This window comes from Thermococcus sp. 2319x1, assembly GCF_001484685.1.
Classification (GTDB): domain Archaea; phylum Methanobacteriota_B; class Thermococci; order Thermococcales; family Thermococcaceae; genus Thermococcus_A.
The window spans coordinates 721,546-777,272 of sequence record NZ_CP012200.1; the positions used below are offsets into that span (position 1 = coordinate 721,546).

Genomic DNA, 55,727 nt, shown 5'->3' on the forward strand with positions numbered 1-55,727 from the left:
GGGTGAACAAGGACATAAACGGGGAGTTTTTCATGTGGGTGGCTCCGGTAAATGAATCCCTAGCAAGGGTGGGTACTTTTGGAAGCTACGATGCACTTATAAGGTTTTTAAGGCTAAGGCTCCTCAGAGAAACACAAGTTGTTGAGATAAAAGCCGGAAACGTCGGTTTTGGATTCAGAAAACCATGGGTAAAGGAAAACGTTGCACTCGTGGGAGATGCCGCTTTGCAGATAAAGCCTCTAACGGCCGGAGGTATCGTATACGGGATGCTCTGTGCTCATGCACTCAGATACGCCATAAGAAAGAATAACCTGGCTATTTACGAAAATCTCTGTGGGGATATAAAGAAGCAGATTGCCTTTGGACTCAGAGTTAGGAAGCTTTTCAAAGCCCTCGACCAAGAAAAAATAGAGAAGCTCTTCGAGGTTCTTTCAAGCAGAGAAGCGATAGAGGTGATAGAGAACTACGCGGACTTTGACGACCACAAGAAAACAATAACTGCTCTTGTAAAGCATCCACGTTTGCTTGCAAGGGCCTTGAGAGTCACCCCAATGTTATTGAGATATCTGGTGGTGTAAAATGGAGTGGGAAATGGGGCTTCAAGAGGAGTATCTGAAGCTGATAAAAGAGGGAAAAAAGAAGATTGAGGGAAGGCTGTACGATGAAAAGCGAAGGCAGATAAAGCCGGGAGATGTAATAGTTTTTGAGGGACGCTTAAAAGTAAGAGTAAAAGCCTTAAGGGTCTATCCATCGTTCAAGGAAATGCTTGAGAAAGAGGGACTTGATAGGGTTCTCCCGAATGTCAAGAGCATAGATGAAGGAGTAGAAACCTACAGAAAATTCTACAGCGAAGAGGAAGAAAGGAAATACGGAGTTGTGGCGATTGAGGTGGAGCCAATAGAGGAGATAGAAAAAAAGGAAGGGACTTCAGCCTAGATATTTTTCCTTTATGTATTCTATGAAGTATCCTGGATTTATGCCTTCTCCGAAGCTTCTCTCGAGGAGTTCTTTTGGTGGATACATGCTTCCATATTTGTGCACTTTCTCCCTCAGCCATTCTCTTATCGGCGCAAATTCTCCGTTTGCGACCTTTTCGTAGAAGTCCGGGATGTCCTTAAGGATGTAGCTCCTAATCTGCGTTGCCAGGAGTGTTCCGATGCTGTAGGTGGGGAAGTAGCCAACGGTTCCGTGGGCCCAGTGAATATCTTGGAGAATTCCCTCTTTGTAGCTCTTTGGTCTTATGCCGAGAAGCCTCTCCATCTCTTCGTTCCAGAGCTCAGGTAAATCCTTGGCCTTGACTTCTTCGTTTACCATGAGCTTCTCAAGTTTGTATCTCAAGAGGATATGCAAGTTATAGGTAACTTCATCTGCCTCCACCCTTATGAAGTCCGGCCTGACTATGTTGAAGTAATTGTAAACGTCCTCTTCAGTGTATTTTGACATGAATGGGAGATTTTCCTTGAGGATTGGGTAAATTAACCCTGCAAATTCCCTGCTTCTTCCAATGATGTTCTCCCAAAATCTGCTCTGGCTCTCGTGGATTCCGAGGGAAACACCTCCGGCCACTGGGGAGAACATAAACCTCTCGTCCACCTGGAGCTCATAAAGTGCATGACCAAATTCGTGAACCACAGCTAAGAGGGTTCTCCTGAAATCAAAGCCCTCATATCTGGTTGTTATTCTAACGTCATGAATCCCAAACTCCGTCGTGAACGGATGAGGTGACACATCCAAGCGACCTCTTGTTCCTAAAGGATATCCCAAGAGCTCAAGAACCTTTAAATTAACCTTTTTCATGCTCTCAACGTCGTATTCCTCCTTCTCTAATGGATGCTCCCTGGGAATCTTGCCTTCCTCAAGTATTCTGTCCAGAATAGGTTTCAGCTCCTTTTCCAGCTTTTCAAATATGGGCTCCAAATCTCTTGTTCTCAGCCCCTCTTCATATAAATCAAGGAGGGCATCGTATGGATATTCCTCATAGCCGAGGTAATCTGCCGCCTTCTTTGCAAGCTCTATTATTTTATCAAGCCACGGCTCAAACTTCTTGAAGTCGTCCTTTTCCTTCGCCTCAGCCCATGCCATGGTTGCTCTGCTTCTAACTTCACTCAGCTCCCTAACGAACTCCGGTGGGAATGCCTTTGCTATTCTTATCTCCCTCTGCAGTACTCTAACGACTCCTCTCTCATAATCGTTTAACTCTTCCCCAGCTGCTTTCTCCACAAGCTCAACAAACTTTGGCTCCAGCATAAAACTATGGGCCAAAACTGAAAGCTCCCCCTGTGCTGTGCTTCTCTCGGTTATCCCCATTTTGGGCATGTTTACTTCCATATCCCACCCAAGAACGCTCTGAGCATGTCCAATTGCCCATATCTTCCTATAGTGGGCCAAAATCTGTTTTATGGTCTCGTTTTGGAATATCTCCTCAGCCATCTTTATTCACCTATGTGTATCTAAGTCCGCTACATTTTTAACTCTTTCGATATGCATCTTAACGCAAAAACTCGCTTGAAAACACCAAAGCTTTTTAGAAAACCAAGAAAAAAGGTATTGAGGATGCAAGATGAAAGCGGTAATTCTGGCGGCCGGGCTTGGAACTCGAATGGGAAAACTCAGCAAGGAAACTCCCAAGGGCCTAATAAAAGTTGCTGGAAGGGAGATACTTTACAGAACGATGAAAATTCTTGAAATGGAAGGAATTGACGAGTTTGTGATTGTTACCAATCCCTTATACAAGGAAAAGTTTGAGGGATTTTTAAGGAAAAACAACTTTAGATGTGATTAATGAGTTCCCAGAAAGGGGGAACGGATACAGCCTATATCTCGCCCGTCCATACGTCTCGGAAAGGTTTGTCGTAGTGATGAGCGATCACATCTATGAGGAAGCCTTTATTAGAGAAGCCTTGAAGGGTAAGGGGCTTGTAGTTGATAGGGAAGGGAAACTCACAAATACTGAAGAAGCTACAAAGGTGAAAATAGAAGATGGGAGGGTAGCAGATATTGGAAAAGCACTTGAAGAGTACGACGCTCTGATCGGAGAAAAAGAGAAGCTAGAGTTTTGGTCACAGTTTATCTGGTCCAAAAAGGTGAAAACCCTGGGAGATAAGTCATAAACATATTTGTTCATTGATGAATTTATATTCAACATAATGTTCTAATGTGAACATTACTGTTTAACCTCTTTCTTTTCTGCAAACTATTTTATTTTCGTCAAATTTTATAATTTGAAATGCGTAATCATATATTGATATTTGCTTGAGGTGTTGCTTTATGTTTGGGTATATGGGAAAAATATTGAGAGTTAACCTAACGACGGGAGAAATAAAAGTGGAAGAACTGAAGGAAGAAGACGCAAAGGAGTTCATCGGCGGTAGAGGCCTTGCAACAAAGATCCTTTTAGAGGAAATAGATCCAAAGGTTGATCCATTCAGCCCGGAGAATAAGTTAATCTTTGCCACGGGGCCCTTGACCGGAACAACTGCTCCAACTGGCGGTAGATACATGGTGGTTACAAAGTCTCCGCTAACGGGGTTCATAGCTTCAAGCAACTCAGGTGGCTTCTTTGGTGCAGAGCTGAAGTTTGCGGGTTATGATGCCTTGATTGTTGAGGGAAAGGCAGACCATCCGGTCTACATAAGCATAAAGGACGAAGATGTGGAGATCAAAGATGCCTCCCACCTCTGGGGTAAAAGAGTTGGAGAAACTACTGACAAGCTCCTTGAAGAGTTTGGGGACAAAAAGGCGAGGGTTGCTTGTATAGGCCCCGCTGGAGAGAAACTTGTAAAGTTTGCAAACATAATGAACGACAAACATAGAGCCGCTGGAAGAAGTGGTGTAGGAGCAGTAATGGGGAGCAAGAATTTGAAGGCTGTTGTAGTTAGGGGAACAAAGCAAGTAGAGCTCGCCGACAAAGAAAAGTTCATGAGCGTCGTTAAGGAGAAGATAAAGAAGATAAAGGAGAACCCAATTACGGGCGGAGGACTTCCACAGTATGGAACCGCAGTTCTGGTAAACATAATAAATGAAAACGGCCTTTATCCAACGAACAATTTCCAGACTGGAGTATTCAAGTATGCCTACGAGCAGAGCGGTGAGGCCTTAGCTGCAAAGTACCTGGTGAGAAACCACCCATGCTTTGCATGTCCAATTGGATGTGGAAGGGTCTCGTATCACCCGGCCATAGGAATTACCGAAGGTCCCGAATACGAAAGCATATGGGCCCTTGGTGCAACCTGTGGTATAAACGACCTGGCAAGCATAGTGATAGCGAACCACCTATGTGATGAGTTTGGCCTTGATACGATTTCAACAGGTGGAACTTTAGCGGCAGCTATGGAGCTTTATGAGAGGGGCATCATAAAGCAGGAAGAGCTTGGAGACGCACCGCCCTTGAGATTCGGTAACACTGAAGTGCTCCACTACTACATCGAGAAGATTGCGAAGAGAGAGGGCTTTGGGGACAAACTAGCTGAAGGAAGCTACCGCTTGGCTGAGAGCTACGGGCATCCAGAATACTCAATGAGCGTTAAAAAGCAGGAGCTCCCGGCATATGATCCCAGAGGAGCAGAAGGACACGGTGTAACTTATGCCACCTCCAACAGAGGTGGATGTCACGTTAGAGGTTACATGATCAGCCCAGAAATCCTCGGTGTTCCTGTAAAGCTTGATCCCCACGACGTAAGCGAAGAGAAGGCCAAGTGGGTTAAGATATTCCAAGACTTAACCGCAGTAATTGACTCCTCCGGCTTGTGCCTCTTCACGAGCTTTGCACTTGGAGCAGATGATTACTCCGAGATGCTGAATGCCGCAACGGGCTTTGAGTTTACGACTGATGAGTGGCTCAAGGCGGGAGAGAGAGTATGGAACATTGAGAGGATCTTCAACCTTAAAGCCGGTTTAGTCCCAGAAAAAGACGATACTTTGCCCAAGAGATTCTTGGAAGAGCCAATGCCTGAAGGACCCAACAAAGGACACGTGGTAAAACTCCACGAGATCCTTCCAAAATACTACAAGCTCAGGGGCTGGGACGAGAAAGGATACCCGACTGAGGAGAAGCTCAAGGAGCTTGGTTTGGACAAGTATTATTAACTTTTCTTCCATTATTTATTTTTGGGTGAGGAAAATGGTTAGGGTAAGGGTTTTTGCTACCCTTAGAGGGATTGTTGGAAAAAACGAACTGGAAGTTCAGGCTGATACGGTAGGGGAGCTTTTGGAAAAGCTCTATAACGAGTATCCTAAAATGAAAAAAGAGCTCGAAAAGGGAGCCGTTATCCTGGTTAACGGAAAAAACATCGAGCACCTTGAGAAACTTAACACCAAACTTAAAGACGAAGACGTGGTAAGCATATTCCCACCAGTCGGAGGCGGTTGAATGCACGAGTTTCACTGGGACAACGCTAAGATTCTGCTTCCTAAATCTCCGGATATGAAGTACCTCTACATTGAAATAACAAACCGCTGTAATCTAAGATGTGAGATGTGTTTTAAGCAGTACTGGGAGGATAAAGAAGGAGATATGGATTATGACCTTTTCTTGAAAATTCTGAGGGATGCGGAAGAGTTCCCCAACTTAAAGATGATTTACTTTGGTGGCATTGGCGAGCCCCTTGTACACCCTCGTTTTATGGATATGGTGAAGGAAGTGAAGAAGAGAGGATATGCGTTGGGAATTTCAACGAACGGCTTTCCCCTCACGGATAAACTTATTGAAGAGCTCGTGAAGCTCAGAGTTGATTTGATATACATCTCACTTGATGCAATCCCAACACAGCCAACAAAATTGGGTCACATAATGCCCAGCGTTACCGTTGAACGGCTCAAAAAGTTTGCCGAGATAAAGAAGAGGGAAAACACCGAGATTCCGCATGTTGGAGTTGAAGTAGTCTTGACAAAAGAGAACTACACACAAATGGCAGAGCTTGTGAAGTATCTCTCCAAGTTCAACATAGACGCACTGCTTTTCTCAAACCTAATGCCGATTACAGCGGAGCACGCCGAGATGATAATCTACGATGGAAGCGTCGATATAAGCAATGCACTCTCAAAACTTTACCCCCAGATATACCGTGGATTTCCAGTCAAAGTAGCGGAATTTAAACTTAGGAGTGAGAGACACTGTGACTTTGTTGAAAACAACGTTGCAGTTGTTAGATGGGATGGAGAGGTTGCACCTTGTTATCGCTTTCTCCATACATATCCGGAACACATTTTCGGAAGGGAGAAAAGGGTGGAAGCTTATTCCTTTGGCAATGTGAAAGAAAAATCCCTGAAAGAGATATGGACGGGCAGAGAATATACATGGTTCAGGTTTAGTGTTAGGAACTCTCTCTACCCCTCCTGCACAGATTGTCCCATTGTTGACGCGTGTGATTATGCCAAGGGCTCAAAAATGGACTGCTGGGGAAACGTGCCAAGCTGTGGGGATTGCTTGTGGGCAAGGAGAATAGTTCTCTGCCCGATTCCAAGAGAGGAGCATGGAAAGTTCTGGTGATCTTTCATTTAGCCTCATAAAATCTTTGAAAATATATTCGTTGGTAACGCACCTCTCTTCGATTTTATTTCATTGAGGTTCATAAATGTGCCAGAAAGTTTTAAATGCAACCATTGCTGGAACAGTAGGTATAGGAAACATAGCGGGTGTAGCGACTGCAATAGCTGCCGGAGGACCGGGTGCAATGTTCTGGATGTGGGTCACAGCTCTCGTTGGAATGGCAACTAGGTACTCGGAGGGACTTTTGGGAGTTGCCTTTAGAAGCAAGTTGCCAGATGGAACAATGATCGGTGGAACCTTCAACTTCTTGGAGAGAGGACTGGCAGAGGAGGAAATCTCACCAACTTTCAGGACAATAGCTGGGCTCTTAATAACCCTCTTTGCAATATTCATCGGCTATGAAGCCACAAAGCTAAGCGGGGGATTAATGGTACTCGCCGTCATAATAGCAATTCTCTTCCTTATACTGGCGCTATACCTATTAACGGGGCGCTCACTTCCAACCCTTGGCAAGACCCTCGCAATACTCTTCGCGTTATTTGCAGCGATTTCAGCATTTGGAATTGGAAACATGACACAGGCAAACTCTCTAGCACTGGGAATGAAGCAGGCGTTCAACGTTCCAACATGGATAACAGGTGTGTTCTTTGCTTTCATAACCTTCATAGTTATCGTTGGTGGAATTAAGAGAATCGGAGAAGTTGCAGAGGCTTTAGTTCCCTTTATGGCAATAGTCTACTTCATCTTTGCAATTGGTGTCTGGATTAAGTACGCCGGTCAGCTGCCATCTGCAATAGCCCTTATATTCAAAGATGCATTCACTGGAGAAGCCGTTGCCGGTGGTGCAGTGGGTACCGTAATAAGGTGGGGGGTGGCTAGAGGTCTGTTCTCCAACGAAGCTGGTTTGGGAACTGCTACATTCGTTCACGCTACAGCAAGAACAGATCATCCATCAAGACAGGCCCACGTGGCAATGCTTGGACCATTCATTGACACAATCCTGATATGTTCACTTACCGGTATTTCAATAGTTGCCACCGGGGCGTGGGAAACTGGAAAGACGAGCACTCCCCTAACCCAAGAGGCTTTCGCAAGGGCATTTGGACACATAGGTGAGATCATGGTTGTTATAGGCGTCATTCTCTTCGCGTACTCCACAGTGCTTGCATGGTCTTTCTACGGCAGACAGAACATTATGTACCTTGCAAAGTGGATTGAAGGGAATCCAGAGAAGTTCGCGAAGCTCTATCCAAGACTTCACCTGATCTACAACCTCCTCTTCGTAGTGTTCCTCTACATCGGTGCCACAACTGCCCTTGAAAACGTATGGACATTCTCAGACATGATGAACGGACTTATGGCAATACCAAACCTCGTTGGACTCATACTCTTGGCAACGGTTATCAAAAGGTACACCGACGAGTTCGTCTCTGCAAACCCATGATTTCTCTTTTTCTTTTTGACTTTTTATCGTTTTGTGAGGTGATTTAAGTGAAATATCCAAGACTAGTTGTTACTCCTCCGGGGCCAAAGGCCAGGGAACTCGTAGAGAGGGAGAAGAAGGTTATTTCACAAGGCTTAGGTGTTAAGCTTTTCCCCGTTGTCCCTGAGAGAGGTTACGGAGCTTTGATAGAGGATGTAGACGGCAATGTTTTTATAGACTTTCTTGCCGGAGCCGCTGCGGCTTCAACCGGTTATGCTCATCCCAAGTTAGTTAAAGAAGTTCAGGAACAGGTGGCAAAGATACAGCATTCGATGATCGGCTACACATACAGCAAAAGAGCGATAGAAGTTGCTGAAATTCTGGTCGAGAAAGCCCCAATAGAAAACCCAAAAATTCTCTTTGGTTTGAGTGGGAGTGATTCCATTGATCTGCTTATGAAAGTTGCCCGTTTTGCCACAAGAAAACCCTGGATAGTTGCCTTCATTGGGGCTTACCACGGCCAGACCTATGGAGCGACATCCGTTGCCGCCTTTCAAAGCTCACAGAAGAGGGGATTCTCACCATTAGTTCCAAATGTTGTCTGGATTCCATATCCCAACCCTTATAGAAACCCGTGGAGGATAGACGGCTATGAAGAGCCTAACGAGCTGATAAACGCCTTTTTGGACTATCTGGAGAATTACGTTTTTGCCCATGTGGTGCCTCCGGATGAGGTAAGCGTTCTTTTAGCTGAGCCCATTCAGGGAGACGCTGGAATCGTTGTTCCACCAGAGAACTTCTTCAAAGAGCTCAAAAAAGTACTAGACGAATATGGGATTCTCTTGGCAATGGATGAAGTGCAGACAGGAATTGGAAGAACCGGAAAGTGGTTTGCAAGTGAGTGGTTTGGTGTTGAGCCAGACTTTATATCCTTTGGAAAGGGTGTGGCAAGTGGAATGGGGCTCAGTGGAGTAATTGGAAAGGCTGAGCTCATGGAGATGACAAGCGGTTCTGCTCTGCTCACACCTGCCGCCAATCCCGTTATTTCAGCGGCAGCATATGCAACGCTCAGAATAATAGAGGAGGAAAACCTCTTAGAAAACGCACTGAAGGTTGGGGACTTCATAAAGAAGCGCTTGCTTGAAATGAAGGATAGCTACGATGTCATTGGAGACGTTAGGGGCAAGGGCTTGATGATAGGCGTGGAGATAGTGAAACTCAACACCAAGATTCCAGACCCAGAGTTAACCGGAAAAATCTGTTGGAGGGCATTTGAGCTTGGCTTAATTTTGCCGAGCTACGGCATGTTCGGAAACGTCATAAGAATAACGCCACCGCTTGTAATAACGGAAGAGATTGCCGAAAAAGGACTGGAGATTATGGAGCAGGCATTAAAAGATGCTCTCGCTGGAAAGGTGAAGCACAAAACCGTTACGTGGCACTAGTTCTCTTCTTTTTAACACCTTTTGTTTGAAACGCCACCATTTATAAACTTCCTCGCTTAGAGTTTTTCGGTGAAGATCATGCACGAATGGGCGCTTGCTGATGGTATAGTTAGGACTGCAATTGAATTTGCAAGGCAGCATGGGAAAGACAAGGTTCTGGGCATGAGGATTGTTCTCGGAGAACTGCAGGACGTTAATCAGGAGATACTTGAGTTTGCCATCAACGAAATAAAAAAGGGAACGATTGCAGAGGAGGCGGAGATTGAGTTTGTTATTGAGGAGGCTGAGTTTAAGTGCAGAAACTGTGGAAACGAGTGGAAGCTCAAAGATGTCAAAGGGGGTTTTGACGAGAGGATAAAAGAGGATATCCACTTTATTCCAGAGGTGGTTCATGCTTTCCTTGCCTGTCCAAAATGTGGGAGCAGGGACTTCGAGGTTACAAGGGGGAGAGGAGTTTATCTGGCAGCAATAAAGGTTGAGGGTGATGAGGAGTGATTGACCCGAGGATAAAGGCAGTTGAGGCCAGGCTTGAAAAAGTCAAGAGAATAATCCCCGTAGTGAGCGGCAAAGGAGGAGTGGGAAAATCAATGATATCAACTACTCTGGCCTTAGTTTTGGCTAAGAAAGGTTATAAAGTTGGCCTTCTCGATCTGGACTTCCATGGGGCAAGTGACCACGTCATACTGGGTTTTGAGCCCAAGGAGTTTCCCGAAGAGGACAGAGGCGTTGTTCCCCCGGAAGTGCATGGGATTAAGTTCATGAGCATAGTGTATTACTCCGAAGATAAGCCCACTCCATTGAGAGGAATGGAAATAAGCGACGCCCTGATAGAGCTTTTAGCAATAACAAGATGGGATGAGCTTGATTTCCTCATAATTGACATGCCCCCCGGAATGGGGGATCAATTTTTGGACGTCTTGAGGTTCCTCAAAAGGGGCGAGTTTCTGGTTGTGGCAACACCTTCAAAGCTTGCCATAAACGTTGTTAAAAAGCTCCTTGAGCTTTTGAAAGAGCAGAACCTCAAAATAATTGGCATGGTGGAGAATATGAAGCTCGATGAAGAGAAGGACATTGAGAACCTCGCCAGAGAATTTGGTGTGCATTATCTTGTCGGCATTCCACTCTACAGAGACCTTGATGAAAAGATAGGCAACGTGGGAGAGCTTTTTAATACTGAATTTGCCAAAAAGGTTGAAAAAATTGCAGAGTCTCTTTAAATTTCAATTTTTGGTGATAATTATGGAGGAGTTTTTGAAAGGGGCAAAAAAGGTTGTTGTATGTGGCATCGGAAATGACCTCAGGGGAGACGATGCTTTTGGAGTTTACGTTGTGGAAATGCTAAAGAAAAGGGTTTCAAACCCAAAGGTGGTGTTTTTAAACTGTGGCGAAATGCCCGAGAGCTATGCCGGGAAGATAATAAGGGAAAACCCCACTCATGTGATTTTTATAGATGCGGTGCACTTTGAAGGAAAGCCGGGCGAGATAGCTTTAGCAGACCCTGAAGGAACACTTGGAGAGGCTTTTTCAACTCACAGAATGCCTTTAAAGCTTCTGGTTAGCTATCTAAAAGAACACATAAACGCAAAGTTCATTCTCATCGGTGCCCAACCAAAGCAGACTGGACTTTTTGTTGAGATGAGCGAGGAGCTTAAGGAAAGTGCAGAAAGGCTTGTTGGTATTTTAGAGAGAATTTTAGCCGAAATTTAAGACCTTAGCAGGCAAGAACTTCTATTTTTTAGTCCCTTATTAAGAAAAGGGGCTCAGTTACGGGTCCAGCTCATCATATTCAGCCGGGGAGACCTTATGGTCATCATTGCCATGTTATTTGTGAGGTTAAGAAGAATCATACCGTAGAGGTGTTTTTGAAGAACTTGTGGCGGGCCCGCCGGGATTCGAACCCGGGACCTCCGGCTTAGAAGGCCGGCGCCCTATCCTGCTAGGCTACGGGCCCTCGGAGTTTATTGGGCCTGATTGCATTTATAAACCTTACGGTTTTTGGAAATTTAAAAGGAAAGGGAGCCCTTATGGATAAATCCTCGAAGGTGTTCTCGGAAAGAGCGTTGCCCATCTGATGTGGTCGAGCTTTAGCACCCATGTAACGAGCCTCTCCAGCCCAAGTCCAAAGCCACTGTGCGGGACGCTTCCATACCTCCTAAGGTCGAGATACCACTCGTAGTTCTTGGGGTCCATGCCTTCCTCAATTATTCTCTGCACAAGCTTGCTGTAGTCATCTTCCCTCTGACTTCCCCCGATGATCTCACCGTATCCTTCAGGTGCAAGCATATCGGCAGCTAGAACTTTTCTCGGGTCTTCAGGGTCTTCCTTCATGTAGAATGCTTTGATATGCTTGGGGTAGCCATACACAAAGAACGGCCTATCAAATTCCTCCGTTAAAACCCTCTCCTCATCTGCCCCCATATCTTCGCCCCATTCTATCTTAACCCCCTTGCTCTGGAGGATATCTATCGCTTCATCATAGCTTATCCTTGGGAACGGGGGCTCTGTGTTTTTAAGGGTTGTGAGATCCTTCCTAAACCTTTCAATCTCCTTTTTTCTGAGCTCAAGAGTGCGCTGCACCATATAGCTTACAAGCTCCTCCTCAACCTTCATTATGTCCCATAGATCCATCCAAGCTGCCTCAAGCTCAAGATGCCAGTATTCAGTTAGGTGCCTTCTTGTTCTGCTCTTTTCGGCCCTAAAGCTTGGAGTTAAGCTCCACACCTTCTCAAGTCCGAATATTGCTGCCTCAAGGTAAAGCTGAGCTGACTGGCTGAGGTAGGCTTCCCTATCAAAGTACTTCAGCTTGAAAAGGGTTGAACCACCTTCAACTGCCCCAGTGACTAAGATTGGGGGGAACACCTCATACCATCCATCTTGAAGGAGCCACTCCCTTGCCGCCTGCATTAACGTGCCTTTAACTTTCATGATATCGGCTACCTTAGGTGAACGGAGATGGAGATGTCTCACATCGAGCAAAAACTCATCGCTTGCGTCTTTCGTTATCGGGAAGAACTCAACGTTTTGAATGATTTCTATCTTATCAGCCTGAATCTCCACTCCAGTGGGGGCCCTTGGATCAACCCTAACAGTCCCCCCGATTATTACGCTTGACTCTATTCCAACCTGCTTTGCCTTCTCATAGGCCTCTTCGCCAAGCTCTTTTGTGAAGACTGTTTGTATTATGCCGCTTGAATCCCTAAGGACTATGAAAACCTTCTTACCTACTTCTCTCTTTCTATAGACCCATCCAGCAAGCCTTACCCTTTCTCCTTCCATTTTAGGCTTTACATCTGCACAATAAACCTTCTCGATCATCGTAAAACACCTCCAATCTTGCTTGAGTTTTTAATCTTGGCTTTATTAATTTATCCCAGAAGAGTCAATTATTCCAGAGAAATTTTGCAAGGAACCTTTTGCCTTTAACCTCAAATACCACTGGCATGGCTATCACGTCCTTAGAATGCGGATGAATATTTAAATTCTTTGCCTCTTCTTTTGCCATTTTGCCATAGGGTTTAAATAATCCAAGCATCATAAAGTTAATCCCATGGGGTGGTAAGAGTGAAGGCAATCATAGCCGATTATGCCCTTGATGTCGAGGGGATTAAAAGGAACGTTGCCGTTCTTATAGAAAAAGATAAGATAGTCGGAGTTGTTCCGCATGAGAGCCTAAGGGACTTTGGCGTTGATGAAACCTTTGGGGGAAGTGGGTATCTTCTCATACCCGGGCTTGTCAATGCTCATACCCACGTTGCAATGAACAAATTCAGGGGATTTGGCGATGACATGCCTCTCGACAGGTGGCTTAAGGAGGTAATATGGCCAATGGAGAAGGAATGGACTGAGGAGGAAATCTACAAATGGGCTCTGATAGGAATCGCTGAGGCAGTAGCAAACGGTTCAACTGTAATAAACGACCACTACTTTTTTGCATGGAAAATAGCGGAAGCTGCTGAAAAGCTGGGCGTTAGGGCTTTTATCGGACAGACGATGATGGATCTTGTTGAGATGTCCATAGCGGGGCCTGAACTGGGGTTTAAATTCTTCAAAAGATGGAAAAAAAGTGACCTTGTGAGAGCAACGCTTGCCCCCCACGCGACAGATACAGTTTCGAGAGACCTGCTGATGGAAGTTAAAGAGGTCGCAGAAAAGGAAAGTGGAATAATCCATATGCACGTCTCCCAGAGCAAAGAGGAAGTCCTTCGGGTCAAGAAAAGGGAAAAGATGCTACCGGTTGAGTATCTAAAGGAGTTGGAAATGCTGGGAGAGAATTTCATGGGGGTTCATGGAGTTTATCTTTCAAAAGACGAAGTTAAAATTTATGCAGAGAGCGGTGCAACCCTTGTTCACTGTCCTACAAGTTTGGCGAAGCTCGAAGGGGAAATTGGCCCTATAATAGACCTGTGGAAGCTCGGTGGAAGAATCGCCCTCGGAAACGACTGCGCAGTTTCCAACAACTCCCTTGACATGATCCTCGAAATGAAGTTCGCGGCAATACTCAACAAAGTGAAAGCAAGGAATCCCACAAAACCAACTGCGAAGGAGGTGTTTTACTGGGCAACCGTTGGAGGAGCCGAAGCGTTGGGGTTAAAGGCCGGTCTCATAAAAGAGGGCTATCTGGCGGACTTAGTTCTGATAGACACAAAGAAGCTCCATTTCCTGCCGAGGGAAAACGTTCTTTCGCACATTGTCTACTCGGCAAAGGGGAGCGATGTGGAGAAGGTCTTTGTTGGAGGGGAGCTTATATACGATCAAGGGAGATTCCTAAAAACCAATGAAATTGAGGAGCTGCTTGCCTTAGAATAGTTTATCAAGGAAGATATTGACGTAAGCTATTACATGCGAGGTTAGATAGCTCCTTTTTCCTACACTAACCTTTTCCGCTATTCCTTCAAGAAAAGCTTCATCCTCTTTTGTTAGCCCTTCGTGATCTCCAAGAACAAAGGCAACGTTGCCTTTGAAGTTTACCCTCTCGATCGGCTTCCCTTCTTCGTGAAGGTAATAGAGGGCTGAATTCTTAATGGTTTTCCTTATGATATCTTCAAACCTTAGATTGCTCACATAAACTCCCGGAAGGACGGGGTACTCTTTTGTTGGCTCTTTTATGCCCTCGCCAACTTTTAGGGCTTTTATTATTATCTTGGCAAGGCTCATTTCGTCGGGATTTATTGTCTTGGGCTTGATTTCACTCCCCTCAAATCTGATGGTCTTTGGAGGATCAGGGGGTCCGTTGAGGTTGAGCCATACTCTAACATCCTTCCTAAACCCATGAGAGAGGAGAAACGCTGAATTTAAGGCTCTACAAAGTAAATCAATCCTCCCACTCGTCCCCGGAAGGTCTTTCAGGCTGAAATCAGCCCTTGTACGGGCTTTATTGGCCTTTATTATGAATGTCCTCACGGGGGACACCTAAACGCAAGAAGAAAAGGGAAGTTAAAAAGGTTCACTCTAAAGCTTGGAGAAGCTTTTCGAGGAACATTTTTTCTGGGTAAGCACCCTCGAATGAAACCTTGTCCTCGCCGTTGACCCTTATTACAACCTTTGGAACTGCCATGACGCTGTACTGGTCGGCCCACTCGGGGAATTCTATTGCCTCAATCATGTCTCCAAGGATTTTGCCTTTTCCTGCAAGTGAGTTCTCAATTGCAAACTTGTGTGCCATTCTAACGGCCATTGGACAGTAGGGGCAGGTTGGGGTTACAAAGACGTATATTTCGACGTCTTGGTCAATGTTTCTTACTGCTTCTTTAGTGTCCTTCATGAGGTCGGTTTCGCCTTTTGAAACGTCGACGATGTCCTCTAAGAACGCTCCAAATTCATGCCCTGCCGGAATACCAAAGTACCTAACTCCAAGGTCTTTCCCATCTTGGGTTATTATGGTTACTGGGGCTTTATCGATTCTGTACTTCTCGGCAAGCTCTTTTTCACTGTCAAAGTCGTGCACTTCATAGCTTATAAGGTCGCTAAGCTCGCTAATTTCTTCAACAAGCTGTTTCAGCTGGTCACAATATTGGCAGTGCTCTTTCCCTGTGAAGACTATGATCTTGACTGGATTAACGAGCTTTGAAAAGAACTCCTCCTTAATTATCTTCTTATCCCCATCACTAATAAGCGCCATCTCCATACACCCCCAATCAGTTTCAAACTAAAGCTTTTTAACCTTTGGATGCAACATATCTACGGAAACTTTACAAATTTAGAGTTTTCAACCAAAGGTTAGGATGACGGTATATAAACTTTACGATACAGATTTGGGTAGGTGGGTAACATGTCTGAACCAGATATATTTTACATCTTGGGGAACAAGGTGAGGAGGGACTTGCTCAGCCACTTGACATGTACCGAATGCTACTTCAGCCTGCTCAGCAGCAAGGTTAACGTTTCATCTACTGCCGTCTCAAAACACCTGAAAATAATGGAAAGAGAAGGGGTTCTGAAGTCTTATGAAAAAGAGGAAGGATTTATTGGGCCCACGCGAAAATATTACTCCATAGCTGTTTCAAAAACGTTTCTTGTAACTGTCACCCCTAATATATTCTGGTATAAAAGCCTGGACTTAGATTCTCCGGAGAGATTTGAAAGATTTGAAATCAGGCTTGATGAGCTTAACAAATCCCCAAAAAGCTTACACTCTATGGTGACGGCTCTTATAGATGCAAACAAAAAGTTGGATCAGATAATAGAGGCTTTGAGAATTATTGAGAGCTACAGAAACAATCTCATGAAGAACATCAAAGAGAGGTATTTGAAAGAAATCGGCGACATGACCCAGCTTGCCATACTCCATTATCTGCTCCTCTATAGAAAAGCAACGGTAGAGCAATTGAGCGACATTCTAAACCTCAAAGAGAGGGAAATTAAGGAAAAGGCCGAAGAACTCTCAAGGGTAATACCGCTGAACATAAGAGAAAACCTTATAGAAATTGATGAGGATGAACTAATGAAAAAAGAAGCAAAATGAGGGGATTGCCATGCCGGAGAAAATCAGAATCATCGTAAACGAAGATAGATGTTACCTTTGCGGTGGCTGTGCAGGTGTTTGCCCTGCCCTTGCAATAAGGGTTTCATCTTCGAAATGGGAATTTTTCCAAGATAAGTGCATTTCTTGCAGGATATGTATAAACGCGTGTCCCGTAGGGGCTTTAAGTGCAGAACCTCTGGAGGGAGAGCTATGAGATACGACGTTGTTGTTGTCGGCTCTGGAATAGCGGGCCCAATAGTCGCCAGAAACGTTGCCAAAGAAGGGTACTCGGTTCTTCTCATAGACAAAAAACCAGCCATAGGTGCCCCAAAGCAGTGTGCCGAGGGGATTAACATAAAAGTTTTCGAGAAGTACGATATTCCATATGACAGGAGATTCATAAACCGTGAGATTTATGGGGCAAAACTGTATTCTCCCAGTGGTTACGAGCTTGAAATAAGATACAAAGATGTGAGCGGAGTTATTTTGGAAAGAAAGGTATTTGATAAAATGCTGGCTTTTTATGCCGCAAGGGCTGGGGCCGATGTACTTGCCAGAACTGAAGCCCTCGACGTTATCAGGGAAAATGGAGCCATAAAGGGCATAAAAGCAAAACACGAAGGCGAGCTTCTTGAGATATACGCTGATGTTATTGTGGCAGCGGATGGCGTTGAAAGCACCATAGCGAGGAAAGCCGGAATAAACACCTACGCTCCTCCGCATGAGTTCGACTCCGCATATGAGTACGAAATGCTCATCGAGGGATTTGATCCGGACATGATCCATCTGTGGTTTGGAAATGAAATAGCGCCGAGAGGTTATGTATGGGTCTTTCCAAAAGATGAGGACAGGGCTAACGTTGGGATAGGTATAAACTCCGATAACCCAAGGACAGCCAAGTACTACCTCGACAAGTGGCTCGAAGAAAATAAGGTTCCGGCAAAGAAGCTCCTTGAAATAAACGTAGGTGTTGTTCCCGTTGGAGGGTTTGTAAAAGAACTTGCTAAAGACAACGTGGTCGTTGTGGGAGATGCCGCTAGACAGGTAAATCCCATCCATGGCGGTGGAATGGCGGAGGCCATGGAAGCTGGCACAATAGCAAGCAAGTGGATAGTAAAGGCACTTGAAGAGGAGAATCTCGAGCTTCTAAAGAACTACACAAGAGAATGGTGGGAAAAAGACGGTAAAAGGCTCGAGAGGGTTCTTAAAATCAGAAAAGCCGTGGAGAAGTTGACTGATGAAGACTTGGACGTGTTTATTCAAGTGCTAAGTGGAGCAGATGCAGAGAAAATTGCAGGTGGGGATTACTTAGAGGTCATAAAAGCCCTCCTCAAACATCCAAAAGTGCTCATGAGCAAAAGAAGGATGGCACTCCTCAAGGAACTCCTGTGATTCTAACTTTTAAGTTATAACCTCTAACTTTTACCTTTTTCCCGATTTTTGTGGCATTTCATGTCAAGACACACTTCATATTCCCTGTTGTGCTCCTTGATCTTTACTATTGGAACATTTCCGCACTCAGGGCATGTTTTTCCCGTTGGAATTATCTCGCCCCTTTGGAGAAGGGGATAAGTAACGTCACAGTTGGGCCAGTTGGAGCAGCCCACAAACCTTTTTCCTGTTTTTCTATTATATTTCACCACCAAGTCGCCGCCGCATTTGGGACACTTTCCCACTATTATTGTCTCCATAGATTTTTTCTTTTCAAGGGACTTTTTGATGCTCTCTTCTTCTTCGGCGGTTAGTTCTTTTGTATCGGCGCTTTTCTTATTCTTTTTGTTTTTCTGGCTCTCTAAAAACGTTTCCAGAAGTTTTCTCCCTATTTCCTCCTCTTTCTTTTTGAACTCCTTTAGAATTCTTACTAAGGCCTCCTTGGATTCCTCAATGACCTTCTCCCTGCTTATTTTGTTCTGCATTATCTGTTCCATTTTTTCTTCGAACTCCCTCGTTAGTTCAACGCTTACTATATCAGGGACATTGTTTTCCAAGGCTTCTATCACCTTCATGCCGAGAGGGGTCACCTTTATCTGTTTCTTACCCTCTATGTACCCCCTTGAGTATAATGTCTCCAGGATTTGAGCCCTCGTGGCCTTGGTTCCAATGCCCAGGTCTTCCATTTTTTTAATAACGCTTGCTGGAGAATACCTTGCCGGAGGTTTGGTTTTCTTCTTCTCCCTCTTTATCTGAATAACTTTTATTCGCTCTCCTTCCTCGAACTTTGGAAGCAGAACTTCATCAAATTTAACGTACTTGCCGTAAATCTTCAGCCATCCCTCTTTAACTGTTCTCGAACCACTGAGGATAAAGCGGTGGCTGTTTGAGTTTATGATTACTTTCATACTCTCCCTTACGGCAGGATCGGCAAATGCAGCTAGGAATCTTCTAACTATCAAATCGTAGAGATTTTGCTCATCTTTGCTTAGCTCTCCAGGTTTAGGTAGCTCACCGGTGGGATATATTGCCGGATGAGCAGGATCATCTTTTTTGCCTTCTACGGGTTTTAAAACTCCCTTACCTAAAAGTTCATGGGCATGGGGCTTGTAATCCGGAATTTTGGCAAGGTTGTTGATAATCGATTCATAGTTCAAGTTTTTTGGAAGCTTTTGGGACGAGGTCCTCGGGTATGAGATGAGGGCTTTTTCATACAGGCTTTGTGCTATGTCGAGGGTCTTCTTTGGGCTGTAACCGAAGGCAGAGTAAGCTTCCCTTTGGAGTGTTCCAAGGTCAAAGGGATGGGGAGGGTTTCTCTGCTGCTGTTTTATCTCCACTTTCTCCACAAAAGCGGGTCCCCGTTTGGCCTCCTCCACTATCTTTTTGGCCTCTTCCTCATCAAGAATGCGATCTTTTTCATAGATGGCTATGTACTGCTGGCCGTTTTTTTCGAGAATCATTTTTATGACCCAGTAGGGCGTGGGGACGAAATTTGCTATTTCCCTTTCCCTCTCAACTAAAAACTTTAACGTTGGTCCTTGAACTCTACCGGTGGAGAGGATTATCCATCTGCCGGCGGCTTTTCTTAGGGCCGAGCTCAATGCCCTTGAAAGGTTAACCCCCCAGTACCAGTCAAGTACATGCCTTGCTATTCCAGCATCTGCCATTCCAAAGTTAATCGTAGGTTCCAGGTTGTACCACGCCTTTAGCAGATCTTTTTTAGTTAAGGCTGAGAATTTCATTCTCTTGGCTTTTGAAGGATCAACGCCACAGGCATATTTTAACGCCGTATACCCTATTACCTCACCTTCGGTATCGTAGTCACACGCAACGACAAACTCATCCGCTCTCTTTGCAAGCTCTCTAAGGGCTTTTATGTAATCCTTAGCGTAGCTTTTTCCCTTCTCAGCGACATAAACGGGAACCCATTCCACATCAAAAACCGGGTAGCCGTAAGTTTTCTCCTTCGGAGCGAGAGAGAAGAGGTGTCCAACGGCTGGAGCAACTATTATTTTTTTCCCATCTCTGGTTAGCTCGTAATATGGGACTTTACCAATGGTCTTCCTTATGGGCTTCTTCTCGGCAAGGGCATAGGCTATTTTTCTGGCTACATTGGGCTTCTCTGCAATTATGAGTGTAGTCATGATATCCCTCTCAATTCCTTTGAAGGGTGATATAAGAATTTTTTGGGAATTGTGGGCCGGCAACGAGGCCCGCGTTCACTTTTCGCGCGGGTGAATGCACCGGCCCTGTGGGCTCGGCGTGAGCACGCTCCGCTCATAGAGCCCGATACCTTGCGGAGGCGGGTTTGACCGAGCCCATGCGAGGAGACTAATTGTCCCCCCGCTGTCGGCATTCTAAGATATGAATGGAAGGTTAAATTCTTTACGCTGTTGTTATTAAAATCACACCAGCAACGGCCAGTACCAGTCCCAGGATTATCTTGGCGTTTGGCGGCTCTTTTAGAACTGCTATCGCAAGAAGAGAAGATATAATGGGATTTACAGCACTTACCGGGGCAGAGATTTGGGAGCCGACTAGGCTTACAGACTTAACGAATGTGTATTGCCCAATTATCAATCCAAGCAAAGCTGCTCCCGAAAGTACCGCAACTTCCCTCCGCGTAATTTCCCTTAGTTCCTTCGAGTATTTGGGCAAAAACACACTAATACCAAATGCGGCGAATATCATTCTAATGCCAGCTAAAGAGAGAGGAGAGACTTGAGAAGAAAGAAAATCGAGCAGTGTTATTGCAATGCTCCACGAAATGGGTGCTAAAAGGGCGAATACAAACCCCTTGGTATCTAGGTGCTCTTCAATCTCTCCCTTTCTGACGATGACAATTGCCAAAAATACGAGAAATGCCCCAATGATTATCTGAGCGTTTATACTCCTCCCTAAAAACAACCAGGCCCATAATATAGTCCAAAGGGGATAGGAGGAGGTTATGGGCACTGTTCTTGATACCCCCATCAACCTGAGGGCATTAAAGTAGAAGTAATCCCCTATTACAAAGCCAAACTGGCCGGAGATGAATGCAATCAAGAGAATCTGCCAGTTAAGGGAAGCTATCTCATAGTATCTCCCAGTAAACAAAAACAAACAAGCGTAAAAAAGTGCCGTGATATAGAGCCTAACTATATTAACGGTGACCGCACTCTTGTTTTTCATTCCAATTTTCACTAGAACTGAAGCAGTTCCCCATCCAAATGCCGAAATAAGTGCGAGTAATGCTCCGAGTAGGGTGTTCATGTTTAGAGGAGAGACCACTTAACTTAAAAACTTAACGTTTCGAAAATTATCTTAGCTCCCACACCATAGAACTTAAAAATCCCGGAGGTTAAAAATAAAGTAGTGATGAGCTCGGCAAATCTGAGCGTTGCTATGATGACGATCTTGAGTGCTGATCTCATCTGACCCTAATTTCGGTGTTTCTGAGCTTTATTGGGATGTTATGTTCTGCCGATACTTCTCTTATCACCTTTTCCAGGGTTATCATGATATCCTCACGTACCCTTTCGTCGGAGACAATTCCTAGCAGTGCGCTTCTTTTGTCAAAACTTGCTTCAAGATCAACAAGTACTGTTCCATCTTTAAACTCCCAATCAAGGTTCATCCATCTAAATACTGAATTTGGAAGCCCTATGAATTCTCTCTGCAGTCTCTTCCGCATGTCTTCCATTGCCGGTTCCACTTTGTTCTTTAACAAGGCCTCTTCAGCTTCCTTCTTCTTCTCTTCAGTTATGTAAGAGAGTTCCTCCACTCCAGCTTCTTTGAGGAGTTTTTCTATCTCTTTTTCCAGCTCTTCTTTTTTGCTCATTATCTCCTTGGCCTTGCTTGAAACTTCCTCCCCCTCCAGATAAAGCTCCACTTTGTGGACGGTCACATACTTTTTCAACGCCCTTCCGATTTCCCTTGCGTGATTCCGTAGAATTCTATTAACAACAACCTCCGCTTCCTCTTTACTAATTCCGGAAGCTTTTCCCCAGAGCATCAGGTTAATTTCATGCTCGCTTCTCCCCTTTACGTCCAGGAGCATCTTCTCGATATCAATGCCTGCACTTTGAATGTCCTTGAAGATCACTCTGGCGTAGGTGGAAAAGTAAGGCTTGACACTCTCATGTGCTTCCACTATTATGTTGCTTTCAACTTTGCGTGGGATGACAACCTCCCTTTTCTCTTCTTCCTCTTCTTCTGACTCTCCAGGAGCAGTTATTTTTGCTTGAGCGTTGCTTAAGATTGGCTTAAGTCCTGCCTTTCTCCAGACTATCGGAAGGTGCTTGTTGACGAAGTATAATACCCTTCTCTCTAAGATTTCCCTTGGGCCCTTGTCCCTCTCACTTGTTCCATGGATGTTTACGTGAAGATAGATTACTCCGGAGCCCACTTCCCCAGTTATCCCAACTCTCTCTACAGAAACTCCGTCTAAGCTTTTTATCTCCTTTAGAATCTCTTCAGCGTATTCTTGAAGAACCGGCTTGAAGATTTCCCCTCCCACCACTTTAATCTCAATTTCTGTGGCACTGGGTTTCTTTTCAATTTTTGGGACTTTTTTGAGGGGTTCCTCCTTTTTTGGAGGGACTTCTTTTTTAACCTCCTCCTGTATCTTCACTTGAGGTTTTGCTTTTGTTTCCTCTTTTTTTCTCTCAAGGGCTTTCTCTAGCAATTTCTCTTTTTCTAGTACTTCGGCACTTCCGATTTTGTTCTCCCCAAAGATTTTTTCAAGCTCAACCTTTGGAGTCGAATTGTAGATTTCCAAGTTGTCAGTTATTGAGAGCTTCAAGGATACCTCATCAAGCCCATACAAATCCACTACGAGAGGATAGTCTATTATTCTCTTCAGAGTTTCAATGCTATCGCTTCCGATTAATTTTTTCTTGGAGTTTAGGAGGTCTATCTGAGCCGCCAGGAGTTTTTTCCTATCAAGCAAAACTGTGACATAGTACTTTTCTTTTTCATCCTTTGTGAACATCTTCAGGAATAACCCGCTAAACTCCGAATTGGAGAAGGCATTGTAAATTAAATCAAGCAGTTCTTGTTTTTTGGTGCATACGACATTTTCTTCCAGTGGTGTGATATTTGGAAGCTGCATCTCTACCACCATTAGATATATATATCAAAAGCTGAATAAAGGTTTAGGGAACCACCTTAATTAAAGTCCATCTGAGCATATATTTAAACATTATTGTCCTCATAAGGTGAACACCATGAGAGTTTTAATACTCGGGGGAGGAACGATAGGGAGAAGTATTGCGCAGGTGCTTAGAGGTGAATTTGACATTGTCATTGTAGAACAGGACGAGATTAGGGCAAAGTCTCTCAGTGAAAGCGGATTTCACGTTATTCATGGCGATTTCTCTTATACTGCGTCTTTGCTGAAGGCGGGCATTAATAAAACGGACCTTGTCATAATAACCACAATGGACATAGGTAAGATAAAGAGAACAATACAGACAATTAAAAACAACAACCCAGAAGTGCCGATTTTGGTTCTTCTCCCCGATAATATAACCGCTGAAGAGCTAACATCTCAGATAAAGGAAGAATTTGAAAATGAAGTCAAAATAGATTATGCAATCTCTCCAAGAGAAGCAATAATCAAGGCAATTGTTGAAATGGTAGAAGATATTGGAAAAAGGAAAAATGCCATTTTACTCGCCAAGAAACTCTCAGAGATAAAACAAAAGACGGATTCACTCTTAATAGTAATGCACGATAATCCCGATCCAGATGCAATGGCCAGTGCCGCCGCCCTACAAGTTATCGCCCAAAACATGGGGTTAAAGACGACTATTGTTTATGGGGGAGAAATAACACACCATGAAAACAGGGCTTTTGTAAACCTTCTCGGGCTGGATATGAGGAAGGTTTCTCCGGGTTCTTACGAAATTAAAAGATATTCTGCCATAGCGTTAGTTGATTGTCAGCCAAATGGAAATGTGGGCATTTTAGACAATGAGGATCTTAAGAAAGTGGAGATACTCGTTGATCACCATCAGCTTCTTCAAAATCTGGAAGAAAGGCTTCCCAAAAATGCATTTTTTGATGTTAGACCGGAAGTAAACGCTACATCCTCGATAATGGTGGAATACTTAAAACACCTCAACATAGAGGTCAATGAGATACTCGGCACCAGCCTTTTCTATGGCATCTACATAGACACAAAGAAGTTCTCAAAGCTTAACCATATCGATCTCGAGGCACTGGCCTTTTTGGCAGGAAAAGTGGATTATGACATCTTGGAGAAGATAGAATCCCCGGACATCTCTACTGAAACCGCAGAGATCTTAGCTAGGGCAATACTGAACAGAAAAATGTACAAGAACATCGTTATCTCAAACGTGGGCTTTATAACCAACAGAGATGCCATTCCCGAATCTGCAGACTTTCTACTTAGGCTGGAGGGGGTTAATACCGTTTTAGTCTTTGGAATAGTTGATGATAGGATTGAAATCTCTGCCAGAACAAGAGATGTGAGGATAAACGTTGGCAAGGTTCTAAAGGAGGCTTTTGGAGACATAGGCAGCGGGGGAGGGCATCCGCAATCAGGGGGGGCAAGAATTCCATTGGGGATATTTAAACTCGCCAAAGATAAGGATTCTCTCTTAAAATTGGTAGAAGAGGCGATAACGGAGAAATTCCTGGAGGCATTGAACGCTAAAGAGGGCTAGTCCTTCTTTGCTTCTATCAATATTATGTCTCCTATTGCGGTCACTCTTTCGTAGGGAATTCCAACTTTTTCTCCCGGAAGTCCAAGCGCCAGTATTCTTCCTTCTCCCTTGTCAATCTCTATCAGCACTTCATCAACGTAACCGATGTAATATCCTCTTGTGTTGTATATCTGCTTCCCATAAAGCTTCGACAGCCTCACTAACATATTGCTCACCATTTAAAATTGGGAGTTTCTCCTTTTAAATTTTCTTACTCATCCTTGCGGTGTTTTCAAGGAAAGATTTGAGGAAAATGACCACAGTTGCAATAACAGTTCCAGCAACCCCAACGAGCACAATACTTACTGCCGATCCTTCAATTTCCGAGATTGTGGAGTTCATGAAAAGTAAATTTGCGAGTATGAATCCACCGAAATAAGCAAAAGGAACTATTGATACGTCAAGCGTGCTTTCCGCAGAAACAAGCCCCATAACAAACACAACAGCCACCAAAAGGGAGAAAGAGTAAAGCATGGAAAACTCCACTTTAAGCCAGAGGGTATAAAGGATGAGGGTTAAGAAAAACCCTACAAGGAAGGCATATCCACTTGCTCTTACTTTCCCTTTGAGAACCCCAAAACTCCCACCCAAAAACAATCCAGCAATGTAAATTGGGAGTAGGGTATTCATCCCAGTGTAGGGAGGATAAAAGAGGACTATCAGTAAAAAGCTTAGGGTCACTCCAAGGCCACCATACCCCAGAGAGGAAAAGATTTTCTCCTTCACTTTACTACCTCCACTTTAACCTTTGAGCCATCCTTTAGATTAAGGTTATCCCTAAGGCATACGGGGGCTATTATCTCAGCAATTCTTGGAGGATGTATTGTTCTGGAAGGAACGACTATTGCCCCTTCGATTCCATTTATCCTGACTTTGTAGGCCTTCACATCCCCGAAAGTTCTACCTCCTTTGGTGAAACCGGGGATTGTTATGGGTTCCACGTTATAGAGGGCATCGTAGATTGTCTTTGGGAAGATTATCAGAAGATTTAGAGTCCCCGGATAAGGAGTGAAGCCGAGATACTCCTTTATTCTATCTTTGTACTGCTCCACATAATACCTCCCCTCTCCAACTCCGGAAACGACTTCTCCCAAAATATATTTCCCATACAGAATCTTCCCGATTTCATCAAATATATCCTCAAGAAGCCTTAATCCATCGGGAGTTATCTCCACAAAAGTTTTCTTTCCAGAAACTTCTCGCCTTAGATAGCCCATTTTTTCCATAGTATCGAGCTTTCTCATTACAGACTGGGGAGAAATCCCTATCTCCTTTGAAAGTTCCCTTAAGGTAATTTTAACTTTATCCCCAATAGCACCTTTCCTGGCAAGGGAAATGAGCAGTTTAATTTCTTCCATTTTTAGCACCCTTGGAGAGTTTGTCCGCAATTCTCAGAGGTTTAGGATAGCCGTTTTCGTTAACTATCTCAACAATCTTCTTTGCAGAGTCAAGGTCAATTAAATTACCAACACTTACATAAGCTTTTCCCACCCTTACGAAATCTTTGGTGTTGAACAAGGGACGTTTTGCAACCCCTATCGTGGGCTTGTTGATAAGCAAACCTATATGCGAAGCCAGGCCGTATCCCCTCGGATGCGCCTTTCCGTGCCCCTCCACGAGTAAGACATCAAACTCTTCACCCTTTATCAGCAGCAAAATTGGCCTTGTTTCCCTCAAGAAAAAGTAGGTGGGGATATAGGGAAAATTTACCTCCGTTTCGATAACTTTGGCTTTTACCACTTCGCAGGAAGGGAAAGAGCATAAAACAAAAGCTCCCCTCGCATGGTTACCCTTATATGATACATCAACTGCGGCAACCCTCTTAACTTCTGAGATATCTAATGGCTTTTCTACGATTTTTCTGCTCAGCTTTCTTTGAATTTCTGCAATCTTTTTAAGGTTCATTTCTCCATTCCTCAAGTTTCTTTTCTAAATCCTTGTTGATCTTTGCCCTTGTTAAATCTTCCAGAGTTCTTTCCAGAATGTATCTCGCTTGGTCTTGCTTCTGCCTTATGTTTACGAGACCCTTTGGGTATTCAAGGGTGACGAGCTCATCATAAGCCTTTTCCATGAAAGCGTAAACTTCCTGAGCTTTTTCTAAGTCTCCCCTTAGTAGGAGAGTTAGAAAATATCTCCTCAGCTCTCCAATGAAGTCTCCAATTCCAAGGACGTAGTCGGCCTCGGGGATTCCGACCTCTCTTGGAGACGGGAACTCTTTTCCAAGGAGATAGCAGTAGAAAAGTAATGCCTCAACGTACTCTTGATGTGCGCTCTGAACGTAGCCCGTAAAGTAAAGATCCTCATGGCCTTTGAGCTTCTCTTTTAGTTTTTTAACGAGCTCTTCGGCTTTTTCCAGTCTATCCTTTGCCGTCTTGATTTCTCCTCTGTGTAAAGCTTTTATCGAGTCTCCACTCAGTCTCACAATATCCCGGGTAAGCTTGAGAGCTTCCTCTCTCAGCTCATCCTTCTTGTCGAGAACTTCTCTTATCTCTTCTATTATTTCAGAAATGTTCACCCTCATCACCAGAGGAATTTTGATTATTGGAATAAAAACCTTCTTATGTGGGCTTGGCTTATCCTACCGCCCTCATCGTTAGCCTTCCGGCAACCTCAAGCGGCCCCGGAGGCCAAGCCCTGTGCGCCCGGCATCGTCCCCCAGACTCACAGCTGCCCAAAAGCTCCTCCGGTCGGGCTACCGGGCGTGTCGGATGCCATTACAATGTTCAACAAAAGAAATTTTAATCTTTCTCCTCTTAATAACTGTTGGTTATATACTGACTCCAATATCATGCCGAAAAATATATAAAGGCATCATCAGACTATGCACGTAAGAATTCATTTGAGGTGATGATCATGGTTGAAAAGAAGAGGAACATCATTGTTGAAGAGCTCGTGAGGACTCCCGTTGAGATGCAGAAGGTGGAGCTTGTAGAAAGAAAGGGAATAGGTCATCCAGATAGCATAGCCGATGGAATAGCGGAAGCCATCAGCAGGGCGCTCTCAAGGGAATACATAAAGAGATATGGAATAATACTTCACCACAACACAGACCAGGTTGAAGTTGTGGGCGGAAGGGCTTATCCAAGGTTCGGCGGTGGAGAGGTGATAAAGCCAATATACATCCTCCTTTCCGGTAGAGCCGTTGAGTTTGTTGACAAGGAAATGTTCCCGGTTCATGAAGTTGCAATAAAAGCAGCCAAGGAGTACTTGAGGAAAGCAGTTAGACACCTAAACATAGAAGAGCACGTGGTTATTGACTCAAGGATAGGGCAGGGAAGCGTTGATTTAGTTGGAGTTTTTAACAAGGTTAAGGAGAATCCGATACCCCTTGCAAACGACACCTCCTTCGGTGTAGGGTATGCACCGTTAAGTGAGACTGAGAGGATAGTCCTTGAAACTGAAAAGCTTCTCAACAGCGAAAAGTTCAAAAAAGAATGGCCCGCCGTTGGGGAAGATATTAAGGTAATGGGGCTTAGGAAAGACGATGAAATCGACCTGACCATCGCCGCCGCCATAGTTGACAGCGAAGTTCAAAACCCGCAGGAGTACATGGAAGTTAAGGAGGGAATATACAGTGCTGTTAAAGAGCTCGTTTCTCAATACACGGACAGAAAGGTCAACATTCACGTCAACACCGCCGATGATCCCGAAAAGGACATCTACTACATAACCGTTACGGGAACTTCAGCAGAGGCCGGAGATGACGGTAGCGTTGGCAGAGGAAACAGAGTAAATGGTCTAATTACTCCAAACAGGCACATGAGTATGGAGGCGGCAGCCGGTAAGAACCCGGTCAGCCATGTGGGTAAGATTTACAACATCCTTGCCAACTTAATAGCAAACGACATTGCCGAGCAGATAGAAGGAGTGCAAGAGGTCTACGTGAGAATTCTAAGCCAGATAGGAAAGCCAATTGATGAGCCTCTTGTGGCGAGCATCCAAGCAATTCCGAAGCCAGGCTACAAAGTGGAGCAGTTCGAAAGACAAGCCTATGAGATAGCAGATGAATGGCTCGCAAACATAACAAAAATCCAAAAAATGATATTAGAAGACAAAATTAACGTCTTCTGATTTAACTGGTGCTCTTTTTCATCTTTTCTTGCATAAGAATTCTTAAGATTCTAGCCTCTTCAAGCAGTAACTTTTCCTTTTGCTTCTTAATTATTTCAAGCTTCTTTTGCAAAAGCCTATCATCCTCCATGGGGAATCACCGGAGTGTATACGTCTTTCTTCTTTAAAAACTTTCCGCTTAATGCCTAAGTTAGTATCGACAATAAACGTAAAAAACCATATCTTTAAAAACCTTGGGTTAATAAATTAGATAGAGGTGAGAGGGAATGATAATTGCCATAAGTGGGACACCCGGAGTTGGAAAAACAACTGTGGCAAAACTTCTTGCCGAAAAGTTGGGTTACGATTACGTAGACCTCAAAGAGTTTGCCTTAAAACACGGTGTGGGCGAGACGAAGGGGGGAGAACTTGAGGTCAGCATTGATGAGCTTGCGTATTATGTTGAGAGAGAGCTCAAAGGCAAAGATGTGGTGCTTGATGGACACCTGAGCCATCTAATGCCAGTCGACCAGGTTATAATCCTCCGTGCCAATCCAAAACTAATAGGCGAACGTTTGAAGGAGAGAGGATACAGCAAGGGGAAGATAGCCGAAAACGTCGAGGCAGAGCTCGTGGACGTGTGTCTTTTAGAGGCTATAGAAGAGAACGAGAACATTATAGAGGTAGACACCACAGACAAATCCCCGGGGGAAATAGTGGAGGAGATTTTAACCCTTCTCAACAGGGGAATAAAAAGAAGAATCGGTATTGTTGACTGGACTAAAGCCTATGACGAAATAATTCCCTACCTAAAGCTTGGAGGTGACGACGAATGGGTATAGGGTTATGGATTAGAACGGGGATTTTAATGGCGTTTCTTACAGGTCTATTAATGGCCATAGGTTATGTTTTAGGCAGTGAGACCGGAATGCTCTTTGCCTTCATCTTCGCTTTAGTGATGAATTTCTTCAGCTACTGGTACAGTGACAAAATCGTTCTCACATGGTATGGGGCAAGAATCCTGGAGGAGGAAGAAGAGAAGGAGCTCTATGAGATAGTGAAAGGTCTTGCCCAAGAAGCGGGTATTCCAACACCAAAAGTAGCGATAGTGCCAACTGAAACACCAAACGCCTTTGCAACCGGCAGAAACCCAAAGCATGCTGTGGTGGCAGTCACTCAGGGGCTTCTAAGGATACTAAATAGGGATGAACTTGAAGGAGTAATAGCCCACGAGATAAGCCACATTAAAAACAGAGACATATTAATCCAGACGTTAGCTGCCGTTTTAGCGGGAGCAATAATTATGGTGGCAAGATGGGCTGGATGGATGCTATGGCTTGGAGGATTTGGAGGAAGGGATAGGGATAGAGGTGAGGGCAGTGCCCTGGGAGCCATACTTTTGATAGTACTTGCCCCGATAGCTGCAATGCTCATTCAAATGGCAATAAGCAGGGCGAGGGAGTACCTGGCAGACGAAACCGGAGCGAAGATAAGCGGAAAACCGTGGGCCTTAGCAAGAGCACTGGAGAAGATTGAATACGCAGTCTCAATGAGACCCCTCAAAGACGGAAACCCAGCAACGGCCCATATGTTCATAGTAAACCCATTCAGAGGAGTTAGCTTTGCAGAGCTGTTCTCAACACACCCGCCAACTCAGAAGAGAATCGAAAGGCTCAGGAAGATTGCGGAAGAGATGGGAATTGCCTTTTGATTTATTTCCAATTTCTTTGAAGTCATCGAAATTGATTTATGTTTTTAAAGTGTAGATTTTGTTGATGATCAACATGAAACGATGGGTGTTACTGGTTCTCACGACAATCTTGCTTTTCTCGACATATTACGCTAGCACACTTAAGAATGATTCTAGGGATAACTCTCAAACGTGGGACGAAAACGATCTCTACCTCTGGAGAACAAAAATTGAACACTTAGCCACAAATTCAAGCTATGGGATCGGTGTAGTATGGCTCGGAAAGGACAGCATTGCAAGGGATAACTACATCCACATTGCAATAAGTCCCTATGGGGATAAAGAAGCCCTTATAAAAGCCATTGAAGAGCAAGGCATTCCTCTTGAGGCCGTTAAAATAGAAGTCCGGGGAGAATACGACGAGGACTTCACAAAACCGGAACCTCTTTGTCCCGTGAACTATACCCACAACCGGGCGGAGGACGTTGAAGGGGATGTAAGAATATACACAAGCTTTGGAACAAGCGGGATGTACTATCTCAAACTGCTTTCATGTGAAGAGGAGGGAAACAGGTTAAAGCTCACTTTCAAGCTGTGGAAGTGCAATCCCGCATCCATTATGTGCACTTCAGACATCACGTTTCCATCGTTTGAAATCAAGTTTTTGAAAGACTATCAAAACGTGGAAGTTATAGTTCTGGCAGATAGTTGGGAGGGAAAAAGAACTGGCATCTATATATTTGATCTTTCCCGCAAGCCTCTTTGGGTTCTTTATGAAGGCTCCGAGAAAAGAGAGGAGATGTACATCTATAGAGACGGCTGGATTAGGGTTCTTTTTGCTCTTCCATCAAGAGAGGCACTTGAAGGCATTGGCAGTCCTTACATCCAGCTTTATCCTTGGGAGCTTTTTGAAAAGTATGGACACAACCAGACGAGGCTTAATCAGGAAGTCCTAGCAATTGCAGAAGGAAAAGGATATTCCTGGGAGGAGAAAAAACGGCTGATATTTGTTTACGTTCCAGACTTTAGTGAAGAAACTCTGCAAAAGGTGAAAGAAGATTTTGGGGAGTATGTTCAGGCAGTAGTGCTAAGGAGTGAATAGCTATTCAATTTTTCGATACTGTTGGGATAATAAGCAGTGGGATGTCAGGTTTAAGTTACTGGCAATACTTCAGAAAAAGAAGGGGAACATGAGGACTGAAACCATTATTTACTTTAAGGAAAGAACAAAGCGTTTTTGGAATAATTTCAGGAGTGAGGACTGGGGGAGGGTTCATAAGTTTGTTTTTCTGTTTGCCTTTTGGTATAATTTTGTCAGAATTCATTCTAGGTTTGGTAGGCCTCCAGGTGATGTTACTGAATGGCTTCAGGAGGTGATACCACAGCTATCCTAACAGTATTACTCTTTAAAGGGAAAATCTTAAATATACGAAGTGCAATTTATATAAATGATATATGGGGGGTGTATATTATGCAAGAAGTATGGAAAAAAATATTTAGCATGATGTTGGTTGTATTTTTAGTAAGTACCTTTGCTACGGCAACTCCTAACCCCCCTCAATTAACAGTTCAAGTCCATGAACAATCAAAAACATGTGGACAAATTCCCACGGGAAAAGCTGTAATTGTAGACGACTTAGTTGGAGTTGCAAAGGAAGTTGCTTTAAGGGATATTTTAAGAACAGCTGAGAAAAATTCAATATTAAAAGAAAAACTCAAAAATACTGATTTTTCAAAAGCACGTGTTAAAGCTTCTCTATTATATACTAATGATGGGCTAGTACAAAGAACAGCTATCCTAATACCTTTAGAAGACAACAAATTTATGATTTATGTAAAAGACATCAAGACTGTGGGAGCAAGAATTCAATTCGAGAGAACAACGTATCAAGGAGTATTCATACTGGCTACCACATTAAAGAAAAGCAAGGATGGGAATGTAGAACCAATGGATGGTTGGTCTCCGGTATGTACTGATATATCGTGTCACACTGACAGTGATTGTCCTGACTTGTCTTCCCAAGGGCTGTATTTTGGACAGTGTAGCTGTCGGCATTGTACGGATTATAACTGGGTATGCGTTGCTGCACTAGCTACAGGAGCAACAAGCTGTTCAATAGACTGTGCTACATGTATAATTGATCCAACTAAGTTAACATGTGCAGGATGTGTTCTTTGTTTAATTTCTATTGGTCTAGGGTCTGCGGTAGCATCTTGTTGTGAATCTGTAACATATACCTGCGAATACTACGAATGGTGGGACTAAAAATGAACAGAAAAATACTCGCTCTTCTCTATATTTTTACTGGAACAGCAGGGATAATGGCAACTCTGCTTCATTCCGGATTTTATCCACCAAACCCGATTAATCCAATCTTCTTTTCAGTGTTTCTCGTCTTTGGTCTGCATCTTTACGGTGTTAAGAAGGTAGTAATTTATGGAATGTTTTTGCTGTTGCTTTTACTGTCTCTCGGAATTGAATTTTACTACCTCCTGAATGCCCAGCTTAAAAATGCAGCTCTTTTCCTAATAACACCCCTATTTGGGGGTGTTAAGTTTGTCATGGTGTATTCCCAAAATTCGTGACTTCAAGACCTCAAACTTATTTTTCTTCCTTTCAAAGCGTCATTGTTTTGAGAGCTTAATATTGAGAGACAAAAGTTAAGCTTTGATTCAACTCTTATATAAGCTGTTCAAGTTTTTCAATAGGTGCAATACTTGGTCATAGTTTTTGTCACTGTCTTAGTTGTTGTTTCTCTTATAGTTTTGGTTGTAGTTTCGGTCACGGTTTCTTTACAACCAGAATAAAATTTCTGGCAACCCACCAGTTTCTAACAGTTGTAATCCAGACTGCCAAAACTTCCTTGCTCTCAACGTCAATAGCCGCCCAGAGGAATCTTCCTCCCGTTGATTTTTATTACTGTTTCATCAACTGCGATGAAGTTCCGCTGTTTTTTGACTGCGAGGAGTTTTGGCTTGTAAACTGTTTCCGCTATTTTTTGAACTGCCTCCCAGACTGTTACGTGACTAATTCTGAGGATCCTGGCGGTTTGCAGGTAACCGAGGCCTCGCAAGTATAATTCTACTCCCCTCATTTTCTTTTCTGGTGGAATTTTGTTTCGGCGAAAAGGTTTTAAGGTTGAAACTATCCAGTAAATAATGGTTTCAGCCCTCATTTCTCTCCCTTTTCTTTCTGAAGTAAGAACAGGAACTTAAACCTGAGACCCCCACTGCTTATTATCCTAACAGTATCCAATTTTTCGAGAGAAAGCCTTAAAAACTCTCTTCCCAGCTCAGAACGATGACCATGAAAAAGCTCAGTGACGTTTTCAAGGAACTTCTAAGGGAGAAGGGCATAGATAAAGTCGGGAGCCTCTCTAGAAGAGTTCCCAAAAGGTCTTCAGAAAAACCTCTCCAGGAAATTGCCCTAGCCCTTCTTGAAGAAAAGGGGGCAATTGTAAAGGTAAAAGAACCCACGACAATAGCGTGGGACTTGGAAGGAAAGCCAACTAAAGGGGCGCTTTTTGCTTACATCCCTCTGAACTCCTCTCACCTCGGAAAGTTTGAAATCGTGATTACCGGTAAAGACCTCAAGGAAAAGCTTTCCCAGCTTAGCTACCCTTATTTCATAATAGACCTCATGCACTGGGAAAAACACACGGAAAAGGAGAAGAAGAAGGTGGCCCTTCAGGCGTCCCAAAGCTACGGGGTTATTAGGGATTACCTCTGGGGTGAACGCTTGGCTCTTACGTGGGTCAACGAAGAGTTCAAAGGCATGGCAAACTTTCCTTTGGATAAGGTAACTGCTTACGAGGGGCCAACGTGGGAGTTCCTCAACGAAGAGGGAATAGAAAAGGTTGTACTTCTCGATCCATGGGCCGAGAAAGACCTGAGCGAGGAGGACTTCTCATCGGGTGCATTCATAATCGGCGGAATCGTCGATACCGGCGGAACGAAGAAGAAAACCACCCCAAAAATAGCGGAGGAGATAGAAAAGAGAGGCATAAAAGTTCTGAGGAGAAAAATCTCGCTAAGAGGAGACATAATCGGCGTTCCAGACAGGATAAACCTCATCCTTGAGATTCTGCTCAAGATGGTTTTGGAGGGCAAACCCATGGATGATGCAGTTTTAGAAGTGCAATCACCTCTCCACGCAAAGTGGAGGCTGAGGAAGGAGCTTCCAAAGCACAAGAAAAGGTTTTTAATAGACGGAAAGAAGTTTCTGGTTGTTGAAAAAGAGCTCTTTGATGAGTACTCAAAGTGGCTCAACATAAGGTGGGAAGATTTTGTCCAAGTTCTGAGGGAGCTCAACTTTGTAGCCCTTGAAAGGAAGAGAATCCAGCACCTCAACAAGATTTCAACGCCCAAGCTAATCAACGGCAAGCTCTACAGAGTTATTCTCCTGAAAAAGGCCATGATGCTGTGCTATAACTGCTGAGCTGTTTTTGTTTTTATCTCCAAAACCCGTATAACTTACTTCCCCATAAGTAACTTACGGTACCACAATTTCAAAAGGCACTAAAAGTAAAAAGTGTCAGAAGAAGAGGATGACAGCATCCCCAACTACCGCCGTCTCTACCTCCTCACCTTCGCTGAACACTGCCTTTCTAATGACAACGTCCTCCTTGTTAAGCTCAACCTTTTGCCCGTCCACTTCGAACTCGACCCTTCCTTGTTCCTTAAGTACTCTTGAGACTTCTTCTGCATTCTCTTTGAGGTAAGCAGCTATCTTTGGCACGAGCTTTCCATACTTTGGTCCAACCGTCTTGAAGTTTGGCTTGATTTCTGTAATCCTCTCCTCAAGCTCCGGCTCACCCCTGATTATTTCGAGCTTTTCAATGTTCATCGTACCAGCAATGTCCTTTTCAAGGGCTTTCAGCATCTCGTAGCTGTCTATAGCATAGATTGCCACGTGCTTGAGCTTGGCGTTCAAAGCTAAGCCGTGGGAGTTCTTGTACCTTCTCATTGCTCCAATTATTTCGCTTACCAGCTTTCCAAGCCTTTCTGCCTCTTCGTCTATTCTGTCCTCCCTATAAGCGGGCCAGCTGAGGAGATGCACGCTTTTGGCTCCAACTTTATCCCTGAACATTTCTTGATAAAGCTCCTCAGTTATGTGCGGAGCGAAAGGCGCAAGTAAGAGAGTTATGTTGTATAGGAGCTCATATAAAGCAGTTTTAGCCTTGAGCTTGCTCTCCTCGTTTTCTCCATAGAGGCGGTGCTTTATCATCTCGATATAATCATCTGCAACCTCGTGCCATACAAAGGTCATAAGCTCCCTTGTGAGAAGGTTGAAGCGGTACTTTTCAAGCTCCTCCGTTGCGAACTTTATCAGTCTGTGCAGTCTTGAGAGTATCCATCTGTCGAGAGGTTCGAGCTCAGAATCCTTGTATTTCTCATAGTCAAAGCCCTTGATGTGCCTCTCTGCAAAGCGGAAGATGTTCCACAGCTTCTGGAGGAAGCGGTAGTTGTAATCAACGATCTCCCACTTGAAGGGGTGGTCCTCCCCCGGAGGTGCCAGAGCTGTCCATAACCTTAAGGCATCTGCCCCGTACTTTGGAATCACTTCCTCCGGCGAGACAACGTTACCATAGCTCTTGCTCATCTTCCTTCCATCCGGCCCGGCCACCATACCGTTGATAAGGATGTCGTGCCAAGGTTTCTGCCCGGTGAGCATATAAGTTCTGAAGATGGTGTAGAACGCCCATGTCCTTATAATGTCAGTTCCCTGTGGTCTCAGTGAAGTCGGGAAGTTGTGCTTGAACCACCTTTCATTCTTTTGCCACTTGCTTATGACCAAGGGGGTTATGCTCGAATCTACCCAGCAGTCGAGAACATCTTTTACGCCCTCTATGTTCGTGCTTCCACACTTTGGACACTTCTCTACAGGGGGCTTGTCAAATCTCGGGTCGACCGGGAGGTCTTCTTCTCTTGCGGGAATTATCTCACCGCAATCTTTACAGACCCAGAAGGGGATTGGAGTTCCAAAAACTCTTTGCCTGCTTATTACCCAGTCCCAGTCCATGCTCTCTGCCCAGTCCTTGAGCCTTAGGAACATATCTTCGGGATACCACTTAATCTGCTCTGCCACTTTAACTATCTCATCCGTGAAGTCCTTCACCTTGATGAACCACTGCTTCTTTGGTAACAGCTCGATTGGTGCCATACATGAGCTTCTTTCCGTGTGCCTCAATACACGGTGATGTACTTTTTCTTTCTTATAGAGAAGACCCATTTCTTCAAGGTCTCTTGCTATTGCTTCCCTGGCTTCTTCAGCCGTTAATCCCTTGTATTTGCCAGCGTTCTCGTTCATTCTACCGTTTTCATCAATAGCTATAATCACGGGTAGATTATAGCGCTTCTGCCACACTACGTCCTGCTCATCACCGTAAGTACAGTTGTAAACTGCTCCAGTGCCGAAGTTTGGATCCACGTCTTCATCCGCTAATATGGGGACCTCTCTCTCAAATATCGGAAGCTTTACCTTCTTTCCAACCTTACCCTTATAGCGCTCATCCTCGGGATGCACAAATACTGCTACACAAGCGGGCATGAGTTCTGGTCTTGTGGTGGCTATTGGTATGTAATCGTCCTCTCCAGCGATAGGAAGCTTGATGTAGTAGAGATAGCCGTCCTCCTCCACGTAGCCTACCTCCGCCTTTGCCAAACTAGTTCTACACCTCGGGCACCAGTAAACAGGGTGCTTGTCCTGGTAAAGGAGACCCTTCTTGTAAAACTCGAGGAGGGATTTCTGCACCAAGGCTTTGTAGTCATCGTCCATCGTGTGGTACTCCAAATCCCAATCTGCGGAGTAGCCTATACGAATGAACTGGTTCCTCATGGCCTCAATGGCCTGCCAGGTCCACTCTATACACTTCTTGAGGAATTCTTCTGGCTGATCCTTGCTTATTCCAAACTCTTTTTCCACTTTAAGCTCCGTTGGAAGGCCATGGTTATCAAAGCCCTGTGGGAAAAGCACATTATAGCCCCCCATTCTCTTGTACCTTGCCACGATATCAATCCACGTATGGCTCAGAACGTGGCCCAAGTGCAGAGTACCGCTTGTGAACGGTGGAGGGGTATCTATGGAATAAGCCGGTCTCTTCTCATCGAGCTCGTATTTGTAGATTTTCTCCTCAAGCCAGAATTTCTGCCACTTTGGCTCTATCTCATTTGGATCGTAGGTCTTCGGAAGCATTTCTATCACCTCTTTTGAGGATGTTTAACCTATCAAAAGCGTGCCTTAAAAAGGTTAATCCTTCCGGCGGTGATGAGAGAAAGTCCACTAACCAGAAAAGGGAGAATCGTTTTTCAATAAATTCAGCAATCGGTATGGCGATTGACGATGTGCACCACCAGGAAATAAAATAAATTTGGAGTTTAAAAAGTTTACTTGGCTTCACAAGCCAGTATCTTCTGTCATTTGGGGCAAGTTCCCTCTATAGAACCAGTGCGGAAAATCTGCAACGAAAACTCCGCCGGGTCGGAGGGCTTCAGCAATGTTATTGAAAGGTCTCTTTATAGTCCCTCACCAAAGTACATAATGCTGGAGAAGAACATTATAATGGCATCAAATTCATTTTCGAATTTTATTCTCAGGTTACTTTAGAGGAAATCAACTCTTAGACCTTCTCCCGGCTTTTCGTCTGGCAACCCTAAAACTTTCCTGACCGGTGCCAAAGACTATCGGATGGATTTTGGGTTTTATGATACGGATTTTCTGCTGGAAATCCACACAACACTAAATGCTTAACGATCCAATAGGAACTGGGGAAAAGGATCAGTGCATTATTATCCTGTTAAATTGCCTGAAGTGGGGCATATTCCCTTCGCATGCTGGGATTCCCTGCTTGGGCTCGCCAGACTGCACTCGTTGCTCTCATTTACTTGAGAACGTTCCGGCCATATACTTGTTTTTGTACTCCTCTTTTTCTTTTGACTACCGACGTGAAGGCCGGTCGCGAGGTTTCTGTCGATGTAGAGCGGGATAAAGTTCAAAATTCCGGAATCCTTATCGGCGCCTGGAGCTCCTTTTCATTCTTTTCAAGATCCGTGGCAAGCATTCTTATCCTCTCAACCCCTTTGATCTCCTTGATGTATTCTGCCACGCTCTTGGGAACGAGCTCCTCCCACGGCTCGCCTTCAATCATTCTCCTCCTTATTTCTGTAGCAGAAAGTATATCCTTCCTAAACATCGGCTGGACTACTACTTTATAACCCCTCTCTCTGAAAAGCTGTGCGACAAGGGAATTGCCAGTAAAGACTATGTCAAACTTCGGCACCATCGCTTCCACATACGGAGCCCAAATGGAGTTGAAGTTTATATCCGGCAAAGCAACGAGGAAGTATTTTCCTCTCGGAATTCCTTTTTCATCTAAAGCCCTTATAAGCATCTCCATTCTTTCGCTTGTTGTAAATGGGTTTTTCAAAGTATGGCTAACCTGAGCACTCCCAATACCAATTATAACCTCATCAACCTGCGAAAAAACGTATTCGAGGGCTTTTAAATGTCCATTGTGTACGGGCTGGAATCTACCAACAAAGAGACCCCTCATTCTCTATCCCTCCCCATAGATTAGTTTTACCTCCACTTCATCCCCAACTTTCAGTCCCAAAAGCTCTGCAGCTGAACCTTGGTTAACCGCTATCTCAAGATAATCATGACTCCCTGGAAGAGAGAGCAATTCTCCGGGTTTTACCTTGCCATAGGTGTCCAAATAAGGAATTTTTCTTCCCAGAATCTCGACGTACTTCGGTCGTTCATAGTTCTCGAGGTTTAGAATGACGTTTCCAAAGTCATCGATATAGATAACCTTCAAAAGCCAGTAATCTTCTCGCTTTTTGGGCCTTAGATCAAGCTTGATTATACTTTCTATGTCAATTTCCTTCCCAAACCTTGAGGGCTCATACCCAAGACTGAGCAGGGCCCCCGCAGGGCCAAAAACATCCCTTCCGTGGAAAGTTGAGCTTATTTTTCTTCCGATAATCTTTTCCATTTTCTTGAGGTCTATTTCATATGCGGCTTTTGGTTGTATCCACTTAAGGGGAAGCGTTGCTAAGCCGTTGTCAGGGAGCACTAAAAATTGGGTGCCTTCTATTATGATTGCTCTCCTCTCGGTGCCAACTCCAGGATCAATAACTCCCACATGGATGGTATTTGGGGGGAAATATTTTACAACCTGCTCCATAACAAAAGAACCCTCAACAATACTGTGCCGTGTTATCGAGTGGGTAATGTCAACTATTTTTGCTTCCGGATTTATTGTCAAAATGGCACCTTTCATCTCTCCCACATAGGGTCCTTTGATGCCAAAATCCGTAGTTAGAGTTATCACTGGTACCACCTAAAAATTATTAAGGTTTATCTTTAAAAGAACTTTGGGGGAAAGCATGAGGTATTTAAAATTTATTCCAATCGCGCTCATCCTTCTGATTTTTTCTTCTGGATGCTTAGTTAAGGAACCGGCAAAAGTTGAGATTAATACAGACAAAAGCGCCGTTGAGGAGGGGGATATTTTTCATATAATAGTTAAGGTCAACAACACTGGAAAAGTCGCGATAACCGGGGTTAACCTGTATCTCAACAACCCGGACTTTAGGATACTTCAAGCTCCTTCTTTGCAAGCACCTCTCAAAGTAGGTAAAACGGCGGAGCTGATATGGATACTCCGGGCCCCCTCAACTCCCGGTAGATATATGCTCAAAGCATCCGTGGAGATAGTGGATGAACTTCAAAGAACATGGGGTGGGTTCTATAAAGAATTGATAATAAACGTCGTAGAAAAAGAAAGTGAAATACCTTTATTTGGGATGTTGAGTGTAGACGTTGCTTCTCCGGAGGAAGTGGAAGGAGGTAGTGAATTTAGAGTTGAGATAACACTGAAAAATACGGGCAACGCCCCCATAACAGTTAAGGAAATCTCACTGAATTTATTAGAGGGCATGGAAATCGTCAGAGAGCCAGCGGTTCCAGTGAATATTCTTCCTGGAGAAGAACATGGGCTGATTTATGTTATCAAAGCCCCCTACATGCCAGAAGAGGGATATATAACCCTCTCCGTAATCTATTCTGAAAATGGAGAGGAAAAGAGGGAGTTTAAAAACAGATTCATCAAGACTCTTTGGAGACCGTGGAACCATGATGACGACACTTTAAGACTCGCGTATAGTGAGGAGTACTACTGGATAGAGCTACCTTATCTCGTTGATGGATTTTGGAAAGAAAAATTCAATTCTACATCTAAGGTGGACCGAGAACTATTAAAAAACGAATCTCTTTCACTTGTGAAAAACGCCACCTCGGAGGTTGAAGCTGCGAAGGTGGTTTATGACATGATTAAAAGCAGGTACAACTTTGGTGACATCACAACGACCACAAACCCCTCTAATATACTCCCCCAGAATAAGATAAGCTACGAAGAGGGTACACTTCTTTTCACAGGGATTTTAAGATCTTTGAATATTCCAGTTAGGGTTGTAACACTCTATAACGGGGAAGACTGCACGGATAATGCAATTTCAGAGTTTTATTCAGCGGGGAAATGGTACGTTGTAGACTTCAAGAGAGAATTCTTTGGCTCGAGAGAAGAATACATAGCAACCCCCTATTTCCCCAAAATCTATCAGATGGTAACGGATGGGGTCTACAATCTTGTAGCTCAAGCACCGGAAGAAGAAAAAAAGCACGAACACGTGGATGTAAGCCCTGATTATCTGGCCAATATAGAAGACTCCTTAAAGAAGGTCGTCTCTGAAAGACTTAACCCCACGGTAAAGCCAAAATTATCGGTGGTGCTGATCAACATGAATCAAAACGAGCGTATATTCACCCTTTTCCTCTTTGCATCTGCTCCTGAAAGAGAGCTAAACCTTGTCTTTCAGAAGGCTGATCCAAAGAATCTTGCAAAAAACGTTGATGCACTATACAAGTTCTATAAAGATAAACCATGGCCAGAAAACTTTAGAAAATACTGGGATATCTTGATGGAGGTGTACAAATGATAGTGGTGCTTAGATTAGGACACAGGCCGGAAAGGGATAAAAGAATCACAACCCATGTAGCCCTAACTGCGAGGGCTTTTGGAGCGGATAAAATCATAATCGCAGCCGAAAAGGATGAACATGTGTATGAAAGCGTTACAGACGTTGTAAAACGCTGGGGAGGACCGTTTGAGATTGAATTCAACCCACACTGGAGGCAGGTTTTAAGAGAGTGGAGAGGAAAGATAGTTCATTTAACCATGTATGGAATACACATTGATGAAGCTATCCCAAAGATAAGGGAAGTGGCAAAGAAGGAAGACATCTTGATTGTTGTTGGTGCCGAGAAAGTTCCGGGAGAAGTTTATGAAATTGCCCACTACAACGTGGCCGTTGGAAATCAGCCACACAGCGAAGTTGCAGCGTTGGCAGTGTTTCTCGATAGACTTCTTGAGGGAAAAGGACTCAAAAAAGAATTCAAAAATGCAAAGGTTAAGATAATCCCGCAAGAAAAAGGGAAGAGGGTAATATCTCTGGAGGAGAGGAAATGCTGAATAAATACCGCTCAAACGTTAAGGGATACCTAGAAGCTATAACAAAGCCTTTAGCTAAGGCAGGCATTCCCCCAAATCAGCTTACATTTGTTGGACTGTTGATATCTCTTTTGGGGGCGTATTTCTTTGCCCAAGGCTCTCAGAGGATTGCCGCATTGGTACTGCTCTTTGGATCACTTGTAGATGCCCTTGACGGAACTTTGGCAAGGCTTACGGAAAAAACCTCGAGGTTTGGGGCATTTTTGGACTCAACCTTCGATAGGATAAGTGACGGGGCGGTACTGTTTGGAGTTGCATATGGGGGGCTGGTAAAATGGGAGATTGCGGTTATTGCACTTATGGGCTCTTATCTGGTTAGTTACGAGAGATGCAGGGCGGAACTTGCTGGAAGTGATACCCTCGCGATTGGAATAGCTGAGAGGGCAGAGAGGCTCCTCATAATAATTGTGACGGCCCTTTTCAACAGGGTCGATATTGGTGTTTATGCCGTTGCAGTTTTAGCATGGATAACTGCATTCCAAAGATTGTGGGAAGCGAAGAAAAGATTAAGTTGAGATGAAAAGCTAAAACGGGATGATGAAAATTTCGCTAGCGGAGGTATGAAGAACCCTGCCGTTACTGACCGTTTAGCTCTTCAATTATTACCACTATCTCTCTAAGGTCGCTTATAACAAATTCGCACTCTTTCCACAGCTCTTTTTTGTTTCCCATCTTATCAAGCAGAACACTAACCATGTCAACCTGCCTGGCACCAACACAGTCCTTAATCGGGTTGTCCCCAACGTATATTGCCTCTTCCCCTTTAACGTTTGCCTTTTCCAGAGCTAACTCAAATATCCGTGGATGGGGTTTGTAAAAACCTGCCTCCTCACTCGTTGTTATGCTGTCAAAGAGCTCTAAAATACCCAAGGCTTCGAGTTGGGCTTTGAGATATTCATTGTCAGAATCCGTGATGAGTCCTATGTGATACCCATTGGCCCTTAAGGTTTTGAGGGTTTCAATGGCCTCATCGTAGAGCTTTCCATACTTTTGATGCATTTTAAGGTGAATTTCCCAGAACTTGGGGGAAAGCTCAAAATTGTGTCTCTTAGCAAGCTCCTGCATAATTTCTTCCTCAAGCAACCTAATTGGTTTGTAGGGCTTTCCAGCAAATTCCCTAAATTTTTCGCTTGTAAGAGCCTCGTATTCTTTCCATACCTCCATTGGGTCAACGTTCTCTGCCTTAGCTTCCCTCAAAACCTCTTTTATTATATTCTGATGGGTAACATCCTCGTACTCCTTGCTGAGCAGAGTACCAACGAAATCAAAAAATACTGCCTTTATCATTTGCTTATCACCAATACCAAAATGGTCCCTCGTCTTAAAAATCCTTTATTGTGGGCGGATTAAATATCTAATAAGTGTGAAATATGATTGGAGAAAAGACAATATACTGAAGTTATTATTGCCTGACTTTGCCATTTAAACATAAAATTTTGGAAAATGTATTTATAGGGTAAGCTAAGATGGTCGCAAGGTCAAGCGGGAGCTCCATCACCTAATCGGAAGCGAGAAGTTTAAGGTGTATCCAGTCAAATACTCAGCGAGAAACAGGATCTCTCGGATTTAAGCAAAAGCCTTACCATTTCGGCTCCATGATGCCCATTTTCTTAAGCTCTTCATAGGCTTTCCTTAGGACTTCTCTAATTTTGTACCTCTTGTTGAGACCCCCAAGCTGGTAAGCTGCCTTTCTAAGACTGCCTGACTGCAAAAAAAGCTTTAACAGTGCAACCTCCTCAAAACTTAAATCTTTTAGGTGCTTCAATGCGAGCTCTGCTATCTCGATTGGGTTGTTGCCCTCATATGGAAAATCTGCCGATAATATGGGCTTATCCAGCAGCTTTGTAAATTCAAATTCAATTACAGTTACCTCCGTGTTAGAGTTTACGTTTTTGTAGTGTTCTTTAAGGGCTTCCAAAAGCTCTTCTTTGTTCCTAAATCCGTCCTTAACAGCGTCTTCATCAGTAAGCTCAGAAACTTTCTTCCTCTCAACTCTTTTTATCTTGGCCTTTCCAATAACATAGCCTCCTGCATGGATAAGAACTTCATCTCCCGGTTTTAGGTTAACTTTGCCCATCCTTATAGTGGCACTTTTTTTCCCGCTAAGGAGCAGATCCCTGTATTTTCCATCGAACTTCAGATTCCGCATTTTATTCCCTCCCCGGCTTTAGGAGGCGGAACTTTATGGCAATTACCCCATAGCGGTTCTCCTTCCATTTCGGGTACATGTTGTGGAATCTTTTCACAGCCTGTTCAAAGCTGGGCTTATCTGGAAAAATCTTTTCTATGGGCTCCTCCCTCAAAACCTGCTTAAAAGTCTCATATTTTTTGACTGAGATAACTTCGGCGGGAACTTCGTTGTTGAACAGTATTTTATCCTTGGGCTTGATCCCCTTCAGCTGTGGATAGGCCACTCTAACCTCTATTTTCTTTTCTCCGCTTTTTATCATCTCAAGATATTCATCCCTAACGTATAGTTTGTGCACTCTCATTGCTCCCTTAGTTAGTGGAGCAGATGCCTTAAAAAGATTGCACAAAACGAAAAGGTTTAAATCATTTGAGGGCTAAGTATACTTGGTGTGATAAAATGCGAAGGGCTCAAAGTGCACTCGAGTACTTGTTCATACTCGCTGCCGTTCTGATACTGGTTATGGTAACCATAAGAGTTGTTTTCACAAGTGTTCAGGCATTGAATTCATCGGTAACTGAATACATCGACACCTTGAAGAACAAGATTCTCGAGACTCTGTGAGGTGATTCAATGGAGCTCTTTTTAGTAGGTCTTGGGGTTATAATGGGTATTCTAACCTCTTGCACTGATATAAAAACCGGGTTTATAGACGACAAGCACGTGTTTCCGATTGCCGGAATTGGGGTTCTTTATCATCTCTACTATGGGATTGCCGTAAAGCATGATGTTTTCTACGCATTCTCCGGATTAATAGGGCTCGCCATCGGATTTTTGTTGGGTTATCTGCTCTATCTCATGGGCGGCTGGGCGAGTGGGGACGTTGTTATCTTAATGGGTTACTCGGCTCTCTTTCCGTATGCCTCAAGCTATGCGAAGATAGTTCCCCCGTATGCGGTAAGATATCCCCTTCACGGCATGACCCTCTTGTTTAACAGCGTACTTGCTGTGTTCCCCTTCATTTTCTTTTATTCCCTCGCGGTGTTAGTGATAAGAAGAAAAACCGCTCGATTAAAGGAGATTTTCGTCGATAAATGGCCCAAGCCCTTTGAGCTTGCCCTCTGGATATCCGCGGCTTTTGTGATTCTCAGAATTGTCGGGAAAGCTATTCCTTCTCAATTGGGGGTTTTAATATGGGCAATAGCGATAGTTATCTTGGCAAAACTGCAAAAGGTTGGAGATGTCGTTGGGTTAATGCTTTTTGCTTATGGCGCATTTAAAACGCCGGAAATCATCTACAGCTATTTGAAACTTGCCGCAACATTTTATACCTTTAAGGTGTTCTTTTCCCTTGTAAAGGTTTTAAGGGAGGAGGTATTGACAAAAAAAGTTTCTGCTAATGAGCTTAAGGAATGGGACATCCTCGGCGAGTGGATATATGAAAAGGACGGCAAAATCTATAGAGACAGGGAAGGTTCTTTTGACAAGGTTATTAGGGCTTTGAAAACCCTTAACCCAAACGCGCTGAGGGTTGAATACGACAAACTAATCGCCTCACCAACGGCTGAAGGGCTCAGAAAAGAGGACATAGAAACCCTCAAAGCTCTTGTGAACGAAGGAAAGCTGGAAGATGGGTTCATAGTTAGAAATGCGATGCCCTTTGCACCGGCCTTATTTTTGGGCTTCTTAATATCGGTGTTTTACGGCGACTTATTCTGGTGGCTCGTGCTAAAAAGCTCAGGGCTTTAAACTTTTAAAAACCCTGCAGAGTTCAATATGAAAAGGGATGATGAGCTTTTGCTTTGCTGATTGTGATGAACACGCCCTTCTCTGACCTACCCTTTTTCTTTTAGAATTTTCTCAATGATCTCCTTTACTTCATATAGGTTTCTCGCAAGGTAATCCCCTTCAACTTCCTCATGGGGATTGATGGCTATGCTCAGGTCCGCAACTTTGAACATGGCTATGTCGTTGTGCCCATCACCTACGGCTATGGTCAGCTTTGGCCTGAGCTTTTCTTTAAGCTCGAGCAATATATCCCCCTTGTTTCTGAAGTCCACCCAGGGAAGAACTTCTCCCGTTATTCTTCCCTCTTCATCAAAGAGGAGTTCGTTTGCATACACAAAATCAGCCTTAAGTTCCTTTCCTACCCTCTCAGCGAGGCATTTAAGGCCGCCGCTGATTATTGCAATTTTAAAGTTCCTCTCTCTTAAGAATTTAAAAAGCTCTTCCACACCTTCAAAATACTCAACTGAATTTACCCATTCCATGACCTCTTTTTTCGTCCTTCCTCTCCAGAGGGAAGCATCCAACTTTGCCCATGTTGCATAGTCAAATTCCCCGGCAAAAAATCTCTCAGCGTATTCCTTTCCCTTATCCCACGTACCAAATCTCTTATGAAGCTCAACCCAGCTTGATTTGGATTTTACTAAGGTTCCTTCTAAATCAAACGCTATGAGGTACATCTCATTCCCTCCATCCATATTCTCCGATTAGAGGCACGAATGCCACGCCACCATGGTTTTTTATCTTCACCCTGTTGTCTTCACTTATCTTTATGACCTCAAGGAGCTCCTGCCACAGGTGGTAACTTCCCACGGGGATTAAAATCTTACCCCCTACTTTGAGCTGTTCTATCAGAGGTTCGGGAACTCTGGGAGCTCCTGCGGTAACGATTATTCTGTCATAGGGGGCTTTTGGTGGAAACCCCTTCGTTCCATCTCCAACGATTACGTGCACCTTATCCTTGTAGCCCGCTCTCTCAAGATTTCTTCTGGCGAACTCTGCAAGCTCTGGAATTCTCTCTATTGTATAGACATCCCGTTTAACGAGCTCATAGATCAAAGCGGCATTCCATCCACTCCCAGTTCCCACTTCAAGGACGTTCATTCCCTCCTCCAGCTCGGCAAGCTCCAGCATTATAGCGACCATGTGGGGAGCACTTATTGTTTGACCTGCGGGAATTGGAAGGGGCTCATCAACGTGAGCATATGCCCTATACCTCTCAGGAACGAATTTATATCTCGGCACTCGAAGAAAAGCCCTCTTTACCCTTTCACTCTTGATTATTCCTTCTCCTTCAAGGTTCTCAACAAGTCTCATCCACTTTCTATACAGCTCGTCCTCTTCCATGTCCTTCACGTGTAAAAATTGCAAAAGGAAAATTTTAAGTTTGTGGGGGTTGTTCCCCTTCGTACCCTCTATAAATCTCAAGGCTTTTGCTTGCCCTTGCCCTTACTGGCCTTCCCATAATTCTAACAATTTTGTCCGCTTTAGCTTTTCCATGAATTAGCATTTTATTTTCCGTTTTTATTTTGTCTATCTTGAAGGTATAGCCTCCTACTTCAAGAACCTCTCCAACTGCAAACTCTTCTTCCCTGTCAACTTTGACCTTAAATGACTGCGTAATTCCTTTGGGAAGATAGATGGAAACTCCAATTATTTTCGGGTAGCTCAGGCTTTCCCCCCAGAGCGTCTTAACCTCCTTTATTAGGGCTTTTTCAACCCGTTTGTTCTCTTCCAGTTCGATTCCAGTAATCCTAACTTCATCATCCTCAATCTCCACTATATCTCCTACTTTTATCTCCTCATCCCCAGGAAGCTCCGCAAATCTCCTGAAGCTTCTTTCATGTTTGCTAACTATTATTGGGATTTTAATGAGCTTGCTTAATGTGATCTGCCATACATGACCGCACTCACTGCATCTTAGCTTTACTTCTCTCCCCCTCTCTGATATAACCTCAACTTCCTCGCTTCCACATTCAGGGCATACAAAATACTCTTCCATTTTCCTCACCTTGCAGCTTTGGATGACTTTTCTTTATAAAGATTAGCTCAGCTTTCTTTTAATCTAACTAGATACGTTCTTCCCTCTTTAACCCTTTCTATTAAGCCTTTTTTCTCCATGTCTCTTAACAGCAAGCTGACCTTTGCCTTTGAAAAGCCGAGGCGCTTTACAAGGTCGCTTTGGTAGAGTGGGCCTTCTTTAAGCACTTCAAGAACCTTCTCTTCATCTGAGCGAAGGTCAATTAGGGTTTTTTCTTTCCCCCTATAGAGGGTCCCAGCAAGAAAGCCACCTAAAAAGGCAATGAAAATTGTTGCCAGAAACATAGCTAACGGAAACTGATTTGTCACTTCTCCCGAAAACCCCACTATAAAGTAGAACTCCTCCTCTGGTCTAACTTCTGTCTTTTTCCATTCCAAAATGAGAGCATTTCCCGTGCTTTCAACTTTATCCGGGGAGGGAACTATGGGGGATAGAATTGCATAACCCTTGGGAACGTAGAGTCTCGCGTAAAAATACCCCACCGGCTGGTTAAATTTGACGTAGTATGAAAACTGCTTCTTTCCACCAACTTCTTGAAGCATTCCTTCTGAGTAAAAGCTTATTCTTATCTTTAACCTGCCCCCTGGTAAAACCTCGGGAAATTCAATATAAACTGCATTTATGTCACCCACAATTTTGGAAACACTTATGTTGGCTATCTGGGTTTTACCGTTGATCTCAATTATTGCCTCCGGGTTTTCGATTGGGTACTCGGAGTAGAAAGTGTAATAGGAAAGGGGAACGTTCGGAAATAAAACTAGCTCAATGGTTTCTTTGACCTTATACCCCTCCAGAATATCAAAATAAAGGGAGTAGCTGTCCAGGTTGTATTCGTACTCCTGGGAAACTACAAATTTTGAGGGCAGGAGTAAGAAAAATAACACGGCTATTAAAGCTGACTTCCTTCTTGGGGATTTTTTATTTTTAACAGCGGACATACCTCCATACACTCCCCACAGTGAATACATCTTGCTGAATCAACCTCTATCTTTTTTGTATGGGGGTTTATTCTTAAAGCATTTTCTGGACATTTTCCAACACAAACCCCACATCCAACACACTCGTATGCCCTCTTTATTAGGTAGTATGCCCTTATGGCATCTTCTCTGCTTTTTGCTCTCACTTCATCCTCGGTAAACAGTATGGTTCCTATCTCTATGGAGTTTTTATCTTCGCTTACTTCACCCAGTATCGGGGCTACTTCCCCGATTCTTTTCATGATTATCCTCGTGTTTATTCTGAGAATAAACTCTCCATCCCTCTCCTCAAGCGAATATCTTATGGGTTCCCATGTCCGTTTTTCCGGAATCTTTACTCGAAGCTCTTTTGCAATGGCCTTTTGCCCTTTAGTTAACCGCCTCCACCTCCAGAAGCCATAGGTTATCCATTCCTCTGGCATTCCAAAGCGTTCTTTCCACTTTCCAAGCTCATTCTCCCATTTTTCCCACAGCTGCGGCTTTTCCTCCTTTAACGTTTGAATTTCAGCTAAGGAAGAGCTTGGACACATAAAGCAGCCAATTCTATCCAAACGGTTCTCATAGAGGGGGTTGTATTTCAGCTTGCGGGAGAATATGTAGAGCCACACCTCAAGTGCGTTCCAGTGAAATATTGGAGAAGCTCCAATCTCATTAGGCACCCATGGGTTCTTCCATACTCTGGGCTGATTGTATCTCTGCAGGCTCTCGTACTTTCTCTGGCCCACAAACATTAAGACGCCCTCTGGATAATGCTCCTTTATCGTTAAGGTTATCGGGCCCAGCTTTGTAACTTTGCAGCACCATCTATAATCCCTCCCTGGAGGTGAAAAAACGCTGAGAGAGCTCCAGAATGCATTGCCGGCATCGGCCACGATAAATTTTATATTTCTTCTCTCAAGCTCCTGCTTAATTTCTCTTACATACTCGAGAGTTTCTGGGAACTCTATTCCAGTGTTGTTGAAAAACACCGTAAAGTTCTCAAATTCCTCAAGGGCTAAACCCAAAACGGCCAAGCTATCCTTTCCACCGCTGAAGGCAACGGCAATTGGCTTATTTGTATTTTGAGCAGTTTTTCTCATAAACGCTCTGGCCTCTTTAACTCTCTCCTCTAGCGCCGATTTGTTGGCCTTTATTACCTCTTCCATAGTTGCTTTCTTCCCTTCCCGGTATTGAACCTTTTTCTGGTGCCTTGTTTTTATCCCGGTGCCACGCTCTTTTTTATCAATCAGCTGTTCGTAATTCTTTTTAGCTATGCCTGTGGCAATTACTTCATTCTCACAGACCACTATAACGTCGTCCCCAACTCTAATGCTTTTCTCCGCCTCAATAACCCCCACAGGCAGAACGTTTGCACCGTTTTTTATCGGCTCTTTTGCACCCTTGTCAACTATAACCCACTTCTTCATATTTTTTCCGAAGCGCTTCCATAAGGCTATAGCGCCTTCAACCTTAAGACCTGGCTTCCACTTAAGTTCAAGCGGGTCGAAGCGAAGCCATCCAAAGATGTAGCCGTCTACGATTATCTCATACACATCGTCTTCCCCGGGGGTTTTGTTCAAAAGGACTACCTTTCCATCAAGTATCTCCCCTACATCAACACCGTAATGGGCCTCAAACTCACGCTTAATGAACTCTAAATCCTTCTCAAAAGCAAATCTCACGTCTGCAGGGGGGGTTAGATCTACCCTAAAGCCCTCGCCATGTATGTCACACTTCTCACTTATCAGCGGGACATTACATTCCTCGCACCAGTGAATGTGGGCTTTCCCCAAAAATACTGGCCCTTTTCTCATTATCTCACCTAAGGGAGAAAAACTGGCTGGGTTTATAACTGCTTTGGTTGTTATGGAACTTCAATTGCGAGAACACTTTCTCCAAATTCTTCAACCCTAAAAGTTCGACCGGTAGATTCCAATGAATGGATAATTTCATTTTTGCTTGGAAACTTGATAAATTCTCTGATTAATTTTTCAAAGAACCCTCAAGCTTCGATTCCAGGATAATTCTCCCTAAAGGGTTCAACTATTGTTGTGGATATCCCCTTATCGGGACAACATTCTCTGAACCTATCTGGTAGCATCGCCTTGGATTTATCAAACCAAAAAACTCGCTTTATCTCCTCCACCTTCTTAAATCAAAAAGTTACATAAATAAAATCTGAGTCAAAATAAACCACCTTTCATGCTCCCTTAAACGCAGCACCCAACGGCTTATCCTGACAGTATCTTCCATCGTAGAGTTAAGTTTAATTATCCTCGAAACATACTCTAAACCATGAAGATTGAAGATGCAGTAAGAAGGATACCTGCCCATGACAAAGAGGAGAAAGTTAAATTCATAATTTTGTACGGCTCTCACGTGAGAGGAGATGCTCGAAAGGATAGTGATATTGATCTGTGCATTTACTATGACGGCACAAAGGGAGAGGCTTTTGAATTCAGGATGAAAGTCCTTGGGGAGCTTCCAGATAATTACGATGTGCAAATTTTCAACTTGTTGCCAATCTTTCTCAAAAAGGAATGCCTAAAGGGTTTTGTGTTGTTCTATAGGGATTGGGGATTTTTGTACGACGTTGCATACAAAACCATTGAGGAGTCCGAAGATTTTAAGCGGTATTACTATGACTACATTGGTTTAGAGGCGAGAGAATGAGGATTGAGATAATTAGGTCAAAAATCTGTGAAATTTCAGAGGGCATAACGACTATTGAGGAATACCCGCCGGGTGATGTTGAGGAATTCAAAAAGTTGGGTATAAATGGAATATACAGGCGGACGGAGTTCGTCCTTCAGAACGTAATTGATATATTTGCTATCCTCAACTATACAGGTTCATTGAAGTTGTTGAAAAAGTCTTGGAGGGTCAAAAATGGGAGTTCTCGCATCAGCTCCGGCTAAAATTATTCTCTTTGGAGAGCATAGTGTCGTTTATGGGAAACCTGCTATAGCTGCAGCCATTGATTTAAGAACTTATGTAAAAGCGGAGTTTAACAAAAACGGGAGAATTAGAATAGAGGCTAAGGATATCAGGACCCCGGGCTTGACGGTATCATTCACCGAAGATCAAATTTATTTCGAGACCGACTATGGAAAAGCGGCTGAAGTTTTGAGCTACGTTAGGGAGGCAATAAATCTTGTAATGGAAGAAAACGGCAAACAAAAAGGATTGACGGTCTCAATAACGTCCCAAATCCCCGTAGGGGCAGGATTGGGAAGTTCGGCTGCTGTTGCTGTGGCAACTATTGGGGCAGTGTCGAAGCTTCTCGGGCTAGAACTAAGCAGAGAGGAGATTGCTAAACTTGGGCATAAAGTGGAACTCCTCGTACAGGGAGCATCGAGTGGCATCGATCCAACGGTTTCATCGGTTGGGGGCTTTCTCTACTACCAAAAGGGCTCTTTTGAGAGCCTGCCTGTAATTGAATTGCCGATAGTTGTGGGCTATACCGGTTCAAGTGGCTCCACAAAAGAGCTCGTTGCAAAGGTTAGGAAGAACTATGAGGAGATGCCCGAGATAATTGAACCGATTTTAAATTCAATCGGCAAGCTCGTGGAAAAAGCAAGAGAAGTTATTCTCGCAGATTACGACAAGGAAATCAAGTTCCAGCTTCTTGGAAGGTTGATGAACATAAATCACGGCCTCCTTGATGCCCTTGGTGTCTCAACAAAAAGCCTGAGCGATTTAGTATATGCTTCAAGGGAAGCTGGTGCTTTGGGGGCAAAGATTACGGGTGCTGGAGGGGGAGGATGTATGTATGCGTTAGCTCCAGGAAGGCAGAGTGAAGTGGCAACAGCAATAAAAATTGCCGGTGGAATGCCTATGATAACAAAGATAAGCAGAGAAGGACTGAGAATTGAGGATGTTATATAATAATGTTTGTTTTTGTTCATTCTTTTTACTCTGGTTTCTTTTGGTTAATAGGTTCTGGGGATACGATTAAAAGATAAAATTAACTGCAATTAGTAAAAGAAAATATTTATAAGTCTTGAAGTCAAAAATATTATTGCAATATTTAGTAGGAGGTACAAACATGAAAAAACTGCTTGCACTACTTATTGCATTGTTAATGGTGGGAGTAACAGCAGGGATTGCAGGGGCTGCAGATACTACAAAAATTCCAGAAGTCAAGGTACATACACTTTATGTGCAAGGAAAGCCAGTAAAGATTATAGAGAAGGATGGTACAATTACAGTTAGAGAAACACCGGGATTAGACAGAAAAAAGGTTTTTGAAGCAGTAAATGCTTATTTTGTTAGGAAACACAAACTAAACAAAATAAGACCCGCCACTATAGATGTAACTCCCACGAGCTTTGTTGGTGAGAATAGTGATTACAGGGAACGAAAAATTTTTAGCATACCTAACAAGGGCGATGTATACATAGCAGCATACGCATATTGTGAGATAGAATATGACTTGTTCAGTAGAGTAAGTGTGGGTGGGTATTCTGCAACATATAGCTGGATAGATCCCTACGACTACTGGTGGACACAGGAATATAAAGCAGATAAATTAACATTATCCATAACTTTGAAGTTTGTTGGAGTTGGGATATCTCTTAATATCCCACCAGGCATAGGTTTCACTGGCACTTCGGATACTGCAAGCTTTTCTGAGACGGAGTATTACACTGATTATCTTGGACACGATTTTTCGGGTATAGAAGCAACAAGTCTCGGTGGAATTTCTAGAATAGAAGACTACACATACGGCACATTTAAATTCAGCTACACCGGGAATTATTACACTCAAGGTGCTACTGTAATCCTCCACAGGGGGTTATGAAATGAAAAAACCTTTTTTGGCCATTTTTTTGATATTTTTAGTTTTTGCTACAGGATGCATTACAGATTTTTCGCAAACGAATGTTAAAATCACAACCCCGCAAGAAGAATCACATATAAGATGTATCGAAAATTTTGATGTTACCAATTTCTTAGGAGAAAATTGGATTAATCACACTTTAAAGCGCATTTATCTTGCTCAAACACCAAATGGAGGATTCACCGAAATTGTTGACACTGTAACTCCAGATATTTTGTCAACTTACTATTTTACTAAAGCGTTGACTCTGTTAAACCAGAACCCGTATAATAAAGCCCAAACTATAAAATGGCTACATGAGGAAGAGAAAACTTTTTTTAAAAATTCCACCAAGACAAATATAAACAATTTTCTTAGATTGTATTTCGGAGTTATGAGTTTGTCCCTACTTAATGAGACCCCTTCTAATAGAGAAGACATAATCAACTTAATTTTATCATATAAGCGAGAAAATGGAAGTTTTATTGATGAAGATAACACCGACATAACAGAAAAAGCATTAGAGATGTTAAGTGCTCTAGGGTACAATGTTGCCGAGCTTAATGACACAAAAATATATGTTTTAAATAAGTGGAGTGACTTAACCCCACCAAACGTTGATGACTTTGCATCCGTTGTAAAGTATATAAGCATGTTTAACATGTACACCAATATGTTGCAAATTTTAGGAATCGACTATAGAAACTTAAAAGATTACGATCAAAAGAGATTTCCTCTCATCTGGATTTCTCAAAATCCCTCTTTCCTTCTGGAAAATCCACCTCCACTCTTTTTGATAACTCCTATATTAGAAGCCCTTAAAAAGGAAGATTTATTGACAGAGGATATTAAATCGGCTACCTCCAGAATCATAATGGATATGAAGCTCTGGGATGGAGGGTTTAATCTCTTCGGATTAGATTATGGGGAGCCCCAAGGGACGTATTATGCTGTTGAAGCTTTAGTATTAATTGAGAAAACACCAGACAAGGACACTATCAAGTTTATCCATGAAAGAGAAACTCCACTAGGAGGATTTATTTTCTGCTACCAATCTTTTGGAGATCCCTTATCAACATACATGGCAGTTCATACGAGCAAACTACTGGGAGGAGAGATAAACGAGACCAAAATAAAAAACTATCTCAGTAGAGCAGTCTATTATCGAAAACCATATTCCACCGATGAGCCAGCTCCTTTATACTTTGTATACTTGACTTATAAAGAGCTTGGTATTACTATAGATGAAGAAATATATAACTACATCAGAAACGAAACTGCCCGACTTTTTAACCTTTATCTCACTGAAAAAACTGACAACATTGTGGAAGATGGAAGTTGGATAAGCTTAATAAAACTTGGAAAAGAGGTTGGCGTTGTCTTAGATGACAAAACAAAGAAATACCTTATTGATAAGATTTTATCTCAGAGGAATTCAGATGGAGCGTTTGGAAGGCATTCGGGGAATATGTACAAAAAGCTACTGTACACATCGTATGCGGTTCTCCTTCTGGAGGAGCTAGGATATAAATATCACGATGACAAAACTATTGAATTCCTCTTAAACTCACAAATAAATGGTGGATGGGGAGCCCCAGATCTTTACACAACGTACCAAGTGATTAGAGCATTGAGAGTCATGGAAGTCTGTCCAAAAGATGTTGATGGACTTTTGAAGTTTTTAAAAAGAGTGCAGTACCCATATGGAGGATTTAACTTCTATGAAGAGCAAGAGGATGCCCATGGTGGCCTATATGAGACATATCTCGCATTGAGAATACTGGAGTTACTTTCCTCCTCGTAAATTTCAAAACACCTATAAACCTCACTCTATATTAGTTATTTGGTGTTCGCGATGATAGTCATCAAGCTCGGGGGAAGCGTGATAAGCGACAAAAATGTTCCCTATTCATTTAACCGAGAAGTCCTCGAGAACATAGCGGAAGAAATTGCCCAGTTTTACCCTAAGGAGAACTTTGTCCTCGTACACGGCGGTGGAAGCTTTGGGCACCCAAATGCAAGGAAGTACAAAATCAGGGAAGGGCTAACCGGGGATGTAAAGGGTAAAAGGATTGGCTTCTCAAGGACTCACCAAGCAATGCTTAAGCTTAATGATTTGATAATTCAAACTTTCTTAGAGAAAGGCTTGCCCGCTTATTCCATCTCTTCCTCTTCGATTTTCCTCATTGAGAAAGGGGAAATTGTTTATGGTGAGCTTGAGGTTCTTA

General features: G+C 43.5%; 60 protein-coding genes, 1 tRNA gene and 2 pseudogenes (2 of these 63 only partly in view). 36 read left to right on the forward strand and 27 right to left on the reverse strand.

Features of this window, described 5'->3' with window-relative positions; translation table 11 throughout:
• Both ADU37_RS04060 and ADU37_RS04065 read left to right on the forward strand, forming a co-directional pair.
• Positions 1-578, forward strand: the 3' portion of a protein-coding gene (locus tag ADU37_RS04060) for an NAD(P)/FAD-dependent oxidoreductase (protein ID WP_058946409.1). Its footprint begins 541 nt before the window's first position; 578 of the gene's 1,119 nt are visible here — the last part of the coding sequence; its start codon lies beyond the left edge, outside the window; the stop codon is at positions 576-578.
• 1 nt (position 579) lies between these two features.
• Positions 580-936, forward strand: coding sequence for an ASCH domain-containing protein (locus ADU37_RS04065; protein WP_058946410.1), 357 nt, complete (start codon positions 580-582; stop codon positions 934-936).
• On the opposite strand, the gene ADU37_RS04070 is transcribed toward ADU37_RS04065, so the two are convergent.
• Positions 928-2,430: a carboxypeptidase M32 gene (locus tag ADU37_RS04070; protein ID WP_058946411.1), complete on the reverse strand. Its 1,503-nt coding sequence runs from the start codon at positions 2,428-2,430 to the stop codon at positions 928-930. The two genes, ADU37_RS04065 and ADU37_RS04070, sit on opposite strands and share 9 nt — an antisense overlap.
• 130 nt (positions 2,431-2,560) lie before the next feature.
• Between ADU37_RS04070 and ADU37_RS11830 the strand changes: the two genes are divergently transcribed.
• From ADU37_RS11830 to hycI, 10 genes are all read left to right on the forward strand, one after another.
• A complete protein-coding gene (locus ADU37_RS11830; RefSeq protein WP_058946412.1) occupies positions 2,561-2,782 on the forward strand; it encodes an NTP transferase domain-containing protein in 222 nt (73 codons plus the stop codon).
• Positions 2,775-3,110 carry a hypothetical protein gene (locus ADU37_RS11835; protein ID WP_058946413.1) on the forward strand — a complete coding sequence of 112 codons (336 nt, stop codon included), beginning with the start codon at positions 2,775-2,777 and terminating at the stop codon, positions 3,108-3,110. The genes ADU37_RS11830 and ADU37_RS11835 overlap by 8 nt, the downstream gene beginning before the upstream one ends.
• Before the next feature lie 157 nt (positions 3,111-3,267).
• Positions 3,268-5,085: an aldehyde ferredoxin oxidoreductase family protein gene (locus ADU37_RS04085; protein WP_058946414.1), complete on the forward strand. Its 1,818-nt coding sequence runs from the start codon at positions 3,268-3,270 to the stop codon at positions 5,083-5,085.
• 34 nt (positions 5,086-5,119) lie between these two features.
• Positions 5,120-5,368: a ubiquitin-like small modifier protein 1 gene (locus tag ADU37_RS04090; protein ID WP_058946415.1), complete on the forward strand. Its 249-nt coding sequence runs from the start codon at positions 5,120-5,122 to the stop codon at positions 5,366-5,368.
• A complete protein-coding gene (locus ADU37_RS04095; protein WP_058946416.1) occupies positions 5,369-6,487 on the forward strand; it encodes a tungsten cofactor oxidoreductase radical SAM maturase in 1,119 nt (372 codons plus the stop codon).
• A gap of 85 nt (positions 6,488-6,572) precedes the next feature.
• Positions 6,573-7,931 (forward strand): sodium:alanine symporter family protein, encoded by a 1,359-nt coding sequence (locus ADU37_RS04100; protein WP_238982000.1) that lies wholly within the window; start codon positions 6,573-6,575, stop codon positions 7,929-7,931.
• Between the two features lie 47 nt (positions 7,932-7,978).
• Positions 7,979-9,355, forward strand: a complete 1,377-nt coding sequence (locus tag ADU37_RS04105; protein WP_058946417.1) for an acetyl ornithine aminotransferase family protein — start codon at positions 7,979-7,981, stop codon at positions 9,353-9,355.
• Positions 9,356-9,433: 78 nt separating this feature from the next.
• Positions 9,434-9,850 (forward strand): hydrogenase nickel incorporation protein HypA, encoded by a 417-nt coding sequence (gene hypA / locus ADU37_RS04110; protein WP_058946418.1) that lies wholly within the window; start codon positions 9,434-9,436, stop codon positions 9,848-9,850.
• A complete protein-coding gene (locus tag ADU37_RS04115; protein WP_058946419.1) occupies positions 9,847-10,572 on the forward strand; it encodes an Mrp/NBP35 family ATP-binding protein in 726 nt (241 codons plus the stop codon). Before hypA ends, ADU37_RS04115 begins: the two co-directional genes overlap by 4 nt.
• 22 nt (positions 10,573-10,594) lie before the next feature.
• The gene (gene hycI, locus ADU37_RS04120; RefSeq protein WP_058946420.1) at positions 10,595-11,062 is read left to right on the forward strand and encodes a hydrogenase maturation peptidase HycI; all 468 of its coding nucleotides are present in this window, start codon (positions 10,595-10,597) and stop codon (positions 11,060-11,062) included.
• Between the two features lie 167 nt (positions 11,063-11,229).
• On the opposite strand, the gene ADU37_RS04125 is transcribed toward hycI, so the two are convergent.
• The 3 genes from ADU37_RS04125 to ADU37_RS11495 all read right to left on the reverse strand — a co-directional run bounded on the left by ADU37_RS04125 (position 11,230) and on the right by ADU37_RS11495 (position 12,890).
• Positions 11,230-11,306 (reverse strand) — tRNA-Arg (locus tag ADU37_RS04125).
• A gap of 71 nt (positions 11,307-11,377) precedes the next feature.
• On the reverse strand, positions 11,378-12,670 hold the full coding sequence (gene asnS, locus ADU37_RS04130) for an asparagine--tRNA ligase (RefSeq protein ID WP_058946421.1): 1,293 nt from the start codon (positions 12,668-12,670) through the stop codon (positions 11,378-11,380).
• A gap of 64 nt (positions 12,671-12,734) precedes the next feature.
• A complete protein-coding gene (locus ADU37_RS11495; protein ID WP_203226266.1) occupies positions 12,735-12,890 on the reverse strand; it encodes a hypothetical protein in 156 nt (51 codons plus the stop codon).
• Between the two features lie 26 nt (positions 12,891-12,916).
• On the opposite strand from ADU37_RS11495, the gene ADU37_RS04135 reads away from it, so the two are divergent.
• A complete protein-coding gene (locus ADU37_RS04135; protein WP_058946422.1) occupies positions 12,917-14,161 on the forward strand; it encodes an amidohydrolase family protein in 1,245 nt (414 codons plus the stop codon).
• Here ADU37_RS04135 and trmY read toward each other — a convergent pair.
• Together trmY and ADU37_RS04145 are read right to left on the reverse strand one after the other, a co-directional pair.
• Positions 14,153-14,755, reverse strand: coding sequence for a tRNA (pseudouridine(54)-N(1))-methyltransferase TrmY (trmY, locus tag ADU37_RS04140; protein WP_058946423.1), 603 nt, complete (start codon positions 14,753-14,755; stop codon positions 14,153-14,155). The genes ADU37_RS04135 and trmY overlap by 9 nt on opposite strands.
• Positions 14,756-14,798: 43 nt before the next feature.
• Positions 14,799-15,473 carry a thioredoxin family protein gene (locus tag ADU37_RS04145; protein WP_058947625.1) on the reverse strand — a complete coding sequence of 225 codons (675 nt, stop codon included), beginning with the start codon at positions 15,471-15,473 and terminating at the stop codon, positions 14,799-14,801.
• A 150-nt stretch (positions 15,474-15,623) separates the two neighbouring features.
• Here ADU37_RS04145 and ADU37_RS04150 point away from each other — a divergent pair, with 150 nt between their 5' ends.
• The 3 genes from ADU37_RS04150 to ADU37_RS04160 are packed head-to-tail and all read left to right on the forward strand — an operon-like array spanning position 15,624 to position 17,708.
• Complete coding sequence (locus ADU37_RS04150) at positions 15,624-16,316, forward strand: ArsR family transcriptional regulator (RefSeq protein ID WP_058946424.1); 693 nt, start codon at positions 15,624-15,626, stop codon at positions 16,314-16,316.
• A 10-nt stretch (positions 16,317-16,326) separates the two neighbouring features.
• A complete protein-coding gene (locus ADU37_RS04155; protein ID WP_058946425.1) occupies positions 16,327-16,530 on the forward strand; it encodes a DUF362 domain-containing protein in 204 nt (67 codons plus the stop codon).
• A complete protein-coding gene (locus tag ADU37_RS04160; protein WP_058946426.1) occupies positions 16,527-17,708 on the forward strand; it encodes an NAD(P)/FAD-dependent oxidoreductase in 1,182 nt (393 codons plus the stop codon). The genes ADU37_RS04155 and ADU37_RS04160 overlap by 4 nt, the downstream gene beginning before the upstream one ends.
• Before the next feature lie 23 nt (positions 17,709-17,731).
• On the opposite strand, the gene topA is transcribed toward ADU37_RS04160, so the two are convergent.
• The 3 genes from topA to ADU37_RS04175 form a co-directional block, all read right to left on the reverse strand.
• A complete protein-coding gene (gene topA / locus ADU37_RS04165) occupies positions 17,732-19,891 on the reverse strand; it encodes a DNA topoisomerase I (protein WP_058946427.1) in 2,160 nt (719 codons plus the stop codon).
• A 241-nt stretch (positions 19,892-20,132) separates the two neighbouring features.
• Entirely contained in the window at positions 20,133-20,999 is an 867-nt protein-coding gene (locus ADU37_RS04170; RefSeq protein ID WP_058946428.1) for a DMT family transporter, read from the reverse strand.
• A 157-nt stretch (positions 21,000-21,156) separates the two neighbouring features.
• Positions 21,157-22,851 (reverse strand): hypothetical protein, encoded by a 1,695-nt coding sequence (locus ADU37_RS04175; RefSeq protein ID WP_238982001.1) that lies wholly within the window; start codon positions 22,849-22,851, stop codon positions 21,157-21,159.
• Positions 22,852-22,954: 103 nt separating this feature from the next.
• Here ADU37_RS04175 and ADU37_RS04180 point away from each other — a divergent pair, with 103 nt between their 5' ends.
• Entirely contained in the window at positions 22,955-24,418 is a 1,464-nt protein-coding gene (locus ADU37_RS04180) for a DHH family phosphoesterase (RefSeq protein ID WP_058946430.1), read from the forward strand.
• Here the strand turns inward: ADU37_RS04180 and ADU37_RS04185 are convergent.
• Genes ADU37_RS04185 through ADU37_RS04205 form a run of 5 tightly spaced genes read right to left on the reverse strand, consistent with a single transcriptional unit; the run spans position 24,415 to position 26,972 of the window.
• Entirely contained in the window at positions 24,415-24,624 is a 210-nt protein-coding gene (locus ADU37_RS04185) for a PRC-barrel domain-containing protein (RefSeq protein ID WP_058946431.1), read from the reverse strand. The two genes, ADU37_RS04180 and ADU37_RS04185, sit on opposite strands and share 4 nt — an antisense overlap.
• A gap of 34 nt (positions 24,625-24,658) precedes the next feature.
• Positions 24,659-25,183, reverse strand: coding sequence for a hypothetical protein (locus tag ADU37_RS04190; protein WP_058946432.1), 525 nt, complete (start codon positions 25,181-25,183; stop codon positions 24,659-24,661).
• A complete protein-coding gene (locus ADU37_RS04195; RefSeq protein ID WP_058946433.1) occupies positions 25,180-25,815 on the reverse strand; it encodes a DUF120 domain-containing protein in 636 nt (211 codons plus the stop codon). Before ADU37_RS04195 ends, ADU37_RS04190 begins: the two co-directional genes overlap by 4 nt.
• A complete protein-coding gene (locus ADU37_RS04200) occupies positions 25,802-26,362 on the reverse strand; it encodes an endonuclease V (protein WP_058946434.1) in 561 nt (186 codons plus the stop codon). Before ADU37_RS04200 ends, ADU37_RS04195 begins: the two co-directional genes overlap by 14 nt.
• Entirely contained in the window at positions 26,352-26,972 is a 621-nt protein-coding gene (locus ADU37_RS04205; RefSeq protein ID WP_058946435.1) for a haloacid dehalogenase, read from the reverse strand. Before ADU37_RS04205 ends, ADU37_RS04200 begins: the two co-directional genes overlap by 11 nt.
• A gap of 338 nt (positions 26,973-27,310) precedes the next feature.
• Here ADU37_RS04205 and ADU37_RS04210 point away from each other — a divergent pair, with 338 nt between their 5' ends.
• The 7 genes and pseudogenes from ADU37_RS04210 to ADU37_RS04240 all read left to right on the forward strand — a co-directional run bounded on the left by ADU37_RS04210 (position 27,311) and on the right by ADU37_RS04240 (position 32,783).
• Positions 27,311-28,528 carry a methionine adenosyltransferase gene (locus ADU37_RS04210; protein WP_058946436.1) on the forward strand — a complete coding sequence of 406 codons (1,218 nt, stop codon included), beginning with the start codon at positions 27,311-27,313 and terminating at the stop codon, positions 28,526-28,528.
• A gap of 266 nt (positions 28,529-28,794) precedes the next feature.
• Positions 28,795-29,349 (forward strand): adenylate kinase family protein, encoded by a 555-nt coding sequence (locus ADU37_RS04215; protein WP_058946437.1) that lies wholly within the window; start codon positions 28,795-28,797, stop codon positions 29,347-29,349.
• Positions 29,340-30,218 carry a zinc metalloprotease HtpX gene (htpX, locus tag ADU37_RS04220; RefSeq protein WP_058946438.1) on the forward strand — a complete coding sequence of 293 codons (879 nt, stop codon included), beginning with the start codon at positions 29,340-29,342 and terminating at the stop codon, positions 30,216-30,218. The genes ADU37_RS04215 and htpX overlap by 10 nt, the downstream gene beginning before the upstream one ends.
• A gap of 64 nt (positions 30,219-30,282) precedes the next feature.
• Positions 30,283-31,299, forward strand: coding sequence for a hypothetical protein (locus ADU37_RS04225; RefSeq protein WP_238982002.1), 1,017 nt, complete (start codon positions 30,283-30,285; stop codon positions 31,297-31,299).
• Positions 31,300-31,414: 115 nt separating this feature from the next.
• Positions 31,415-31,591 (forward strand): annotated as a pseudogene (locus tag ADU37_RS11265) (IS6 family transposase); the annotation flags it as partial.
• 77 nt (positions 31,592-31,668) lie between these two features.
• On the forward strand, positions 31,669-32,463 hold the full coding sequence (locus tag ADU37_RS04235; protein ID WP_058946441.1) for a hypothetical protein: 795 nt from the start codon (positions 31,669-31,671) through the stop codon (positions 32,461-32,463).
• Positions 32,451-32,783, forward strand: a complete 333-nt coding sequence (locus ADU37_RS04240) for a hypothetical protein (RefSeq protein WP_238982003.1) — start codon at positions 32,451-32,453, stop codon at positions 32,781-32,783. Before ADU37_RS04235 ends, ADU37_RS04240 begins: the two co-directional genes overlap by 13 nt.
• 202 nt (positions 32,784-32,985) lie before the next feature.
• Here ADU37_RS04240 and ADU37_RS04245 read toward each other — a convergent pair.
• Positions 32,986-33,373, reverse strand: a pseudogene (locus ADU37_RS04245) (DDE-type integrase/transposase/recombinase); the annotation flags it as partial.
• Between the two features lie 131 nt (positions 33,374-33,504).
• Between ADU37_RS04245 and trm10 the strand changes: the two are divergent.
• Entirely contained in the window at positions 33,505-34,635 is a 1,131-nt protein-coding gene (gene trm10 / locus ADU37_RS04250; RefSeq protein WP_058946443.1) for a tRNA (guanine(9)-/adenine(9)-N1)-methyltransferase, read from the forward strand.
• A gap of 96 nt (positions 34,636-34,731) precedes the next feature.
• Here the strand turns inward: trm10 and ADU37_RS04255 are convergent, their stop codons facing one another.
• The 3 genes from ADU37_RS04255 to ADU37_RS04265 form a co-directional block, all read right to left on the reverse strand.
• Positions 34,732-37,392: a valine--tRNA ligase gene (locus ADU37_RS04255; RefSeq protein WP_058946444.1), complete on the reverse strand. Its 2,661-nt coding sequence runs from the start codon at positions 37,390-37,392 to the stop codon at positions 34,732-34,734.
• Between the two features lie 796 nt (positions 37,393-38,188).
• Entirely contained in the window at positions 38,189-38,749 is a 561-nt protein-coding gene (locus ADU37_RS04260) for a nicotinamide-nucleotide adenylyltransferase (protein WP_058946445.1), read from the reverse strand.
• A 3-nt stretch (positions 38,750-38,752) separates the two neighbouring features.
• Positions 38,753-39,529: an S-adenosyl-l-methionine hydroxide adenosyltransferase family protein gene (locus tag ADU37_RS04265; protein WP_058946446.1), complete on the reverse strand. Its 777-nt coding sequence runs from the start codon at positions 39,527-39,529 to the stop codon at positions 38,753-38,755.
• 55 nt (positions 39,530-39,584) lie between these two features.
• Between ADU37_RS04265 and ADU37_RS04270 the strand changes: the two genes are divergently transcribed.
• Genes ADU37_RS04270 through pgsA form a run of 3 tightly spaced genes read left to right on the forward strand, consistent with a single transcriptional unit; the run spans position 39,585 to position 42,282 of the window.
• Complete coding sequence (locus tag ADU37_RS04270) at positions 39,585-41,195, forward strand: transglutaminase-like domain-containing protein (protein WP_058946447.1); 1,611 nt, start codon at positions 39,585-39,587, stop codon at positions 41,193-41,195.
• Positions 41,192-41,728, forward strand: a complete 537-nt coding sequence (locus ADU37_RS04275; protein ID WP_058946448.1) for a tRNA (cytidine(56)-2'-O)-methyltransferase — start codon at positions 41,192-41,194, stop codon at positions 41,726-41,728. Before ADU37_RS04270 ends, ADU37_RS04275 begins: the two co-directional genes overlap by 4 nt.
• Positions 41,722-42,282: an archaetidylinositol phosphate synthase gene (pgsA, locus tag ADU37_RS04280; protein ID WP_058946449.1), complete on the forward strand. Its 561-nt coding sequence runs from the start codon at positions 41,722-41,724 to the stop codon at positions 42,280-42,282. Before ADU37_RS04275 ends, pgsA begins: the two co-directional genes overlap by 7 nt.
• A gap of 61 nt (positions 42,283-42,343) precedes the next feature.
• Here the strand turns inward: pgsA and ADU37_RS04285 are convergent, their stop codons facing one another.
• The 3 genes from ADU37_RS04285 to ADU37_RS04295 form a co-directional block, all read right to left on the reverse strand.
• A complete protein-coding gene (locus ADU37_RS04285) occupies positions 42,344-43,054 on the reverse strand; it encodes a TIGR02253 family HAD-type hydrolase (RefSeq protein ID WP_058946450.1) in 711 nt (236 codons plus the stop codon).
• Positions 43,055-43,346: 292 nt separating this feature from the next.
• Entirely contained in the window at positions 43,347-43,916 is a 570-nt protein-coding gene (locus tag ADU37_RS04290) for an ASCH domain-containing protein (protein ID WP_058946451.1), read from the reverse strand.
• Between the two features lies 1 nt (position 43,917).
• Positions 43,918-44,259, reverse strand: a complete 342-nt coding sequence (locus tag ADU37_RS04295) for an ASCH domain-containing protein (protein ID WP_058946452.1) — start codon at positions 44,257-44,259, stop codon at positions 43,918-43,920.
• A 95-nt stretch (positions 44,260-44,354) separates the two neighbouring features.
• Here ADU37_RS04295 and ADU37_RS10925 point away from each other — a divergent pair, with 95 nt between their 5' ends.
• Complete coding sequence (locus tag ADU37_RS10925) at positions 44,355-44,519, forward strand: class III signal peptide-containing protein (RefSeq protein ID WP_082663018.1); 165 nt, start codon at positions 44,355-44,357, stop codon at positions 44,517-44,519.
• A 9-nt stretch (positions 44,520-44,528) separates the two neighbouring features.
• The gene (locus tag ADU37_RS04300; protein ID WP_058946453.1) at positions 44,529-45,644 is read left to right on the forward strand and encodes an A24 family peptidase C-terminal domain-containing protein; all 1,116 of its coding nucleotides are present in this window, start codon (positions 44,529-44,531) and stop codon (positions 45,642-45,644) included.
• A gap of 86 nt (positions 45,645-45,730) precedes the next feature.
• On the opposite strand, the gene ADU37_RS04305 is transcribed toward ADU37_RS04300, so the two are convergent.
• From ADU37_RS04305 to ADU37_RS11500, 6 genes are all read right to left on the reverse strand, one after another.
• Positions 45,731-46,360 (reverse strand): HAD-IB family phosphatase, encoded by a 630-nt coding sequence (locus tag ADU37_RS04305; RefSeq protein ID WP_058946454.1) that lies wholly within the window; start codon positions 46,358-46,360, stop codon positions 45,731-45,733.
• 1 nt (position 46,361) lies between these two features.
• Entirely contained in the window at positions 46,362-47,027 is a 666-nt protein-coding gene (locus ADU37_RS04310) for a protein-L-isoaspartate(D-aspartate) O-methyltransferase (RefSeq protein WP_058946455.1), read from the reverse strand.
• 34 nt (positions 47,028-47,061) lie between these two features.
• Positions 47,062-47,682, reverse strand: coding sequence for an HVO_0476 family zinc finger protein (locus ADU37_RS04315; RefSeq protein WP_058946456.1), 621 nt, complete (start codon positions 47,680-47,682; stop codon positions 47,062-47,064).
• 47 nt (positions 47,683-47,729) lie between these two features.
• Positions 47,730-48,659: a MarR family transcriptional regulator gene (locus ADU37_RS04320; RefSeq protein WP_058946457.1), complete on the reverse strand. Its 930-nt coding sequence runs from the start codon at positions 48,657-48,659 to the stop codon at positions 47,730-47,732.
• A complete protein-coding gene (locus ADU37_RS04325) occupies positions 48,611-50,491 on the reverse strand; it encodes a phosphoadenosine phosphosulfate reductase family protein (protein ID WP_058946458.1) in 1,881 nt (626 codons plus the stop codon). The genes ADU37_RS04320 and ADU37_RS04325 overlap by 49 nt, the downstream gene beginning before the upstream one ends.
• Positions 50,492-50,679: 188 nt before the next feature.
• Entirely contained in the window at positions 50,680-50,823 is a 144-nt protein-coding gene (locus tag ADU37_RS11500) for a hypothetical protein (protein ID WP_175059305.1), read from the reverse strand.
• Between the two features lie 149 nt (positions 50,824-50,972).
• Here ADU37_RS11500 and ADU37_RS04330 point away from each other — a divergent pair, with 149 nt between their 5' ends.
• From ADU37_RS04330 to ADU37_RS04355, 6 genes are all read left to right on the forward strand, one after another.
• Entirely contained in the window at positions 50,973-51,350 is a 378-nt protein-coding gene (locus ADU37_RS04330) for a nucleotidyltransferase domain-containing protein (protein WP_058946459.1), read from the forward strand.
• Entirely contained in the window at positions 51,347-51,595 is a 249-nt protein-coding gene (locus tag ADU37_RS04335; protein WP_058946460.1) for a hypothetical protein, read from the forward strand. Before ADU37_RS04330 ends, ADU37_RS04335 begins: the two co-directional genes overlap by 4 nt.
• Positions 51,567-52,565, forward strand: coding sequence for a mevalonate kinase (locus ADU37_RS04340; protein WP_058946461.1), 999 nt, complete (start codon positions 51,567-51,569; stop codon positions 52,563-52,565). Before ADU37_RS04335 ends, ADU37_RS04340 begins: the two co-directional genes overlap by 29 nt.
• Before the next feature lie 160 nt (positions 52,566-52,725).
• Entirely contained in the window at positions 52,726-53,481 is a 756-nt protein-coding gene (locus ADU37_RS04345; RefSeq protein ID WP_058946462.1) for a hypothetical protein, read from the forward strand.
• Between the two features lies 1 nt (position 53,482).
• Positions 53,483-55,303 carry a hypothetical protein gene (locus tag ADU37_RS04350; RefSeq protein ID WP_058946463.1) on the forward strand — a complete coding sequence of 607 codons (1,821 nt, stop codon included), beginning with the start codon at positions 53,483-53,485 and terminating at the stop codon, positions 55,301-55,303.
• A gap of 51 nt (positions 55,304-55,354) precedes the next feature.
• Positions 55,355-55,727: the start of an isopentenyl phosphate kinase gene (locus ADU37_RS04355; protein WP_058946464.1), read on the forward strand. 407 nt of this gene lie beyond the right edge of the window; 373 of the gene's 780 nt are visible here — the first part of the coding sequence; the start codon lies at positions 55,355-55,357; the stop codon falls past the right edge of the window.

Coding starts and splice junctions, on each gene's coding strand:
- ADU37_RS04195 (WP_058946433.1), bottom strand. CDS start 25,815: ATGGAAGAAATTAAACTGCTCATTTCCCTTGCCAGGAAAGGTGCTATT.
- ADU37_RS04345 (WP_058946462.1), top strand. CDS start 52,726: ATGAAAAAACTGCTTGCACTACTTATTGCATTGTTAATGGTGGGAGTA.
- ADU37_RS04320 (WP_058946457.1), bottom strand. CDS start 48,659: ATGTCCGCTGTTAAAAATAAAAAATCCCCAAGAAGGAAGTCAGCTTTA.
- ADU37_RS04090 (WP_058946415.1), top strand. CDS start 5,120: ATGGTTAGGGTAAGGGTTTTTGCTACCCTTAGAGGGATTGTTGGAAAA.
- ADU37_RS04170 (WP_058946428.1), bottom strand. CDS start 20,999: ATGAACACCCTACTCGGAGCATTACTCGCACTTATTTCGGCATTTGGA.
- ADU37_RS04300 (WP_058946453.1), top strand. CDS start 44,529: ATGGAGCTCTTTTTAGTAGGTCTTGGGGTTATAATGGGTATTCTAACC.
- ADU37_RS04330 (WP_058946459.1), top strand. CDS start 50,973: ATGAAGATTGAAGATGCAGTAAGAAGGATACCTGCCCATGACAAAGAG.
- ADU37_RS04315 (WP_058946456.1), bottom strand. CDS start 47,682: ATGGAAGAGTATTTTGTATGCCCTGAATGTGGAAGCGAGGAAGTTGAG.
- ADU37_RS04160 (WP_058946426.1), top strand. CDS start 16,527: ATGAGATACGACGTTGTTGTTGTCGGCTCTGGAATAGCGGGCCCAATA.
- ADU37_RS04270 (WP_058946447.1), top strand. CDS start 39,585: ATGAGGTATTTAAAATTTATTCCAATCGCGCTCATCCTTCTGATTTTT.
- asnS (WP_058946421.1), bottom strand. CDS start 12,670: ATGATCGAGAAGGTTTATTGTGCAGATGTAAAGCCTAAAATGGAAGGA.
- ADU37_RS04290 (WP_058946451.1), bottom strand. CDS start 43,916: ATGCGGAATCTGAAGTTCGATGGAAAATACAGGGATCTGCTCCTTAGC.
- ADU37_RS04350 (WP_058946463.1), top strand. CDS start 53,483: ATGAAAAAACCTTTTTTGGCCATTTTTTTGATATTTTTAGTTTTTGCT.
- ADU37_RS04185 (WP_058946431.1), bottom strand. CDS start 24,624: ATGTTAGTGAGGCTGTCGAAGCTTTATGGGAAGCAGATATACAACACA.
- ADU37_RS04085 (WP_058946414.1), top strand. CDS start 3,268: ATGTTTGGGTATATGGGAAAAATATTGAGAGTTAACCTAACGACGGGA.
- trm10 (WP_058946443.1), top strand. CDS start 33,505: ATGAAAAAGCTCAGTGACGTTTTCAAGGAACTTCTAAGGGAGAAGGGC.
- ADU37_RS04295 (WP_058946452.1), bottom strand. CDS start 44,259: ATGAGAGTGCACAAACTATACGTTAGGGATGAATATCTTGAGATGATA.
- ADU37_RS04150 (WP_058946424.1), top strand. CDS start 15,624: ATGTCTGAACCAGATATATTTTACATCTTGGGGAACAAGGTGAGGAGG.
- ADU37_RS04255 (WP_058946444.1), bottom strand. CDS start 37,392: ATGCTTCCGAAGACCTACGATCCAAATGAGATAGAGCCAAAGTGGCAG.
- ADU37_RS04225 (WP_238982002.1), top strand. CDS start 30,283: ATGATCAACATGAAACGATGGGTGTTACTGGTTCTCACGACAATCTTG.
- ADU37_RS04175 (WP_238982001.1), bottom strand. CDS start 22,851: ATGGTGGTAGAGATGCAGCTTCCAAATATCACACCACTGGAAGAAAAT.
- ADU37_RS04260 (WP_058946445.1), bottom strand. CDS start 38,749: ATGAGGGGTCTCTTTGTTGGTAGATTCCAGCCCGTACACAATGGACAT.
- ADU37_RS04275 (WP_058946448.1), top strand. CDS start 41,192: ATGATAGTGGTGCTTAGATTAGGACACAGGCCGGAAAGGGATAAAAGA.
- ADU37_RS11495 (WP_203226266.1), bottom strand. CDS start 12,890: ATGATGCTTGGATTATTTAAACCCTATGGCAAAATGGCAAAAGAAGAG.
- ADU37_RS04285 (WP_058946450.1), bottom strand. CDS start 43,054: ATGATAAAGGCAGTATTTTTTGATTTCGTTGGTACTCTGCTCAGCAAG.
- ADU37_RS04305 (WP_058946454.1), bottom strand. CDS start 46,360: ATGTACCTCATAGCGTTTGATTTAGAAGGAACCTTAGTAAAATCCAAA.
- ADU37_RS04210 (WP_058946436.1), top strand. CDS start 27,311: ATGGTTGAAAAGAAGAGGAACATCATTGTTGAAGAGCTCGTGAGGACT.
- ADU37_RS04310 (WP_058946455.1), bottom strand. CDS start 47,027: ATGGAAGAGGACGAGCTGTATAGAAAGTGGATGAGACTTGTTGAGAAC.
- ADU37_RS04325 (WP_058946458.1), bottom strand. CDS start 50,491: ATGAGAAAAGGGCCAGTATTTTTGGGGAAAGCCCACATTCACTGGTGC.
- pgsA (WP_058946449.1), top strand. CDS start 41,722: ATGCTGAATAAATACCGCTCAAACGTTAAGGGATACCTAGAAGCTATA.
- ADU37_RS04335 (WP_058946460.1), top strand. CDS start 51,347: ATGAGGATTGAGATAATTAGGTCAAAAATCTGTGAAATTTCAGAGGGC.
- htpX (WP_058946438.1), top strand. CDS start 29,340: ATGGGTATAGGGTTATGGATTAGAACGGGGATTTTAATGGCGTTTCTT.
- ADU37_RS04235 (WP_058946441.1), top strand. CDS start 31,669: ATGCAAGAAGTATGGAAAAAAATATTTAGCATGATGTTGGTTGTATTT.
- ADU37_RS04180 (WP_058946430.1), top strand. CDS start 22,955: ATGAGAGTTTTAATACTCGGGGGAGGAACGATAGGGAGAAGTATTGCG.
- ADU37_RS04155 (WP_058946425.1), top strand. CDS start 16,327: ATGCCGGAGAAAATCAGAATCATCGTAAACGAAGATAGATGTTACCTT.
- hypA (WP_058946418.1), top strand. CDS start 9,434: ATGCACGAATGGGCGCTTGCTGATGGTATAGTTAGGACTGCAATTGAA.
- ADU37_RS04095 (WP_058946416.1), top strand. CDS start 5,369: ATGCACGAGTTTCACTGGGACAACGCTAAGATTCTGCTTCCTAAATCT.
- ADU37_RS11830 (WP_058946412.1), top strand. CDS start 2,561: ATGAAAGCGGTAATTCTGGCGGCCGGGCTTGGAACTCGAATGGGAAAA.
- ADU37_RS04200 (WP_058946434.1), bottom strand. CDS start 26,362: ATGAACCTTAAAAAGATTGCAGAAATTCAAAGAAAGCTGAGCAGAAAA.
- ADU37_RS04070 (WP_058946411.1), bottom strand. CDS start 2,430: ATGGCTGAGGAGATATTCCAAAACGAGACCATAAAACAGATTTTGGCC.
- ADU37_RS10925 (WP_082663018.1), top strand. CDS start 44,355: ATGCGAAGGGCTCAAAGTGCACTCGAGTACTTGTTCATACTCGCTGCC.
- topA (WP_058946427.1), bottom strand. CDS start 19,891: ATGACTACACTCATAATTGCAGAGAAGCCCAATGTAGCCAGAAAAATA.
- ADU37_RS04340 (WP_058946461.1), top strand. CDS start 51,567: ATGGGAGTTCTCGCATCAGCTCCGGCTAAAATTATTCTCTTTGGAGAG.
- ADU37_RS04215 (WP_058946437.1), top strand. CDS start 28,795: ATGATAATTGCCATAAGTGGGACACCCGGAGTTGGAAAAACAACTGTG.
- ADU37_RS04145 (WP_058947625.1), bottom strand. CDS start 15,473: ATGGCGCTTATTAGTGATGGGGATAAGAAGATAATTAAGGAGGAGTTC.
- ADU37_RS04065 (WP_058946410.1), top strand. CDS start 580: ATGGAGTGGGAAATGGGGCTTCAAGAGGAGTATCTGAAGCTGATAAAA.
- ADU37_RS04100 (WP_238982000.1), top strand. CDS start 6,573: ATGTGCCAGAAAGTTTTAAATGCAACCATTGCTGGAACAGTAGGTATA.
- ADU37_RS04240 (WP_238982003.1), top strand. CDS start 32,451: ATGGTGGGACTAAAAATGAACAGAAAAATACTCGCTCTTCTCTATATT.
- hycI (WP_058946420.1), top strand. CDS start 10,595: ATGGAGGAGTTTTTGAAAGGGGCAAAAAAGGTTGTTGTATGTGGCATC.